The following is a 53,027-nucleotide window of genomic DNA, read 5'->3' as shown; positions in this document are numbered from 1 at the left end:
CTCCCCGGCCACGAAGACAGCGGTACCCGCTGTGAGGAGGACGCCGACGGCGACCATGATCCAGTCGCCGGTCATCTCGTGCTCCGGAGGGAATTCGGGGGGTCTGGATTCTTCCAGGGTTTTCGGTGGGGGTATCGCTCGATCATCGTGAGTTAGATCGTAGCGGGAACGCTCCGGAAGGGCCGCGCCCGTCAACCACCAGGGCCGGGACACGCAGTCAGGCCGTTATCAGGGTCTTATCAGGTAGGTACGGGCATGATTGACCTATGTCATCTGGTATCCCCCAGCCGTCTGGGACCCCGCAGCAGCCCGGTCCGGCCTCGGCCGCAGCCTCGACCGGTCAGCAGAGCGCGACCGTGCTCGTAGTGGAGGACGAGCCGACGATCGCAACGGCCATCGCCCAGCGATTGTCCGCCGAGGGCTGGCGGGTCGAGGTCGCGCGCGACGGCCTGTCCGGCGTCGACGCCGCCTCGCGGCTGCGGCCCGACCTCGTGGTGCTCGACGTGATGCTTCCCGGCATCGACGGGCTCGAGGTCACGCGCCGCATCCAGGCCGAGCACCCCACGCCGATCCTCATGCTCACCGCGCGGGACGACGAGACCGACATGCTGGTCGGCCTCGGTGTCGGCGCGGACGACTACATGACCAAGCCGTTCTCGATGCGCGAGCTCGTGGCCCGGATCAAGGCTCTCCTGCGCCGCGTGGACCGGGCGGCGCAGGCCGCTGCCACGACTCCCGCCGACCCGCCCATGATGATGGGCGACGTCACGGTGGACCGCGCCCAGCGCCGCGTCTACCGCGGCGGCGAGGAGGTCCACCTGACCCCCACCGAGTTCGAGCTGCTCGTCATGCTCGCCGGGTCCCCGAAGACCGTGCTCACCCGCGAGCGCCTGCTCGCCGAGGTCTGGGACTGGGCGGACGCCAGCGGCACGCGCACGGTGGACTCCCACATCAAGGCGCTGCGCCGCAAGCTCGGTCCGGACCTGATCCGTACCGTGCACGGCGTCGGGTACGCGTTCGAGCCGCCCGCCAACCCGTGACGCGGGTGTTCCGATGAGACCGCACGTGCCCCGTGTCCCCGACGTGCGGCCGCTGGACCCGTTGCGCTCGCTCAAGATCAAGCTCGGTGTGCTGGTCGCGGCCACCGTCACCGCCGCGGTGCTCATCACGTGGCTCGGTCTGCAGGCGTCCCTGGGGCCGAGCCGCACCTTCCCGCTGGCGATCATCCTGTCGCTGCTCGTCACCCAGATCCTGGCCCGCGGCATGACGTCGCCGCTGCGGGAGATCACCGAGGCGGTCCAGGCCATGGCCGACGGCGACTACACGCGGCGGGTGCGCGCGACGAGCAGCGACGAGGTCGGGCAGCTCGCGCACGCGTTCAACCGGATGGCCGAGGACCTGGCCTCGGTGGAGCAGACGCGCCGCGACCTGATCGCGAACGTGTCGCACGAGCTGCGTACGCCGGTCGCCGCACTCAAGGCACAGCTGGAGAACATGGTCGACGGCGTCGTGCAGCCCACGCCGTCCGCGCTGGAGCAGGCGCACGCCCAGACGGAGCGGCTGACCCGGCTCGTCACCTATCTGCTGGACCTCTCGCGGATCGAGGCCGGAGCCTCGGCGCTGAACGTCGGCAAGATCGCCGTGGGCGACTTCCTCGAGGACTGCGCGGAGGACCTCTCGATGGTCGATGCCGCGAAGGACCTCCACTACGTGGTCGACGTGACGCCCGAGGACCTCTCCATCGAGGGTGACGCCGAACGCCTCCACCAGGTGGTCATGAACCTGCTGCAGAACGCGATCAGGCACTCGCCGCCGGGCGGCGTCGTGCGGCTGGACGCGTATCCCGTGGACGGCACGGAGGGAGCCGACGTCGTGCTCGAGGTGAGCGACGAGGGTCCCGGTATCGCCGCGGCGGACCGCGAGCGGATCTTCCAGCGGTTCGTCCGCGGCACCGGGTCGACGGCGGACCGGTCCGACGGCCGCGGACGGAACGGCTCCTCGGGCGACTCGTTCGGCGACACCGCCGGCACCACGGTGGGCAGCACGGCCGGCGGGACGGTCGGGTCGAGCGGCGGGACCGGGATCGGCCTGGCCATCGTCCGCTGGGCGGTCGAGCTGCACGGCGGTCACGTCCAGGTGGTCGACTCCGACCGGGGCGCGACGATGCGCGTCACCCTCCCCGCCCGGGCACACCCGGCACCCGGTGTCTCGACCACCCACACGGACTGAGAAACGCAGAAGCCTAGGGCCGCGGACGGTCGGAGCGTGAGACGGAGTCCCGTGATTTCTGTCACACGCGCCAAAGATTGTCCGTCCCGGGACGAAGCCTCGTAACGCCGCTTTGGGGACTTCGAGGCCCAACGTTGCCCGCGTTTTGCTCTGGGTGCGAGAAACATGACGAACCAACTTCTTTGGCGCCACCGCGCCCCGCGGGCCCCTCGCCGCCAAGCCCACCGCGGGCCCAGAAGGGCCTACCCTTGGAAGGTCCGAAAACATTCGGGCTGTGCGCGCCGCGACGTGGCGCGCGACGAACGCAACTGTGGTGAAGGTGGGCGATCCGCGCGTGTCCCCTAAGGCTGGTTCAGAGTCGATCAGCGTGGCGAGCTCGTCATTCGGAGCCAACGAATGGCTTGTCGACGAGCTCTACCAGCAGTACCTCAAGGACAAGAACGCGGTAGACCCCGCGTGGTGGGACTTCTTCGCCGACTACACCCCTGGCGAGAACGGTTCCACCAAGGACGGCGCCCAGGCGGCAGCCCCGAAGGCTCCGGCCGACGCGGCCCCTGCCGACGCGGCTCCATCCGACGCGGGTGCGGCCCAGGCGAGCCCGGCGTCCGCCCCGGCGGCCCCTGCCTCGGCTCCTGCCCGGCAGACAGCCACTCCCGTGACGGGCGGCACCGCCGCCTCGGAGGCGGCGCAGAAGGTGCGCAAGAAGCGGCTGCCGGCTGACCCGAAGGTGAACCCGGCGAACCCGATCGCCACCCCGCCCACCACGCACTACGCGGACACGTTCGAGCGCCCCGTGGCGCACCCGGACGCCGTCGACGACGTCCAGAAGCTGCGCGGCCCCGCCGCCCGGGTGGTCACGAACATGGAGGCCTCGCTCGAGGTCCCCACCGCCACCTCGGTGCGCGCCGTGCCCGCCAAGCTGATGGTCGACAACCGCATCGTCATCAACAACCACCTCAAGCGTGGTCGCGGCGGCAAGATCTCGTTCACGCACCTCATCGGCTTCGCGCTGGTGGAGGCGCTGGCCGACATGCCCGTCATGAACGCGCACTACGAGCCGGTGGACGGCAAGCCCGGCGTGAACCAGCCCGCGCACGTGGGCTTCGGCCTCGCGATCGACCTGGCCAAGCCGGACGGCTCGCGCCAGCTGCTGGTGCCGAGCATCAAGAAGGCCGAGGAGCTCGACTTCGCCGAGTTCTGGGCGGCCTACGAGGAGCTGGTCCGCAAGGCCCGCGGCGGCAAGCTCGGCGTTCCCGACTTCCAGGGCACGACGATCTCGCTGACCAACCCGGGCGGCATCGGCACCGTGCACTCGGTTCCGCGCCTGATGCAGGGCCAGGGCACCATCGTCGGCGTCGGCGCCATGGACTACCCGGCGGAGTTCGCCGGCGCGTCCGAGGAACAGCTCGCCCGGATGGGCATCTCGAAGGTCATGACGATCACGTCGACCTACGACCACCGCATCATCCAGGGCGCGCAGTCCGGCGAGTTCCTCAAGATCATCTCCGAGAAGCTGCTCGGCCTGGACGGCTTCTACGACCGCGTCTTCGCGGCGCTGCGCATCCCGTACGAGCCCGTCCGCTGGGTCCGTGACAACACGGTCGACGCCGAGGTCGAGGCCGCCAAGCCGGCCAAGATCGCCGAGGTCATCCAGTCGTACCGCTCGCGCGGACACCTCATGGCGGACACCGACCCGCTCGCGTACCGCCAGCGCAAGCACCCGGACCTGGACATCCAGAACCACGGCCTCACGCTGTGGGACCTGGACCGCACCTTCCCGACGGCGGGCTTCGGCCCCAAGTCCAAGGCGACGCTGCGCGACGTCCTCGGCCTGCTGCGCGACTCGTACTGCCGCACCATCGGCATCGAGTACATGCACATCGCCGACCCGGCACAGCGCAAGTGGCTCCAGGAGCGCCTCGAGGCGGGCTACGCCAAGACGCCGCGTGAGGACCAGCTCCGCATCCTGCGCCGGCTCAACTCCGCCGAGGCGTTCGAGACGTTCCTGCAGACCAAGTTCGTCGGGCAGAAGCGCTTCTCGCTGGAGGGCGGCGAGTCGCTGATCCCGCTGCTCGACGCGATCCTGTCGCGCGCGGCGGAGGGCGGGCTCGACGAGGTCGGCATCGGCATGGCCCACCGTGGCCGCCTGAACGTGCTGGCGAACATCGCGGGTAAGAGCTACGGCCAGATCTTCAAGGAGTTCGAGGGCCAGCTCGACCCGAAGAGCGTCCAGGGCTCCGGTGACGTGAAGTACCACCTCGGCACCGAGGGCACGTTCACGTCGGAGTCCGGCGCCACCACGCGCGTCTACCTCGCGGCCAACCCGTCGCACCTCGAGGCCGTGGACCCCGTGCTCGAGGGCATCGTGCGCGCCAAGCAGGACCGCATCGACCTCGGTGGCGACGGGTTCTCCGTGCTGCCGATCCTCGTGCACGGCGACGCGGCCTTCGCGGGCCAGGGCGTGGTGCCCGAGGTGCTGAACCTGTCGCAGCTGCGCGGGTACCGCACCGGCGGCACCATCCACGTGGTCGTGAACAACCAGGTGGGCTTCACCACCGGTCCGACGGCGTCCCGCTCGACCACGTACGCGACCGACGTCGCCAAGGGCTACCAGGTCCCGGTGTTCCACGTGAACGGCGACGACCCCGAGGCCGTGGTGCGGACCGCCGAGCTCGCCTTCGCGTTCCGCGAGCAGTTCGGCCAGGACGTCATCATCGACCTCATCTGCTACCGCCGCCGCGGTCACAACGAGGGCGACGACCCGTCGATGACGCAGCCGCTCATGTACAACCTCATCGAGACCAAGCGCTCGGTGCGCAAGCTCTACACCGAGAACCTGGTCGCCCGCGGCGACATCACCGTGGAAGAGGCCGAGAGCGCGCTGCAGGACTACCAGGCGCAGCTCGAGCGGGTCTTCACCGAGACCAAGTCGGGCTTCACCCCGGCGCCGCAGACCGAGCAGATCGCGGGCCTGGAGCGCCCCGAGTCCCAGCGTGAGGACGCCGGGACGATGGTGGGCTGGCAGACGGCGATCTCGCACGAGATGCTGCAGCGGGTCGGCGACGTGCACACCACGCCGCCGGAGGGCTTCACGATCCACCCGAAGCTCGCGCAGATGCTCGAGAAGCGCCAGCTCATGGCGAAGGAAGGCGGCATCGACTGGGGCTTCGGCGAGCTCGTGGCCTTCGGCTCGCTGCTCGTGGAGGGCACCCCGGTGCGCCTCGCCGGCCAGGACTCGCGCCGCGGCACGTTCGTGCAGCGCCACGCCGTGCTGCACGACCGGGAGACCGGCGCCGAGTGGACCCCGCTGCTGTACCTGTCGGGCGACCAGGCCAAGTTCTGGGTCTACGACTCCTCGCTGTCGGAGTACGCGGCACTCGGTTTCGAGTACGGCTACTCGGTGGAGCGTCCGGACGCCCTGGTGCTCTGGGAGGCGCAGTTCGGCGACTTCGTCAACGGCGCCCAGACCGTGATCGACGAGTTCATCTCGTCCGCGGAGCAGAAGTGGGGGCAGTCGTCGTCGGTGGTCATGCTGCTGCCGCACGGCTACGAGGGCCAGGGGCCGGACCACTCGTCGGCACGGATCGAGCGGTTCCTGCAGCTCGGTGCGGAGAACAACCTGACGATCGCGCAGCCGTCCACGCCGGCGTCGTACTTCCACCTGCTGCGTCGTCAGGCCTACGCCCGCCCGCGCCGTCCGCTGGTCGTGTTCACGCCGAAGCAGCTGCTGCGCCTCAAGGCCGCGGCGTCCTCGGTCGAGGACTTCACCTCGGGCACGTTCCAGGAGATCATCACCGACCCGACGGCGGATCCCGCCAAGGTCGACCGCGTGCTCCTGTGCACCGGCCGGGTGTACTACGACCTGCTCGCCGAGCGCGCCAAGCGCGGTGACGAGGGCGTGGCCATCGTCCGCCTGGAGCAGCTCTACCCGTTCCCGGAGGCTCAGTTTCGCGAGGAGGTCGCCAAGTACGGTGACGCCGAGCTGGTCTGGGTCCAGGACGAGCCGCAGAACCAGGGTGCGTGGGGCTTCGTCCACCTGGCGCTGCCGATGGACGTGCCGTACGTCAAGGTGGTCTCCCGCCCAGCGTCGGCATCGACGGCGGCCGGTACCGCCAAGCTGCACCAGGCCCAGCAGAAGACGCTCCTGGAGCAGGCCTTCACGCGAGGCTGACCGCATGACCGCACGATGAGGCGGGCGTCCCTTCGGGAGATGCCCGCCTCTCGTACGTTCCCGGGCCGACGCCGCTCGTCGCGCCGTACGCTGGCGAGATGACAGACGCAGTCATGAAGGACCTGGTCATCGACGCCACCGACGGCGCGACGCTGGCGGCGTTCTGGTCGGCGGCCCTGGGCCTCCGGTCGAGGCCGGCCGGCGACTCGGCGGCCGACTTCGTGCTCGAGGACGACGTCCCGGAGCACACGGTCTGGATCAACCAGGTCCCCGAAGCCCGCACCGTGAAGCAGCGGGTGCACCTGGACCTGCACGCGACCGTCGACGAGCTCCGTGCGCTCGGCGCCACGGCGGACGCCCAGCAGGAGAGCTGGACCGTCATGCGCGACCCCGAGGGCGGTGAGCTCTGCGCGTTCCCGCGCCAGGCGGCGACCGTGGGTCCGTACCGTCTCTACGCGCTGGTCGTGGACGCCGCGGACCCGGCGGCGGTGAGCGCTTGGTGGGGAGAGCGGTTGGGCCTGGAGGCGAAGCGGTACCCCGATCGGCCGTGGTACCGGCTGGAACCCGGTGACGGGCTGCCCTGGCTGATGCTCTTCATCCCGGTCCCCGAGCCCAAGACGGTGAAGAACCGCATCCACTGGGACGTGTGGGGCGAGACCGGGAGGCTTCTCGACGCCGGTGCCACCCTCGTCACCGGGCAGGCGGACTCCCCCGACCCCCAGGTGTCCTGGGACGTGCTCGCCGATCCCGAGGGCAACGAGTTCTGCGTGTTCCGCCCGGAGCGGTGACGGCCAGGGCAGCCCGCCGGTGACACGAGCAGGGGCGGGCCGGTGCTCCCGGCCCGCCCCTGCTCCGTCACTCGTGGTGGTTCACCACTTGTCGTGGACGTGCTCCTTGATCATCTCGTCGTAGATCTCGCGGACGCCGGACATGAACAGCGGGCCCAGCGTCCCAGCGTCGCCCGCCGCCGCGTTGGCACGGGCCTGCTCGACGTTGCGCGCCCCGGGGATCACCGACGAGACGCCCGGCCGCTGCCACGCCCAGGCGATCGCGGCCTGGGCGGGGGTCAGGCTGTCGCCGACCCGGTCCCTGGCCAGCTCGGTGAAGCGGGCGGCCGCCTCCAGGCCCACCTCGTAGGGCACGCCGGAGAACGTCTCGCCGACGTCGAACGCCGCGCCGTCCCGGTTGAACGTGCGGTGGTCGTTCTCCGCGAACACCGTGTCCTTCGTGTACCGCCCGGAGAGCAGTCCGGACGCGAGCGGCACGCGCGCGATGATGCCGACACCCGCGGCAGAGGCGGCGGGCAGCACCTCGTCGAGCGGCTTGAGGCGGAACGCGTTGAGGATGATCTGCACCGTCGCCACGTTGGGCCGTGCGATGGCCTCGAGCGCCTCCGTGGTCTTCTCGACGCTCACGCCGTACGCGGCGATCGCGCCGTCGGACACCAGCTGGTCGAGCGCGTCGAAGACGGCGTCCGAGGAGTAGACCGGCGTGGGCGGGCAGTGGAGCTGCACGAGGTCCAGCCGGTCCACGCCGAGGTTGCGCCGGGACCGGTCGGTCCACTCGCGGAAGTGCTCCAGCACGTAGTTCTCCGGCACCTGGTCCGCCCGACGCCCCATCTTCGTGGCGACGGTGATCCCCGAGTCCGGGTGGTCCTTCAGGAAGGATCCGATCGCCTGCTCGCTGCGGCCGTCGCCGTAGACGTCCGCGGTGTCGAAGAAGGTCACCCCGGCCTCGAGCGAGGCCTCGAGGACGGCACGGGCGTCGCTCTCGCTGACCTCACCCCAGTCAGCACCGAGCTGCCAGGTGCCCAGGCCCACAGCCGACACGAGCCGACCGGTCCGTCCGAGTACCTGCTGTTCCATCGTTCCTCCTACTGCTGGGGCAGGCCGACAAGACCTGCGCGGACCCGTCATCAGGTCCTGTTCGTAGCGGGGTCGTTCGCGGATGACACAACTCGACCCCCTAGTCTGCTGTCTCACGCTACGTGGCGCAGGCGGAAATTGCCCTACGGTTACGGTGTGAGTGTGACGACAGAAATTCCTCCCGTTGCTGCGGCCAGGCCCCATCCTTCCGGGGACCAGTTCCGGATCAGCCACGAAGGCCACCGGGCGACGGTCACCCAGGTGGGTGCGGCGCTGAGAGAGTACTCGGTGGACGGACGCGACGTGGTGGTCCCGTTCGGCGCGGACGAGATCTGCCCGGTGTTCAACTGCGCCGTCCTGATCCCGTGGCCGAACCGGCTCCGTGACGGCTCCTACGAGTACGGCGGGGAGACGCACCAGCTGCCGGTGACCGAGCCCGCGCGCAACACCGCGCTGCACGGGCTCGCGGCATGGGACCGCTGGTCGGTGCTCGAGCACACCGGCTCCGCCGTGACGCTCGAGCTCGAGCTCGTCGCCCGCCCGGGCTACCCGTTCCAGCTGCTCGCGCAGATCCGCTACGCCCTGTCCGACGCCGGTCTGGAGGTCACCCTCGACGTCACGAACATCGGTGCGACCACCGCGCCCTACGGGTGCGGGTTCCACCCGTGGCTGTCCACGGGCGGCGCGGACCTCGACGAGTGCACGGTCCGGCTCGACGCCGCGACCCGCGTCACGACCGACGAGCGGCTGCTGCCGACCGGCACCGAGCCGGCGTCGGGCACCTACGACCTGCGGGAGCCGCGCAGCGCGGCCGGCCTGGACCTGGACGACGCGTACGTCGACGTCGTCCGCGACGGCGACGGCCTCTCCTGGGCGCACCTGACCGCCCCCGACGGCCGCACGTCCGCGGTCTGGATGGACGAGTCGCAGGACGTCTGGCAGATCTGCACCGGTGACCACATCGCGCCGGACCGCCGGCGGATGGGCCTCGCCGCCGAGCCGATGACCTGCGTGGCCGACGCGTTCCGCACCCGTGAGCGGCTCGTCCACCTCGCCCCGGGCGAGCGGCACGGCGTCCGCTGGGGGATGACCCTGCTCTGACGGCACCGCTCAGAGGTCTCTGGTTCTGACGTGGGCGCACAGGCGTCGGCGCGTTGTCACCGATCGGCCACGGTCCGTGCACCACAATGGGGAACCGGCCGTCCGCCAGGCTGCCGGGAACAGGCAAGGAGAGTCCGTTGCAGGATCGCGAGGTGCGCATCTGCGTCGTCGGTGACGAGCTGGCCACGGGTGTCGGAGACGCTCGTGCGCTGGGCTGGACCGGTCGCGTCGTCGCGCGCACCCATTTCTCCCGGCCCGCCATGCTCTTCACCCTCGCCGTGCCCGGCGAGACCAGCACGCAGCTCGGCGCCCGCTGGGAGGCGGAGACGGCCGCGCGGTTCGGCTCGGACTCCGAGGTCGAGAACCGCCTGGTGGTGGCTCTGGGGCGGCACGACGTCGCCTCCGGGCTCACGGTCGCGCGCTCGCGCCTGAACCTGGCGAACATCCTCGACGTCGCGGACGCGAACCGGACGGCCACGTTCGTCGTCGGGCCGCCGCCCGGGATGCCCGCCGAGGGTGACCGGATCGCCGAGCTGTCCGACGCGTTCGCCGACGTCGCGAGCCGGCGCCGGGTGCCGTACGTCGACACGTACACGCCGCTGGCCCAGCACGAGCAGTGGCTCGCCGACCTGGCACAGAGCGGCGGCGTCTACCCCGGCCAGGCCGGTTACGGGCTGATGGCGTGGCTCGTGCTGCACACCGGCTGGCATGCCTGGCTGGGCCTCCCCCAGGACGAGGTCGCCTGAGCCGGAGGTGCAGCGGAGGGTGTGGGCCGAGGAACGAGGCACGCGCCCGGAGTGGAACCGCAGGGCGTCACCCCCTGCCCACACGTGGGTCGAGCCTGTCGAGACCGAGGTCTCGACAGGCTCGACCGGCGAAGGGGCGAGGTCAGCCGCGGGTGATCGTGGCCGTACCCGAGACCGTGTTGGTCGAGATGTACGCCGCAGCCCCCGGCTCCGCGTGGTCGACGACGACGGTGCGCTGCGCGCTGGACGTCGCCTGTGCCCCGTCGATCATCACCTTGCCCGTGACGCTGCGGGCCCGGAGGTTCACCGGGGAGCCGGCGTCGAGCTGGACCGCGGCCGGGCCGGAGACCGTCTTGGCGTTGACGAGCGGCGTGGTGCCGATCGCGGTGACGTCCACTGCGCCGGACACCGTCTGGACGGACACCCGACCCAGGGCGCCCACCACGGACACCGTGCCCGAGACGGTCGAGACCGCGACGTCACCCGCGTGCTCGGCGACGGTCACCGCTCCCGTGCCCGACTTCGTGGTCACGGAACCGGTGGTGCCGGTCACGGTGATCGCGCCGCCGGCGGTCTTCACGTTGACCCCAGACTGCGAGCCGGTCACCACCACCTCGGCCCCGACCGTCGCGACGTCGACCACGGACGTGGCGGGCACGGTCACCCGCACCACCGCGGCGTCCTGGTCCTTGAGCCCGCGGAAGCGGTCCACGAAGCCCTCGAGCCCGGGGAAGTCGTAGGCGACCCGGAGGTTGCCGTGCTCGGCGAGGATCTGCAGCGGACGCGCCGAGACCTCGAGAACTTCGACGAGGGCGCCGGACGTGCGGTTCGGGTCTGCCACGATCTCCGCGCGACCGTTGGTCAGACGGACGATCAGGGTCGAGGCGCCGCCTACCTCGATGGTCTGCGGGGCGGCCACGCTCCAGGACTCGGTGGTCATCGCTGTGCTCCGTTCGTTGGGGACGTTGCTGGGTGGTTCAGGGATGGCTTCATGGGTACCCGCACAGGGAGCGGGCATCACTCTGGTTCGGTGCGGTCTGCACGACCCGGCGGAGAGGTCGTGCTGTGCGGCAGCGTCCCACGGATCGCGGACCGTGCCGAGTCGAGGACGGTACGGAGTGTCTCCACGGTCAGCGCCGACACCGTACCGGCGACGTCGGCCTCGCGCAGGTCGGCCAGGACGTCGTTGCGGAACCGCTGCAGGACCGCCTCGGCGTCGTGCCGCAGCGAGTTGGACTGCGTGCGACGTGGGTCGGGCGCCGTGCCCGGCCGCGGCCGCGTGCGGACCTCCTGCGCGGCGGCGGCGAGCTCCGCGCGCAGGCCGCGCATCGTGTCGCGGACGTCCGCCCGCACCTCGTCCGCCAGGCTGCGCACCGTCTCGGCCACGCTGCGCTCGAGACGCTTGACGTCCTCGAAGCGGGCGTCGATCTCCGCGCGGCCGGCCGGGGTCAGCTCATAGGTGGCCTTGCGGCCCGTTCCCGGTGAGCCGGGCTCGCCCGGTACCGAACGGCGCACCAGACCCTCCTCCTCGAGCCGGGCGAGGCGCGGGTAGATGGTGCCGGCGCTGGGGCGGTAGGTGCCGCCGAAGCGCCGGGTGAGCTCGGTGATGAGCTCGTACCCGTGCCGGGGCCCGTCCAGGAGCAGCACCAGGAGGTACAGGCGCAGCTCCCCGTGGGCGAACACCGGGGGCACTACAGCTCCACGGGCGACTGGTCCGCGGGCACCGCACCGGCCGGCTCGTCCGCGACGGCGGCATCCTGCGGCCCGCCGATCACCGTGACGTCACCCGAGACCCCGGTCACCCGCAGGTGCATGGCGCCCGGGCCTGCCGTCCGGTCGCCGCCGGTGACCTTCGAGCCGCCACCACCGGTGAACTGCAGGCCGCCCAGCGTCACGCGCCCGCTGACGCTCTGCACCGACACCTCGACTGCCCGCTCGTCCGGCACCCGCAGGAGCATGTTCCCGGAGACGGTGTTGACCCGGACGGAACGCGGCTGGGTCACCAGGTCGAACGTCACGTCGCCCGAGACCGAGGACGACACGACGGAGTCGGCGGAGGCGCTCACCACGACGTCGGCGGAGACGGTGTTGCTCGTGACGTCACCGACGTGGTCGCGCACCGTCACCTCGCCGGAGACGGTGTTCAGCTTGAGGTCGCCGGCCGTACGCGAGACCAGCAGGGACCCGGAGACGGTGGATGCCGACGCGCCCGCCGTCGTGCCGGCGAGAAGTCCCTCACCGCGGACCGTGCCGAGCCGCACCGTGGTGCCGGCCGGGACCGCCACGTGGATGTCCGCGCGAGCCTTGCCGCCGAAGTCCGCGAACCGCTTCACGAACGAGCCCCAGCCCGACAGGCCGCTCTCGTGCTCGATCACCAGGCGGCCGTCCACGAGGCGCACCTCGAGGGACCTGCCCTCGACGGAGTGCACCTCCACCCGGGCCACCGGCTCGTCGTGCGCCACGATGTCGAGGCGGCCGTCGACGACGTGGGCGTCGACCGTGGTCACGCCCTCGAGCTCGATGGTCTGTGGACCGGTGACGGTCCAGCTGTCTGCGCTCATGGCTTCCTCCGGTGCTCGTGGCTGGACTTCGGGCGCTCGCTGCGGGACACGATATATCGCGTTGACCTCAGACACGATATATCGCGTTCTACGACCGGGCAACCCCTTGACCGCGGCGGCACGATCCCGGACGAACGGACAAGCCCACGATCTGTGGGATCATGGAGCCATTCATTCCGTCACCTGTCAGGAGACACCCATGAGCAAGCGCGGTCGCAAGCGCCGTAGCCGCAAGGGCTCGGCTGCCAACCACGGCAAGCGTCCCAACGCCTGAGCAGGCTCATCCGTCCGTCAGGACCGTGAGCCGCCCAGCGGGGCACACGAAAGGGCCGGAACCCATCGGGTCCCGGCCCTTCGTCATGCCCGCCTGCCTCAGACCGGCACCGTCAGCCGGACGTCGTCACTCGGCGACGGTCATGACCGTCAGCTGCTCGTGGATACGCACGCGCAGCGTCTCCGGCGCCCGTTCGCTGCAGGAGCGGCGCACCAGCTGCTTCACGAGGTCCTCGACGCTCAGCTCCGCCAGGCACGGCGAGCAGTGGGCGACGTGCGCGCGCATGCGCTGCTCGTCCTCCGGCGTCATCTCGGAGTCCAGGTACTCGTACAGGTGCTTCAGTGCGTGCTGGCACTCCGACTCACCCGCCGTGTCGTGCGGGATCGGTTCGATGTTGTTCACTGCGCACCTCCGGGCGCCTGGCTGACGAGTCCTCGCTGGGCGGCATAGTCGGCGAGGAGCTCACGCAGCTGCCGTCGTCCGCGGTGGAGCCGGGACATCACGGTCCCGATCGGAGTTCCCATGATCTCCGCGATCTCCTTGTAGGGGAAGCCCTCGACGTCGGCGTAGTACACGACCATCCGACGGTCCTCCGGGAGCTCGGCGAGCGCCCGCTTCACATCACTGTCCGGCAGCCGGTCCAGCGCCTCGGCCTCGGCCGAGCGCAGGCCGCGCGAGGTGTGCGACGCGGCGCGCGCGATCTGCCAGTCCTCGACGTCCTCCGCCTGGGACTGCTGCGGCTCCCGCTGCTTCTTGCGGTAGCTGTTGATGAAGGTGTTCGTGAGGATGCGGTACAGCCAGGCCTTCAGGTTGGTGCCCGGCCGGTACTGGTGGAACGCCGCGAACGCCTTGGCGAACGTCTCCTGCACCAGGTCCTCGGCGTCAGCGGGGTTGCGCGTCATGCGCAGCGCCGCGGAGTACAGCTGGTCGAGGTACTGGAGCGCGTCCCGCTCGAAGCGCGCGGCGCGGGCCGTCGCGTCCTCCTCCTGCGGGGAGCGCTCGGTACCCTCGTCGGCGCTGCCCTCGCCGGTGGTTCCGGGCCTGGTCACAGCGCTGGGCTCAGTGGTGCTCTCGGCCGCGGTCTCTTCCGTGGTACCGACAACACCCTCGCTCGCGTTGTTGTCGGGGCGCGCCCCGGCATCGGTGCCGATCTCGTCAGCACCCGTGTTCTGCTCGCGGGAAGTGTCAGTCATCGCACTTGAGCCTAGCCGCGTCGGCCACCCGGTGTTCGCCAGGGCCGCCGACAGAGCGTCCGCGTTGGACTTCGCCGTCGCCAGGACCGCGTCCACACCGGTGTCGAGGAGGTGTGCCGGGACCGCTCCGAACATGACGGGCGCAGGCTGCGCGCCCGCCGTCGGGCCTGCGGTCGCACCCACCACCGCGCCGGCGGACCCGCTGGTCACCATGCTGGTCGCTGAATCTGTCACCGTGTCGATCACCCTGCTCTTCACCGGATCCTTCTCGAGGCATCGCTCCACGACGGGTTCAACCCGCACTCCCGACGTCGAATTCCCGGTGTGGCACGGACCATTGCTCAGGTCCCCACCACACGGTGCACCGGAACAGGATCCCGTACCGCCATCCTGCTGCGTTCGCCGCCCTCATCTGCCAAGGTGGAGGCATGCTGCTTCGACACATCGCGCGACCCCTTCTGGCCTCCTCGTTCATCTACGACGGCGTGCAGGCTGCCCGGAACCCGAGCGAGCACGTGGCCGCGGCCAAGACCGGGTCCACCCTCGCCACCCAGGCGCTGGGCGCCGAGCCGCTCAGCGAGAAGCAGGTGACCACGCTCGTCCGGGCGCACGGCATCGCCACCGCCACCGCGGGCACCCTGCTCGCGCTGGGCAAGGCGCCGCGGGCGTCCGCCCTGGCGCTGGCGCTGCTCACGCTGCCGCTCGCCGTGGTGAACCAGCCCTTCACCGCCCCCAAGGAGGAGCGTCCCCTCCGCACGGACCGGTTCCTGCACACCCTCGCCTCCGTGGGCGCCGCTCTTATCGCAGGCGCCGACCTCGAGGGCCGGCCCGGACTGTCGTGGCGTGTCCAGCAGGCTCGTACCGCCCGCGCGGAGGCGAAGGCAGCCCGCGCCGAGGCCTGAGCCACTCGGCTCGGCCGCGCCGGCCGACCGGGCGCCCCGCGTCCGAACCGGCGTCTGGCACGAGCCGCTGCTCCGGCGCGGTCCGCGATAATCTCGGCACATGACTTCCTCTACCACCGCGCCCGCACCGACATGGGAGGCGCCGCTCGCCGGCGCCCCGCTGGACGCGACGGTCGAGATACCCGGCAGCAAGTCGCTCACCAACCGGCTCCTGGTGCTCGCCGCGCTCGCGGACGGACCCGGCACCCTGCGCGGCGCCCTGCGCAGCCGGGACGCCGACCTCATGATCAGCGCGCTGCGCGCCCTGGGCGCGCGCATCGAGGAGGGCGACCACCCCAGCACGCTCCACGTGACGCCCGGCCCCGTCACCGGCGACACCGACGTCGACACCGGCCTGGCCGGCACCGTCATGCGGTTCCTGCCCCCGTTCGCGGCGCTCGCCGACGGACCGGTCCGGTTCGACGGCGACCCCGAGGCCCGCGTCCGGCCGATGCTCCCCGTCCTCGCGGCGCTGCGCACCCTCGGGATCATGGTGCACGACCCCGCGGGCGGCTCTGACCCCGCGGTGCTGCCGAGCCACCTTCCGTTCACCGTGGAGGGCCGGGGCAGCGTGCCGGGCGGCGCCGTCGACGTCGACGCCTCGAAATCCTCGCAGTTCGTCTCCGGGCTCCTGCTCGCCGCGGCCCGCTTCGAGCGCGGCCTCACCCTGCGACACATCGGCGCCACGCTGCCGAGCCTGCCGCACATCGAGATGACGGTCGCCACCCTGCGCGACGTCGGCGTGGTGGTCGACGACTCCCGCGACGGCATGTGGGACGTCTCCCCCGGGCCCATCGCGGCCCGCGACGTCCGCGTCGAGCCCGACCTGTCCAACGCGGCGCCGTTCCTCGCCTCCGCGCTCGTGGCGGGCGGCACCGTGCGCATCCCGGGCTGGCCGACCCTGACCACGCAGCCCGGCGCCATGGTCCCCGAGCTGCTGGAGCGGATGGGCGGCAGCTACACCCTGGCCGACGGGGTCCTCTCCGTGACGGGGACGGGCGAGGTGCACGGCATCGACGTCGACCTGCGCGCCGCCGGCGAGCTCGCGCCCACGTTCGCCGCGCTGGCCGCGCTGGCGGACTCCCCCTCCAGGCTGCGCGGGATCGCACACCTGCGGGGCCACGAGACCGACCGGCTGTCGGCGCTCGCCCGCGAGATCACGCGGCTCGGTGGGCGGGCCGAGGAGACCCGCGACGGCCTGGTGATCACACCCCGGCCGTTGCACGGCGACGTCGTGCGCACGTACGCCGACCATCGCATGGCGACGTCCGCCGCGCTGCTCGGGCTGCGTGTGCCGGGGGTGCTGGTGGAGAACGTCGGCACGACGGCGAAGACTCTGCCCGACTTCACGGGCATGTGGCTCGGCATGCTCGGTGCGGCTGCCTGATGGGCGTCTGCTGATGGGGCCCGCCTGATGGGCCGCCGTGACATCGACGAGTCGGACTTCCGTTCCCGCCCGTCCAAGCGCGGCTCGCGCCCCCGGACCAAGCAGCGCCCCGAGCACTCGGACGCCGTGACCGGCCTGGTCACCGGTGTGGACCGCGGGCGGTACACGCTCCTGGTCAAGGATCCCGACGACAGCGGCGACGGCACGTCCGGCGAGAAGATCGTGACCGCCATGAAGGCCCGGGAGCTGACCCGCACCCGGGTGGTCGTGGGCGACCGGGTGGACGTCGTGGGCGACGTGTCGGGTGGCGACGGCTCTCTCGCGCGCATCGTGCGCATCCAGGAGCGCACCTCGACGCTGCGCCGCACCGCTGACGACACCGACCCGTACGAGCGGATCGTCGTCGCCAACGCGGACCAGCTGGTCATCGTCACGGCGCTGGCCCAGCCCGAGCCGCGGACCGGCATGATCGACCGCTGCGTCGTCGCCGCCTACGACGCCGGCATGTCGGTGCTCCTCTGCCTGACGAAGGCCGACCTGGCCTCCCCCGACGAGCTGCGCGCGCTCTACGAGCCGCTCGGTGTCGAGGTCGTCGTGACCCAGCGCGCGCCGTCGGACGACGAGACCGACGGCGCGAACAGCGCCGGCCAGACGGCCGGCGGCATGGTCCTGGTGCCCGAGTCCGTCGAGGAGGTCCGCGAGCGGCTGCGGGGCCTGGTCTCGGTTCTGGTGGGCCACTCAGGGGTCGGCAAGTCGACGCTGATCAACGCCCTGGTGCCGGCCGCCAAGCGCGCGACCGGCGTGGTCAACGACGTGACGGGCCGGGGCCGGCACACGTCGACCTCCGCGGTGGCCCTGCCATTGCCCGTCGCGGTCACGGAGGGCTCATCCGCCGATGCCTTCGACGGCTGGGTGATCGACACCCCGGGCGTGCGCTCGTTCGGTCTCGCCCACGTCGAGGTGTCCCATCTGCTGCGGGCGTTCGACGACCTCGACGAGGTGGCCCAGGAGTGCCCGCGGGGCTGCACCCACCTTGCCGACGCCCCGGACTGCGCGCTCGACGACTGGATCGAGGCCTCCCCGGAGGACGAGCGACCGGCCCGCGCGGCCCGGCTCACGTCGTTCCGCCGTCTGCTCGCGTCCCGGACGGGTTCGGACGCCTGACCGTGACCGGCAGATCGCGCTACGGCGCGGTGGACGTGCAGTACCTGGACGACGGCGGGGCACGGGCAGCGCTGGTCGTCGCCGACGACGCCGCGTTCACCTCGCTGGTGGAGGAACGCACGGTGCTCGTCGAGCAGGTGGCGGCGTACCGACCAGGACGGTTCTTCGAGCGCGAGCTGCCGGCGCTGGAACAGGTCCTGGCCGGCGTCGCCCCCGTGGACCTGCTGATCGTCGACGGGTACGTGGACCTCGACCCGACAGGGAGCCCCGGCCTCGGCGCTCACGTCGCCGGCGCCGGGCTCGCCCCCGTCGTCCTCGGTGTCGCCAAGACCCGGTTCCGCACCGCGACACATGCCGCCGAGGTGCTGCGCGGGCAGTCGGCACGGCCGCTGTACGTCACGGCGTCCGGCATGGCTGTCGACGCCGCGGCGGACCTGGTGCAGCGCATGGCCGGAAACGCACGGTTCCCCGATGCGCTGCGCCGCGTGGACCGGCTGGCACGCGGGGCCGTGCCGGACTAGCGGCGCGGCGGACCGGGCTCACGGCTGGAGGAACATCCAGCGGTGACCCTCCACGTCCTCCGCCCGGTACAGGCGGCCGTAGGGTGCCTCCTCGATCCCGGAGAGCAGGCCGGCACCGGCCGCCTGCGCACGGGCGAAGTGGGCGTCGATGTCGGCCACACGGACCAGCACGCCGTCGATCACCCAGGGCGTCGACAGCCACGCGTCCGCCGCGGTGCAGTGCTTGCGGTGGGCCGTCGGCCCCTCGTACGACGCGAGCTCGGACAGCATCACGCGGCCGCCACCGGCATCGAGCTCGCCGTGGGAGAGGTGGCCGTCGTCGTCCAGCCAGCGTTCCGCCTCGGTGAAGCCGAAGGCTTCGATGAGCCAGTCCATGGCGGTGACACCGTCCTGGTAGGACAGCATGGGAATGACCGCGGGTTCGGGAACGGCTGTGGGTTCGGGCATGACAGACCTCCTCGCTCTCGAACAAATGTACGAGTAATTCGAAGATCTGTCGAGCGAAGATCTGTCGAGCGAAGATCGGAGGGAGTGCTCGGCCTACACGACCTGGAAACCGAACAGCTCCACGGCCCACGGGTCCAGCCGACCGGCGGACGGGCCGCCGTCCTCGGCCCCGTCGCCGCTGAACCCGAAGAACTCCTCCAGCGCGCGGTCCCCCAGCACCAGCGGGTGGAACGGGAACGGATACCCGGTGCCGGCCGGCGCCGGGTGCTCGCCCGCCCAGAACGGCTCTTCGAAGGCGAGCCGCTCCCCGGTGTCCTCAAGGACGCCGTCGTCGGGCGACAGGCTCAGCGAGCGCACCAGAGCGCCGTCCCGCCACACCGCGAAGGCGAACCAGTCCACCGCGCTGTGCATCGCGTGCAGGTACAGGGTGCGGCCCAGGCTCGCGTCGACCAGGTGCGCCGGCAGCTGCGAGGGCCGGTCGAGCATGAGCGCCTGGTCGCACAGGACGTCCACCGCCGGCGTCGACAGCGCGCACGCCCTCCCCTGGGGCGGGAACACCGCGTCGCCGAGCTCCCACGGTTCCTCGCCGTCCGGCTGGATCCGCGCGGGTGGCCACAGCAGACCCAGCAGCTCGGCCGCGCCCGCCTCGTCCGCGAACTCCGCCGCTTCCGTCAGACCTTCCGCCACATCGCCGTCCGCGTACACCAGCATGGCTGTCTTCGCTCCCACAGATCCCCCATCGTCGCTCGCCGCAAGGCTAGCCAGACCCTACCCACGCGCATCCCGAGCAGCGGATGAACTTCGGCCGCCGCGACCCTCAGGTGGCCGCCGTGCGGCAAGGACCTGTCGCCGCCGTTGCCGCATGACCGCCTGATCAGCGGCAGACTGGGCACATGCGCATCTACGTGCCCGCCACGCTCGACGAGCTCGACGCCGTCACCCATTCCTCCGACGCCGCGCGCTGGACCGTCGCCCCGCGCCGGGCGCACGCCGTCACGAAGGACCTTGAGACCACCCTGCCGGACGAGGACGCCGAGGGCCTCGAGTACGTGGCGGCGCTGAACGCCGCCGACGACTCCCTCGCGCTGATCGCCGGCCGCCCCGACGCCCCGCACCAGCGCGTCGTCGTCACGGTCGAGGTGCCGGACGCGGTGGTCAGCCCGGCCCCGGTCAGCGGGGCGTCCGGCGGCGCGGACGACGACGAGGTGGTCGCCTCCGAGATCGAGGTCACCAGTACCGTCGAGAACGTGCGGATCGTCTGCGTGCACGTCGACGAGCTGGAGGCGGCGGCCGACATCGCCGACGTCCTCGCGGCAGCGGACGAGGAGAGCGACGCGGAGGAGACGGCGGACGTCGGCGCGGAGTCGGAGACGGCGCTCGACGCGGCGCTCCAGCGGGTCACCGACCGGGACCTGCTCTGGTACGACTGGAGCGAGATCAAGGACGTGCCGCGGGGTTGAGGGCTCGACAGGCTCGACCAGCGGGTCGCCGGTCAGGCCAGGTAGTCGAGCGCTTTCTCGTGCAGCTTGCCGTTCGTGGCGATCGCGTTGCCGCCCCACGGCCCGGGCTTGCCGTCGAGCGACGTGAACGTGCCACCCGCCTCGGTGACGATCGGCACCAGGGCGGCCATGTCGTACACCTCGAGCTCGGGCTCGGCGGCGATGTCGACGGCGCCGTCCGCCACGAGCATGTACGACCAGAAGTCGCCGTACCCGCGGGTGCGCGCGCAGGCGCGGGTCAGGTTGAGGAAGCCGTCGAGCGAGCCGCGCTCCTCCCAGCCGCCGAGGGACGCGTAGCTGAACGAGGCGTCGGCGACCTTGGACACCCCGGAGACGGACATGCGTGTCGCGGCCGCGAGCGACTTGCCGGTCCACGCGCCGGAACCCTTGGCCGCCCACCAGCGCCGGCCCAGCGCCGGAGCGCTGACCAGGCCCACGACCACCTCGTCGCCGTCGGCCAGGGCGATCAGTGTGGCCCACACGGGGACGCCGCGCACGAAGTTCTTGGTGCCGTCGATCGGGTCGACGATCCAGCGGCGCGCGCCGTTGCCGGCGGCGCCGTACTCCTCGCCGACTATCGCGTCGCGGGTGCGCGCACGGGCGAGCTGCCCGCGGATGAAGTCCTCGGCCGCGCGGTCGGCGTCGGTCACCGGCGTCAGGTCGGGCTTGGTCTCGACCTTGAGGTCCAGTGCCTTGAACCGAGACATGGTGATGGAATCGACCTGGTCGGCGATCACGTGCGCCAGACGTAGGTCGTCGGCGTAGTTGTCCTTCGTCATGGCAGCCACGGGCACAACCTAGCGCCGGATGCCACGTCTCCGCCGCCCAGCCGCGCCGGTGCGGCCGATCGTTACCCAGGAGACCTCCAGGGTCGACCGTCAGACCGCCGCGGGTACCAGTTCCCGGACCCGGCCCGCGAGCCCCACGAACGCCGCCCGCGCCGGGGAGCTCGGCGCGCACTCGGCGAGCACCCGCCCGGCCAGCAGGGCGGCGTCCAGGCCGGTGGGGTCGTCGGGCACGAGGTGCACGTCGTCGACCCCCGCGTACCGGGCGAGCGCGTCGCGGACCTGGGACTCGGCCCGCCGCCCGACGGCGGAGTCGCGCACCCGGTTCACCACCACGAGACGCGCGGCGGGCACCGGCACCGCGGCGTCACGGAGGTCCTCGAGGCCGCGCACCAGGCGCTGCAGGCCCACCGGATCCGCCCCGCCGACCACCACGACGACGTCCGCGGCCTGCAGGGCGCTCAGGGTCGCGCCGTTGCGCTGCGGCGCGCGCGTGTCGTACGTCAGGAGCTCGTCGGTCTCGAGGACCGGTCCGCAGTCGACGACCGTCCAGGCCGCGAGCTCGCGGCACCGCTGGAACACCATGTCCAGCGAGGCGGCGGGCAGCTCCGGCCAGCGGGACGCGCGGGTGATGCCGGTCAGCACGCGCACACCCGGCAGCACCACCGGGCTGTGCCCGGCCAGCGTCACGACGTCGAGCACACCCTGCCCTGCGGCACGGGCGGCCGCGGCGAGCCCCGGCGCGTCGTCGAGCAGCCCGAGGCGGGAGGTCACGGACGACGCGTAGGTATCGGCGTCGGCGAGCACGACCGTGCGCGACCCGTTCGGCGGCGGCACGGGGCGCGACCGGCGCAGCAGGCCGGACCGACGCGGCTCCGCGGCACCCACCCCGGCGAGGGCCGCGGCGAGCTCGATGGCGGTGGTGGTGCGCCCCGGCGACCCGACGGGGCCCCACACGGCGATGAGGGTGCCTGGCCGGCCGTCGCGGTCGGGCACGGTGACCACGGGCGTCGCGGGCTCGGGTGCCTCGCCCCGGACCGCGGCGACGAGGTTCTCCACGTCGCCCTCGGCCACGACCACGTCGCACCCCAGTCCGGCGAGGCGCTCGGCGGATGTCGCCGGGTCCTCGAGCGCGACGACCCGCAGGCCCGCGCCGCGCAGCCGGGCGACCGCCTCGCGGTCCAGGCCGGGCAGGTCCCCCGAGACGACGGCGGCCGTCCCCGCTCCGGCCTCGGCCGCCGCCAGGAGCTCTGCCAGCTCCGCGCACCGGCGCGCCACGGTCACCTGTGGCTGTGCACCGAGCACGGTGACGGCGGCCGCCTCCACCTCCGGCGCGTGCACCGCCACCAGGACGGTGACCGTCCGCTCCTCGCTCATCGCAGGCCACCTCCGACCGGCACGACGGCGACCGTCCCGGCGTCCGACAGCGCGGCCAGTACGGTCGGGAGCGCGTCGGTCGGGACCAGGACGTGCAGGGTGACCGTGCCGTCCACGACGATCGCACCCTCCTCGGCATCGACCTGCTCGATGACGACCTCCTGCGCAAGCGTGGTCGGCTCCGGCTTGCCGGCGCCCGCACCGGGCGCGACCGGAGCGTCGGGCACGAACCACAGATCCACCACGGCGCCCGCCCGGATCCGGTCGGACAGTCCGGACGCGACGGGTACCGCGACCGACCGGACGTCGGCGTCGGCGCCGAGCGCGGTGAGCGGGACCAGCTCGCCGTCGTCCACGACGCGAAGCACCACGAGGTCCTCGGGCAGCGGCTCGTCCGCGGGCAGATAGCGCCCCGTGCCGGCGCCGAGCCGGACGTCGACGGGTCGGAGCGCGTCGGCGGTGAGGGGCTCCCCCGGTGTCAGGGCGCCGTCGGCGACGAACACCGGTACGGTGCGGCTCGCCGCCGACACCGCCCAGGAGCCGAGCGCCACCGACAGGGCGACGATGACGACACCGGTGAGCAGCCGCGGGTCACGCCACCGGGGACGGCGCAGCCGCGTGGCCACCGGCTCGGGGAGACCCTGGCCCATGCCTGGTGGCGCCGGGGCGGCCGGGGCATACGTCATCTCGGTCCTTCCGCGTACTTTCGTGGACTTTGGGTAGACCTTCGACTACAAGTTGAGGCGTCGATCTGGACACAATGGAGTGCAGCCCAGGCAGAGCGCCGGAACCATAGTGATCGAACGTCGCCGATCCGGCATCAGATAAACACTTCTTGTGGATAACCCCCTCATGTCGGTGTCTCGTGCCACACTGTTCCCATGGAAAAGCGCTTTCTCTCTCTGGCCGATGTGGTCGAGACCCTGAACATCTCGATGGCCCAGGGCTATGCACTGGTTCGGACCGGGGACCTTCCCGCCATCCAGGTGGGCCCCAAGAAGGTCTGGCGCGTCGAAGCCGCTGAGCTCGAGGCATACATCGAGCGCATGTACGCAAAGAGCCGCGAGCGGCTCAAGGGCTCTGCGACCACGGACGCCTGAAAGCCCTCAGCTGCATACCGACGGGACCGGCGCACTCCACGTGGAGTGACACCGGTCCCGCTCTCCGTTTGCGGTAATTACGTCCGATTCACGGCGCTTCGCTCACGACCAGCAAGGCCGAGAACGGGACGAGCACGGTTCCGCGATCATCGAGCACATCGACGTCCAGGTGATCCCGGCCGACCCGCGCGATCCGGCCACCCACGGTGCCGTTCAGCGTGCGCACAGTGACCCGTGCACGGTCCCGCTGCAGCGCCCGGAGCACCGGTCCCAGTCCGAGCGCGGCACGCCGCGACGTCGCCGGCGCCGCCTGACGAGCCAGCCCGTGCACAGCAGCCAGTGCGTCCAGCGGGACGAGGTGCTGGCACACCGGCTCGGGCCGGACACCCTGGACGAGCGCCCACTCGTCCGCCGCCTCCCGCACCACGCCGCGTAGCGGGGCACCTCCCAGCAGCTCGAGCGTGACCACTGCCCCGACAACGGCGCGGAACCGGTCCGCGAGCGTCATCGTCGCGTGCTCGGCGCGCGTCATCTCGGAGACCAGCGCGTCGGACTCGGCCGCCGACTGTGCACGAGCCTGCGCCTCGAGATCCCCGAAGAGCGCCTCCCAGCGAGTGGGACCGGCCGGGTACACGGATGCCATGAGGACACCCTGCGCTATCCACAGCCATCTCGCCCTCCGGTAGACACCCCGACGGCACCGAGGTTGAATATCGCCCACCGGATATCACCAAACGCCATCAACTACTTCTGATGCGGCCATCCTGTCCGGACCTCGACCATCGCAGGGGGAACCATGTCGAACAATGCCCTCAGTCACGCTCCGTCGGCCTACGCGGCCAAGAATCGTCAGCCGGTGGGCGACGCGCCGACCTGGCCGACGGTGCCCAGGGCTCACACGGAGTCGCCTGCACGCGCGGTGAGCGCCCGGCGTGGCGTGACCGGCCTGCTGACACTGGGCATCGCGTTCGCCGCGGCCGCCGCCGCGCTCGGCGCCCGCGCCTGGCAGATCGGCTCGGACCTCGGCGCGGCTCTCTTTCCGGTCGAGGGCATCGTCGAGCTCGCGGCGGTCGCCGTGGGGACGGTGGTGGCCGGGTGGGTCGGCCTGCACGCGCTCCTGGCCCTGGCGTGCGTCGCCGCTGGCCGACGGGGCCGACGCTGGGCGGCGGGAGAACGGACCCTCGCGACGCACGCACCGGCGTTCGTCCGCCGTCTCGCCCGCGCGGCCGCAGGCGCGGGGCTGGGCCTCGCTCTCGCTGTGCCGACGGCGATGGCAGCGCCGGACCGAACCACCGGGACGGGCCCGTCCGTGGACGGCGGCTCCTCCGTGGTGCTCGACCTCGGCTGGCAGCCGACGGCGCGCCAGACGGCGGACCAGGACCGGACGGGCAGCCGGGTGGCGGACGGGCCGGTCTCGTCGAGCCCACGGCCGAGACCCGAACGCTTGACGCTGGTCAACCGCGGCCAGCGCACCGGGACCGTGCGCGAGCCACTGGTCGTCGTCGAGCCCGGCGACACCCTCTGGGCTATCGCCGCGGGCCGGCTCGCTTCCGGACCTGGCGGCTCAGGCTCGTCCGACGCCGAGGTCGCCTCCGCCGTCACGCGATGGCACCAGGCCAACCGTCCTGTGCTGGGCGGGAACCCCGACCTGATCCGGCCCGGCACGGTGCTGCGGCAGCCCTGACCGGGCCTCGGCCGCACCGCGCCGCCCGAACCCACCTCTGCCCCTTCCACGCTGGCCCCAGGAGACCCGTATGACCACGCTCGACGCCCCGCCCGACGCGCCACCTGACGACGCGCCCGCACCCGCTCAGACCGCACCCGCTCAGACCACGCCCGCTCACACCACACCCACCCAGAAGGCACCGGCCCGAAGGGCACCGTCACAGATCGCACCGGGCCGCGGCGCGGCGCCCCGGAAGGCGCCCGGACCGGCCGTGTCCGACCGCCCTGCACCGAAGACGTCCGGTTCCCCCGCAGCAGGTGGCGTGGCCCCGACGCCACCCGCGCCCGCCCGTCGGCCGGTCACACCGCGGGTCGGCCCGGTCACCGGCCCCGGGATCGGCCGGCGGCTCCGGCGCATGCGGATCGGCGGCACCGCCTACCCGGAGCTGCAGAACGCCGCGGCCGCCCTGGAGGCCGTGGCGGGCCGGCCCGCCCCCGAGCCGGACCCCACCCTGCCTGATCCGACCGCACAGGTCTGCCGCGTGGTCCGCGCCGCGGTGGAGGTGCTCCGCGGTGAACGGCCCGCTGCCCAGCTCGCGCGCTGGGTAACGCCTCAGGTCTACGACGCGCTCCTGGAGAGGGGTCGGCTCATGCGGGAAGCCCAGCAGAGCCGGGCGCCGCGACCGAAGGCGCACGCTGCGACGGTCCGCCGGGTACGGATGGTGCGGCTGGGCGCCTCCTCCGCCGAGGCGACGGTGATCCTCCACGACGAGGGCCGCGTCCGGGCGGCGGCGGTCCGGCTGGAGGCACGGCGCGGGGTCTGGCGCGTCGCCGTCCTCGAGATCGGCTGACCCGACCCGCGATCAGGTCCGCACGCCGACCGGACCGGTCCGGCGGCTACGCCCACTCGACGATCAGGTCCGCCTCGTCCCGGGTCGTCGCGATGAGGTCCGCGTTGCGCTGGTCCGTGCCGCCGGCCCAGGCCTCGGCGTCGGGCAGGGGCTTGCCGTAGGCCTGGTGCCGGGCGACGAGGCGCCGCAGGCGCTCGGCGTCCGGCAGGTCGACGTACCAGACCTCCGCCATGTGGGCGCGGGCCGCCGGCCACGCACCGCTGGGCGCGAGCAGGTAGTTGCCCTCGGTGATCACCAGGGACTCGACGGTGACGGCGGTGCCGGCGGCGATCGGCTCCTCGATCTCGCGGCGAAACTCCGGAGCGAAGACGGGCGGCCCGCCGGGCGCCCGGTCAGCGAGCCGGTCGATCAGGGCGGCGTAGCCGGCGTCGTCGAACGTGTCGATGGCGCCCTTCCGATGGCGGCTGCCGCGCGCCTCCAGGACGGCGTTGGACAGGTGGAAGCCGTCCATGCCCACGACCACCGCTGTGCGGGGTGGCAGGCCGTCGACCAGGGCGGCGGCCAGCGTGGACTTGCCCGCGCCGGGCGGTCCGGTGATGCCGAGGACCTGCGTCCGGCCGGTGCGGGCGGCCTCGGCCGCCAGTCCGGCTGCCCTGTGGACGAGCTCGGCGGTGGTCAGGCGCACGAGAGGTTCTCCAGCCAGGAGCGCGGGCCGACGTACTGCACCCGGAGGGAGGCCACGCGCACCGCTTCCGCGACGGCGGCCTCCAGGTCCGAGCCCTGGGCGAGCGCCACGACCAGCGCGCCGTGGAAGGCGTCCCCGGCGCCGAGCGTGTCGCGCACATCGACGGCCGGTACATCGGTGGTGCCGCGTCTGCCGTCGTCGTCGCACCACGTCACGGGTGCGGCGCCGTGCGTCGCGACGGTGGCCGGGGAGTGTGCGACGTCGGCCGGCGCCCGGAAGTCCGCGGACCGGGCGGTCACGTCGGCCCGGCCCATGAGATCGGCGAAGACGGGCCGCCACCGGCCGGCGTCGAGCACGATCAGGGGCCGGGGCTCCAGGGCGTTCGCGTACGCGAGCACGCTCCGCGCGAGGTCGGGGTGATGGCCGTCGAGCAGGACCACGTCCGGGCGGGGAAGGGCGTCGAGATCGGCGGAGCTGACGTCGAGGCCATCGGTGAGCGTGGCGTCGGGCGAGACGACCGAGCGGTCCCCCGTCGCGTCGTCGACCAGCACCGCCGACACGGCCAGCGGAATCTCCCGGCCCTCGGCCGTGTCGTGGATCTCGACGCCGTGCTGCTCCAGATCGCCGCGTGCCGCGGAACCCACCGGCCCCGACCCCAGAGCGCTGATCAGAAGAGCCCGCGCTCCGAGCGTCGCAGCAGTGACCGCGGCGTTGGCCGCCGGGCCGCCGGCGGAGACGTCCTGGCGAACCGCGGTGATCTTCTGGTTGGGACCGGGCCGGACGGTGCTGCGGTGGATCACATCGAGCGTCGTCAGGCCAGCAAACCAGCAGGTCACGGGCAGTTTTTGGCTACGTTCGGCTGGTGCTTCTGGCATGTGCAGAGGCTACCTGTGAAACCGGGTGTCAGTGACCGGGAGTACGGTCCAGGCCATGACCGCCACCGGGCCGACGACGTCCTCCGCTGCACCCTCCACGACGTGGCGCGACCTCCTGCTGGACCAGCTGAGCTTCTACTGGGACTTTCATCTCTGGCCGCGCCTGGAGGGTCTCACCGATGACGAGTACCTCTGGGAACCGGCGTCGCCGGCCTGGAGCGTACGCCGTGGGCCCGACGGCGCGCCCCGGCTCGAGCACGAGGTACCCGAGCCGGAGATCCCGCCGGTCACCACCATCGCGTGGCGCATGGTGCACGTGGGCCGGGACGTGTTCGGCCGGCGCGCCCGCGCCCTCTTCGGACCGACGGACGCGCCGGCCGACGCCGACATGTTCGACCCACGGCACTGGCCCGAGACTCCGATCACCGCCGCGGGCGGCCTCGCCATGCTCGACGAGGGCTACCGGTCGTGGCGAGCCGGGGTCGCCGCCCTGGACGACGAGTCCCTGTTGCGCCCGATCGGTCCAAAGGGCCTGGAGTACGCGGAGTTCCCGATGGCGGGTCTCGTGACCCACCTCAGCCGTGAGGCCATGGCGCACGGCGGCGAGATCTGCCTGCTGCGGGATCTGTTCCGGGCTCAGTCCTCGCCCTCGGGGTAGGCCCGCTCGGCGTAGACGCGCAGCGCGTCACGGACGAACGTGGCCCCGCCGGTGCCGCCGTAGTTCGCGGCGAACCGGTCGTCCGCCACGTACATGTCTCCCAGCCCCAGCAGGTAGCCGCGGTCGGGCCGGCCCTGCTCGTGGCCGGGCGTCCCCGGGACCGCGACGAGCCACGCGGCATGCCGTGCGGCGATCGCCTGCGCCTCGTCCGATGCGGGGTCCAGGCCGGCTTCCGCGGCCTTGGCCCAGTCGGCGCTCAAGGCCTGCACCTGCGCCTTGAACTGATCCTGCCCCTCCTGGCCGAGGCCGCGCCACCACGCGTCGCTCTTCACGTACGCGTCGCGGCCCCAGCGTTCGGTCACCTCCTGCTCGTACTGGGTGTGGTCGAATCCGTCGAGCATGTCCTGCGCCATGATGTTCTCCTTCGCTTCGGGGTCCTTCTCGAGTGCGGCGACCGTCCGTTCGACCGAGGCGATCTGCCGTGCCAGCCGGTCCTGCTCCGCCCGCAGCGAGACCAGGTGGCGACGCAACGCCTTCGCCTCGTCCCGGTCGCTGTCGAGCACCTCGGCGATGTCGCCGAGGCCGAGCCCGAGATCGCGCAGCAGCAGGATCCGCTGCAACCGCACCAGGGCGGCACGGTCGTAGCGGCGTGGGCCGCTCGCCGTCGTCCGAACGGCGGGTAGGAGCCCCACCGCGTCGTAGTGCCGCAGCGTCCGGCTGGTGACGCCGGTCAGCCGCGCGATCTCTTGGATGGACCAGTGCATGTCTCTCACGGTAAAGGTTGACGTCGCGTCAACTTCAAGCCCTGATCTCGAGCAATTGCACGAGCTTGCCGAGAGCGCCTGTGGATAACCCGCTTCGCCCCGGCACCGCGGCCATACTGATCTCATGACCGCATCAAGCGACATCATCCCGGATCAACCACTGGCCGACGACGCGGCGCTGCTCGCGTTCGCGACGTTCCTGCACGACGGCGTCGTCCCGCGCCGCCGCACGTTGTGGTTCGTGATGCTGGACCGCGAGCGCCGTCCGCTGCCCGTGATCGTGCCGATCGACCACGTCCCGGACGAGCCCGACGTGCTCACGGTGGGCAACCTGGGGCAGGCGTGGCACGAGATCCTGCAGGACGAGCCGGGGTCGTCGGTGGTGCTGATGCTCGAACGGCCCGGCCCGGCGGCCGCATCCTTCGACGATCTCGCCTGGCGCGCGGCGCTCCGGTCGGCCGCGGCGAAGCACGGCATCACGCTCGCCGCGTTCTTTCTCGCGACGGCGGACGGGGTGTGTCCCCTCCCGCCCGGCTGACGGTCGGGCGGTCGGCGCCGCGACGGCCGCGGCCCGGCGTCAGACCCGGAGCTGCTCCCACTCGTCGTCGGTGAACAGCCTGGACCGGATGAGGAAGCGCACGCCCTCGGGCGCCTCCACGCTGAACCCCGCTCCCCGGCCGGGAACCACGTCGATGGTGAGGTGCGTGTGCTTCCAGTACTCGAACTGGTTGCGGCTCATCCACACCGGGACGGTGAAGGTTGCACGCTCCGCCCCGACGGCGAGGTCGCCGAGGTGCACGTCGGCGTCGCCGGTGATGAAGTCGCCGTCCGGGTAGCACATGGGTGACGAGCCGTCGCAGCAGCCGCCGGACTGGTGAAACATGAGCTCGCCGTGCTTGTCGCGCAGCCGCACGAGCAGCTCCGCGGCCGCGTCGGTCACGGCGACCCGCGCGGGCGGTGCGTCAGCCGCCTGGGGCGATCGGACGTCGTCGGACATGAAGGCCTCCTCGTATCGGTCGCGGTGCCGGGCGTACAGGTCAGCCGAACGACCCGTACGCCCGGCACCCGGGGTGGGCGGGCTCCTAGAAGAAGCCCTGCGCGCCCTGCGCGTAGCTCACCAGCAGGTTCTTGGTCTGCTGGTAGTGGTCGAGCATCATCTTGTGGTTCTCGCGGCCGACGCCGGACCCCTTGTAGCCACCGAACGCGGCGGCCGCCGGGTAGGCGTGGTAGCAGTTGGTCCACACCCGCCCGGCCTCGATCGCGCGGCCCGCCCGGTAGGCGTCCGCACCGGACCGGGTCCACACGCCGGCGCCCAGCCCGTACAGGGTGTCGTTGGCGACCTTGATGGCGTCGTCGAAGTCCCCGAACTCGGTGACCGCGACCACGGGCCCGAAGATCTCCTCCTGGAAGATCCGCATGGAGTTCTTGCCCTCGAAGATCGTGGGCGTCACGTAGTACCCACCCGCGAGGTCGCCGTCCATCTCTGCCCGGTGTCCGCCGGTGAGCACCTTGGCGCCCTCCGCCCGGCCGATGTCGAAGTAGCTGAGGATCTTCTCGAGCTGGTCGTTGCTCGCCTGCGCCCCGATCATCGTGTCGGTGTCCAGCGGGTTGCCCTGCTTGACCGCCTCGGTGCGCACGACGGCGTCGGCCAGGAACGACTCGTAGATGTCCGCCTGGATGAGCGCACGCGACGGGCACGTACACACCTCACCCTGGTTGAGCGCGAACATCGTGAAGCCCTCGAGGGCCTTGTCGTAGAACTCGTCCTTCGCCGCCGCGACGTCGCTGAAGAAGATGTTCGGCGACTTGCCGCCGAGCTCCAGCGTCACCGGGATGATGTTCTGCGACGCGTACTGCATGATCAGGCGGCCCGTGGTGGTCTCACCCGTGAACGCGATCTTGCGGATCCGGTGCGAGCTCGCCAGCGGCTTGCCCGCCTCCGCGCCGAATCCGTTGACGACGTTCACGACGCCCGGCGGGAGCAGGTCCGCGATGAGCTCCATCAGGTACAGGATCGACGTCGGCGTCTGCTCGGCCGGCTTGAGCACCACCGCGTTGCCCGCCGCGAGCGCCGGCGCCAGTTTCCACACGGCCATGAGGATCGGGAAGTTCCACGGGATGATCTGCCCGACCACACCCAACGGCTCGTGGAAGTGGTAGGCGATGGTGTCCCCGTCGATCTCGCTGATCGACCCCTCCTGCGCCCGGATCGCGCCCGCGAAGTAGCGGAAGTGGTCGACGGCCAGGGGCAGGTCGGCCGCGAGGGTCTCGCGGACCGGCTTGCCGTTCTCCCAGGTCTCGGCGACCGCCAGCTCCTCGAGATGCTCCTCGATGCGGTCGGCGATCTTGTTCAGGACCAGCGCCCGCTCCGTCACCGACGTCCGCCCCCAGGCGGGGGCCGCACCGTGCGCGGCGTCTAGGGCCATGTCGATGTCGTCGGCGTCCCCACGCGCGACCTCGGTGAAGGTCCGCCCGTTCACGGGGCTGGGGTTCTCGAAGTACTGGCCGTTCGCGGGGGCCACGTACTCACCCCCGATCCAGTGGTCGTACCGGGGCCGGAAGTTGGCGATGGCACCTTCGGTACCTGGGGCTGCGTACACGGTCATGGTCTGCCTCCTCGCAGGTTCTCGTGCCCGCCGTCGGCTGCCCGACGGCGGAGCCACACCCGGGTGCAGCGGCGCACCCGAACGGGGCGAGGTTAGGCAGGCAGGCGTTGCACAGGGGTTGCAACCGGACCGTGACCTCCCCCGGGCAAGCCCCGACGGCGGCAGCACACATGAACGGTAGAGGACAGGACGCCGGACCCAACCGGCAAGCCGACCACGACGAGAGGCCGCCCCATGACATCCGCACCGGCACCCACACCCCACCGCACCCGACTCCGCACCCACCTCACCGGCCGGCCGGCGACGGCGCTCGCGGCCCTGCTCGGGGCGACGCTGGCGCTCGCGGGCTGCTCCGCCGCGGGTGGCTCCACGGAGACTGCCGTGGACACGACGGACCTCTCGGTCCCGGCTCCTGAGCCGCCGATCGGCACGGACGTCGCTCCGCTGCCCCCCGTCGAAACACCGGACGGCTCGGGCGAGGACTACGACGACTCCCCCGAGACGCCGTTCCAGGACGTCGCGACCAGCCCGCTCTCCACGTTCTCGGCCGACGTCGACACGGCGTCCTACTCGAACCTGCGCCGCCAGGTGAACCAGGGTGTCGCGCCCGAGGGGGTGCGCATCGAGGAGCTGGTCAACTACTTCGACTACGACTACCCGGCGCCGGCCGCCGGCGCCGAACACCCGTTCTCGGTGACCACCCAGGTCGCGGCCGCGCCCTGGAACCCGGAGCACCAGCTCGCGATGGTGGGTGTCCAGGCGACGGAGGCGATCCCGACGTCGGAGGGCAACAACATCGTGTTCCTGCTCGACGTGTCGGGATCCATGGACGAGCCGAACAAGCTGCCGCTGCTCGCCGAGTCGTTCGCGCTGCTGGTGGAACAGCTCGACGAGGACGACCGGGTGTCGATCGTGACGTACGCGGGCGACAACCAGGTGGTCGCCGACTCGGTGCCGGGCTCCGAGCACGGTGTGCTGGTGGACCAGCTGCGGTCACTGCGGGCCGGCGGTTCCACGGGCGGCGCGGACGGGCTGCGGACGGCGTACGAGCTGGCCGAGAAGAACTTCGTGGAGGGCGGCAACAACCGGGTCGTCCTGGCGACCGACGGCGACTTCAACGTCGGGCCGTCCACGCCCGAGGACCTCACCGAGCTGATCGAGGCGGAGCGGGAGTCCGGTGTCTATGTCTCGGTGCTGGGCTTCGGCATGGGCAACCTGAAGGACAGCACGATGGAGGCCATCGCCGACCACGGGAACGGCAACTACGCGTACATCGACACGCTGGCCGAGGCACGCAAGGTACTGGTCGACGAGTTCGGCTCCACGATGTTCGTCGTGGCCAAGGACCTGAAGCTCCAGGTGGAGCTCAACCCGGCAGCCGTCGGCTCCTACCGGCTGATCGGCTACGACAACCGGCGCCTGGCGGACGAGGACTTCGACAACGACGCGAAGGACGCCGGCGACGTGGGCGCCGGGCACTCGGTGACCGCGTTCTACGAGCTGGTGCCGCCCGGCGGCGACTCCCCCGCAAGCACCAGTCCCGGTGCCGACTTCATGACGGTGCATGTCAGGTACAAGCCCCCTGGCGGCGCCGAGCCCGCTGCCAGCACCGAGGTGGAGTTCCCCGTCGGAGCGGACGCCTTCACGTCGGCACCGACGGCGGACTTCGCCTTCGCCTCCGCCGTGGCCGAGCTCGGACTGATCGCCACCGGTTCCGAGTACCGGGGCGATGCGAGTCTCGACGCCGTCAGGGAGCGCGCCTCACGCGCCGTGGGCGACGACCCGTACGGCCTGCGGGCAGAGTTCGTCGGCCTGGTCGACGCCTACCGCCGGCTGGCGTGATCTTTACTTCGCATGAAATACGCGCCGCGACGCATGCCTTCAATGCATTGGTCTCATCAGAAGGTGGGATCAAAAGGAGCGAGCGACACGAGAACGACAATCCCGTGGAAAGAGGTTTCGACACCCGGAGAACGCTGGAACTTTAGGCCGCCGGCGCCTATCGAAAGGCGTCAGGATCCGTCGTGGGACGTGAGCATCGTCCGGCTGCCCACCGGATCCCGGGAGTCCAGGACCCGCTGCGCGCCCTGCGACTGCTGGACCATGTCGACGGCGACACGCAGATCCTCGGCTGCCCAGTCCAGGGAGCTCTCCATGTGGGTCGCCTGTGCGAGCAGGGTGCGAGCCTGCGTCACGGAGGACGGCGGAGCGTCCGTGACGCGCTGCGCGACGGCCGACCTCGCGTCGGCGATGGCCTCGGCCAGGACGTCACGGGTGGCCGGGTCCGCGACCCGACCCTCCGAGTGCCGGTAGACGCGCTCGGCCATGTCCATCACGGCCGCCAGGTCGTTCGACCTGGCCGAAGTGGTCGTGACCTGGCTGTCGATCTGAGAGGTGAGGTTCAGGATGTGACTGGTCTCGTCGGCGCGGGCCGACCCGGCCCAGAGAGCGACGGCGACGGCGACCCCCGTGACGATCGCGGCGCCGAAGACCCAGGGGCGCCGGCCGCGGGCGCCGGCCACCTCGACGAGTGGAGGCTCCGGCGAGTCGAGCGGAGGTAGGTGAGCAGTGTCGAACGCGGGCGGCCGAGCCTGACTGTCACCCGGCTGGTCGCCGGGCTGGTCGTCCGTTCCGGGTCTCGCAGGTTCCGGCTTGGTTAAAGCGATGGTGTTCAACTCTTCCCCCAAAGAGAGATCCCATGAAAACAAGGTGTCGGGCTCGAAGCCCTTTTAACTACCGATGCGAATGACGCTAGGACTACTTCTCGCGTCCCGCGCGGCGAGACCGTAATACACCTGTGATCTGTGGAAAAGAGTCCCGGACCGGTGGATAACTTGAGGGTCTCGGTGCACAACCTGTTGATGGCCTTGGTCGGGCGCCTAGACTTGAGTGGTTCGACAACGGCGTCCGAACGACCTCAGGGGCAGCATGACGCAGGTGCCACACCGGGACGCGCAGTGGGTGCGCGCGGCTTACGAGAGCTTCGTCGGTTCGGCCGGCTCGCAGGAGCCCGACGGGATCGACCCCGTCGTCGCGGCCTCGTGGCGGCGAAGCCTGCGCAACGGTGTGGACCCCGACCATCCGGGCGCGGTCACGGTCGCGACGTCCGCGGACCTCGAGGACTACCGCCGCGACCATCCCCTCGCCCGCGCGATGCCTCTCGTCCGTGACCTGGTCGGTGGTGCGACGGGCGACGACCTGGTGGTGGCCGTGTCCGACGACGTCGGCCGGCTGCTCTGGGTGGAGGGACGCGGCCCCGTGCGTTCCGCGGTCGACCACGTCGGGTTCGTCGAGGGCGCGGTGTGGCGGGAGGAGACCGTCGGCACCAACGCGCCCGGAACCGCGCTGGCCACGCGGCGCCCGGTCCAGGTGCTCGGTGCCGAGCACTTCGTGCGCCCGGTGCAGAGACTCAGCTGCACGGCGGCCCCGGTCCACGACCCGGCCGGCAGGATCATCGGCATCCTGGACCTCACCGGCGGCAGCGCCGCCGGGTCGCACGTCGCTCTCGCGCTCGTCCGGGCCACCGTGGCGATGGTCGAGCGCGAGCTCGCCGCCCACGCCGCCGCCCGGACACGAGGGTCCGGCGTCGGCGCGACCGACCAGCCACCGGACCTACGACTGCTCGGCGCACCCACGCTGCGCGGCCGCCGGCTCTCACTGCGGCACGCCGAGATCCTGCACCTGCTCGCCGAGCACCGCCGAGGTCTGGGGGCGGAGGAGCTCGCCGTGCTGCTGCATCCCGGCCACCTGTCGCTCGTCGCCGTGCGAGCGGAGATCTCCCGCCTGCGCCGGGTCGCCGACGCCGTCCTCGACGGCCCGCTCCTCGCCGGCTCCCGCCCGTACCGCCTCGCCCGGCCACTGCGGTCCGACGTCGACGTCGTGCGGTCCCGGCTCCGCGGCGGCGACGTGCGCGGCGCGCTCGCGGCGTACCCGGAGGCGTTGTTGCGCCGGTCGGTCGCACCGGCCGTGGAGCGGCTGCGCGAGGAGCTCGAGGCCGAGGTTCGCGAGGCGGTGCACGCCTGCCGCGACGTGGCCGCCGTCGAGCAGTGGACCGCGCGGAGCGAAGGGGCGGACGACCATGCGGCCTGGACGCGTCTGGCCCAGCTGGCCCCGCCCGGCGGGCCACAGGCCGCGCGGGCGTGGGCCCGCCTGGGCGTGCTGGACCGGCGACTGTCCTGAGTCGTGGTACCGGGATCTTTTCGGCACGACCGTGTGTTCTTATCGTCGTCAGTGCACGTGCTCTACGAGGAGGCCCCATGCCCGCGCCCATCGACCCGTCGGACAAGATCGCCCGGTACGCCCATCCGGAGCGGTTGGTGAGCACCGCGTGGCTGGCCGAGCACCTGAAGGATCCGGGGATCGTCGTCGTGGAATCCGACGAGGACGTGCTCCTCTACGAGACCGGCCACATCCCGGGCGCCGTGAAGGTCGACTGGCACACCGAGCTGCAGCACCCCGAGATGCGCGACTACCTCGACGGCGCGGCGTTCGCCGCCCTGATGGGCAGCAAGGGCATCACGCGCGACACCACCATCGTGCTCTACGGCGACAAGAACAACTGGTGGGCCGCCTACACGGCCTGGGTGTTCACGCTGTTCGGGCACACGGACGTGCGCCTGCTCGACGGCGGCCGCGGGCTCTGGAGCGCCGAGGGCCGCGAGCTGACGACCGACGTCCCGGCTCCCGCGCCGGTCGACTACCCGGTCGTGGTGCGCGACGACAGCACCATCCGCGCCTTCCGCGAGCAGGTCCTGGCGCACCTGGGCAACGGCCCGCTCGTCGACATCCGGTCCCCGCAGGAGTACACGGGCGAGCGCATCGCCATCCCGGACTACCCGGAGGAGGGCGTCCTGCGCGGCGGCCACATCCCGACGGCGCGCAACGTCCCGTGGGCGACAGCGGTCGCCGAGGACGGCACCTACAGGTCGCGCGAGGAGCTCGAGGCGATCTACACGGCCGGCCTGGGCATGAGCCCCGACGACGCGGTGATCACCTATTGCCGCATCGGCGAGCGTTCCAGCCACACCTGGTTCGCGCTGACCTACCTGCTCGGCTACACCGACGTGCGCAACTACGACGGCTCCTGGACCGAGTGGGGCAACGCGGTGCGCGTGCCGATCGCCACCGGCAGCGAGCCGGGCGCCGTCTGACCCGTCCGTGAGGCGCTGACCGGTCAGGCGCGGCCGAATGCCTTGCGGAGCTCGTCCTTGGCGCGCTCCAGGACCTCACGTTGGTCCGCGTCGAGCTCCTTGCCGGCACGGTTCACGTAGAACGTGAGCATCGACATCGCCGAGCGGTACGGGGAGCTCTTGCGCCGGTCGCTCGACTCCGCGGACCGTTTGAGGGACCTGGCGATGCGCGCCGGGTCCTGCCACGTGAAGACGCCGTCCTCCAGGTCCAGGGCGTCGCTGCCCTCGGTGACGTCCTGGGACCAGCGTTCGCCGTCCTTACCGGACCCCTTGCCCGACCGCTTCTTCTCGGCCATGCATCAACCGTACGACGCCGCCCGGTGGCTCGCTCGAGCCCCGCGGGCGGTGGGAGGATGAACAGATGAGCACCAACGACGCCGACCTGCCCGAGGCCCTCGCGGAGCTGCGGGACGCCTTCCTGGAGACGCCCGAGCGCGACCGGCTCCAGCTGCTGCTGGAGGTGTCGCGTGAGCTCCCGCCGCTGCCCGCCAGGTACGCGGACGCGCCCGAGCGCCTCGAACGGGTCCAGGAGTGCCAGTCCCCCGTCTACGCCTTCGCCGAGGTGGACGATGCCGGGGTGGTGACCTTCCACGCGAGCGCACCGGAGGAGGCGCCCACCACGCGAGGCTTCGCGTCGATCCTGGCGCAGGGGCTGACCGGCCTGACCGCGCAGCAGGTGCTGGACGTGCCCGAGGACTACCCGCTCCAGCTCGGCCTCACCAAGGTGGTCAGCCTGCTGCGCCTCAACGGCATGGCGGGCATGCTCACCCGCGCCAAGCGCCAGGTCCGGGAGCAGCTGGGCGCCACACAGGTCTGACCTCTTCTAGCCGGCGCGCAGCCGGTCGCGCAGCCATGGGATGCAGGCCTCCGCCTGGATCCGCTGGAACGCCCGCAGGTGCGGGATGCCGGGCGGCGGGTCCAGGAGCGAGCTGCGCGCGAAGTAGGCGGTCAGGACCGCCACCCACACCGTGACGGCCTCGCGGTCCGCACCTGCCGCGAGCGGTGTGCGGTCCAGCACCTGCTGCGGAGCGGGTCCGCCGGCGGCATGGACGGCGGGGAGCATGCCCGTCTGGTCGACGAACCCCGCACCACGAACGGCGTGCGGCCAGTCCACGGCTACCGCTCCCTCCGTACCGTCGGCCCGCCGGACGACGATTGCGTTGTCGGCACGGAGGTCACCGTGCACGAGGTGCGGGCCGGCGAGTGCCTCGGCCTGTCGCTCGGGCGAGGCGAGCTCGGCGAGGTGGTCGAGGTTCGCCGCCAACCAGGGGTCGTAGGTCGCCAGGCCGGCGGGGCGTTCGTCGGCGAGCTGGGCGGACTCCGGCCAGGCCCGGGCACCGAAGTCAGGGAACACGCCGCCGTCCGGCACCTCGTGCTCGGCGATCCGGCGGGCCAGCTGCTGCAGACGGTCGAGGTCGTCGAGGTCCCACGGCTCGGTCCGGGGCGTGCGCCCGCGGACGGCGTCGGAGGCGATGACCACCCATGCGGGCTCCGCTCCCCCGGGTTCGGGCAGCTCCATGATCCAGCGGAAGGCCGGCGCGGGGACGCCGTCGGGCAGAGCCGCCGCACGCTGCGCCTCCCGGCGGTGCAGGCGCGCCGCGACCTCGTGGTCGGTGGAGGCGACCTTCACGAAGAAGCTCCCGGACGCCGTCTCCAGCGTGAGCGCCCAGCCGGGCGAGTAGCCGCCGTCGTGCGACGTCCAGCCCGTGACGGGACCGCCATCCAGCTGGGCGACGACGGCGTCCCGGACGTGCGTCGGGAGGTCGGGCCAGGTGGGTCGAACGCGGGTCATGCGGCGATCATGCCAACCGCCCGCGCCGCCTGACGAGCGGATTGATGGCTTCGTCGGCGGCAACGTGCCCGTGAGAAGATGGGAGCACATGACGGAAGGACAGTCGTGCTGACCACGACACCTTCGACCCCTTCAGGAGTACGTCATGGCCGCTGTCCGCTGGGCCGAGCGCGGAGCCCCCTTCTCCGCCCGCTGGCACTCCGAGAACAACACCCCCGCACCGGCCCGCGTGGTCGTCGTCGACGACGGCACCACCGCCAGGGCCGCCTACCGCATGGCACGCGGCGGCACCGGTCTGCTGTGGCGGGGCGACTTCCACAACGCCCGGCAGCTGCTGCGCGCCATGGACCGCCTGCACGAGCGGTCCCGCGCCGGCCGGACCAGGGGCAGCACGACGAGCGGCGCACCTCGCGACGCGGCGGGGGACGGTACGGCCGCGCTCTTTCACGGCCACCGCGCGGAGCGGGCCGAGCGGGCCCGGCTCCTCGGGAGCCTGCTGGTCCTGCTCGAGCCGGACCACACCCTGGCGCTGCGCCGGGCACCCGATGTCCGCGACGCCGCCGACCACGCCTACGGCGCGGCGGCTGACGGGGTCGACGACGGGACGGACGACGCGCCCGACGGCGAGAACGGCGGGACGTGTGTCGCGCTCACCGAGCTCGTCGGGGTGCTCAGCGCCTTCCAGTGGCATCAGCAGGGCGTCGAGATCGGCGCGCTGCGCGCGCGCATCCACCCCGCCTACGGCGTCTTCTCCCCGGTGCGTGGCGAGTACGTCGATCTGGTCGCGGACGCGCCGTTCCGCGGCGGAGACGCGCCCGCGGTGGCCTTCGACCTCGGTACCGGGACCGGCGTGCTCGCGGCGGTCCTCGCCCGCCGGGGAACAGGACTGGTCGTCGCCACCGACATCAATCCCCGGGCGGTGACCTGCGCCCGCGCGAACCTCGACCGGCTCGGGCTCGCCGAGCGCGTACGGGTCGCCGAGGCCGACCTGTGGCCGGACGGCCGGGCCGACCTGATCGTCTGCAACCCACCGTGGCTGCCCGCGCGACCGACCTCGGCTCTGGAGCTCGGGATCTACGACGCGGGCTCCGACCTGCTCCACCGGTTCCTCGACGGCCTCACCGAGCACCTCGCACCGGCGGGCGAGGGCTGGCTCGTCCTCTCCGACCTCGCCGAGCACCTCGGGCTGCGGACGCGCGACGAGCTCCTCTCCCGTATCGCCGACGCCGGGCTGCGGGTCGCCGGCCGGCACGACACGACACCGCAGCACCCGAGAGCCAGCGACGCCGCCGACGCGCTGCACGAAGCACGACGGCGCGAGGTCACGTCCCTGTGGCGGTTGATCCAGGACTCCTGACCTGGACGCTCGTCCTGTATCACCACTGTGATGTCTGGGTTACGGGCATTCCTGTCGCTCTGCCGCAGAGTTCGATCCTGGAATGTCTTGTTTCATTCCACGAATGCGTCGATGCGTTCCGATTGACAGGGTGAAAAGGCCGTCGGACTCTTCTTCGTGGTGAACACACATGTGTGCTCCACCGCTGTTTTCGACGGAGCTATTCGAGGGGAAACACCATGATCCGAGGATTCCGTGTAATCAGTCGGGCTGTCGTGACCACCGCCGTCTCGGCGGCCATGGTCTGCGCAGCCACAACAGGTGCGAGCGCACTGGTGACGACCGACGGCGACAAGCCCGCCGCAGCGGTCACCGCTGCCGACCCGGTGCCGGACGTCGCAGCCGAGACCCAGGCCGAGACCGAGGCCGCTACGGAGGTCACCGCCGAGGCCGAGGCGGCAGCCGACGCCGCGGCGGCGGAGGCCGAGGCGGATCTCGCGGCAGAGGCCGAGGCAGACGCCGCAGCCGAGGCCGAGGCGGACGTCGCGACCGAGGCCGAGGCAGATGCCGCAGCCGAGACAGAGACGGACGTAGCGGCCGAGACCGCGACGGACACCGCAGCCGAGACCGACGTCACGACCGAGGCCGACACCGCCGCGGCGACCGCGACGGATGTCGCGGCCGAGGCTGACGTCGCCACCGACCCGGTGCCGGACGTGCCGGTGGACGGCCTGCCCGACGTTCCGGTGGACAACCCCGTGCCGGACCTCCCGGTGCCGCCGATGCCGCTCCCCGTCCCGGTCCCGGCCGGTCTGCTGGACACCGTGCTCGGCGCGGTCGACGGTCTTCTCTCCTCGATCCTCGGACTTCTCACCGGTGGCCTTCCCGTCCCGCTTCCGGTTCCGGTCCCCGGAGTGTGACGAGCAGACCCCTCAACTCGCCGGACGTCGCCAGCACGGCCGGTATCTGACCCCTTTTCTGCCAGCCGTTCGCGAACGGTGGGGCTGGTGGCAAAAGGCTACGACGAGGCCCTTTCCCGGATTCCGGGAAAGGGCCTCGTTGGTGCGTCATAGGCGGTACGTGATCGACGCATCAAAGCATTTCGTCGAAATTGAACGGTCGATCATCAGCGAGCGCTCCTGAAGCTCTGCGCGATCCGCCGCACCGCCTCGTCCAGCCGGTCCGCGGTGTTCGCCGCGTAGCCGATCACCAGGCCTGACGGGCCGGCACCCATCCGGTGCGCGGAGAGTGGTTGCACGCGGACCCCCGCCTCACCGGCTCGGCGGACTACCGCGGCGTCGTCGATGCCGGGCACGGTGACCAGCAGGTGCAGGCCGGCGGCCACCCCGTGGGCGGTGGCGCCGGACAGGTGAGCGGCGAGGGCCGCGAGCAGGGCGTCGCGGCGGGCTCGGTGTCGCCGTCGGACCTGGCGGAGGTGCCGTTCGAACCCGCCGGTCGTGATGAAGTGCGCCAGCGCGAGCTGGGGCAGCGCCGGGCCGGCCAGGTCGGTCCAGTAGCGGGCCTCCACCAGCTCGGCCTGCAGCGCGGCGGGCGCGAGCAGCCAGCCGATGCGGATCGCCGGGGCGAGCGACTTGGACACGCTGCCGAGATGGACCACGTGGTCGGGCGCGAGTGCGCGCAGCGCCGGGACGGGCGGGCGGTCGTAGCGGTGCTCGGCGTCGTAGTCGTCCTCGATGACCAGACGTCCGGGCAGGTCGCCAGGGCCCGGCGGCGATGCGGCGCTCGCCCACGCGACCAGCTCCCGGCGTCGGTCCGGGGCGAGCACGACGCCCGTGGGGAACTGGTGCGCCGGGGTGACCAGAACGGCGTCGACCCGGGCCCTGCCGAGCGCGGCCACGTCGAGGCCGTCCTGGTCCACAGGGACGGGAACGGGTTCCATGTCCCACCGCCGGAGGTGCTCGCGCGCCCCGTAGGAGCCCGGGTCCTCGAACCCGATCCGGCGGAGCGCCTGGGCGCCGAGCGCGCGGGCGAGCAGCATGAGGCCCTGCGAGACACCGTTGACCACAAGGATGTCGTCGGGGTGCGCGCGGATCCCCCGGGTGCGCGCGAGCCAGCCGGCCAGCGCCTCGCGGAGCGCGGGCAGGCCGCGCGGGTCGCCGTACCCGAGGTCGCTCGACGCCAGCCCGGCCAGCGCCGTCCGCTCGGCGCGGGCCCAGGCGGCGCGGGGGAACGCGGACAGGTCGGGCAGGCCGGGTGACAGGTCGATCAGGCCGGCGCCGGCGTCCCGGGCCGGCGAGGCGGTCGGGTCGAGCAGGGCACCCGCCAGGCCGGACGCCGCGACAGATCGCGCATCGGCGTCGGGCCGCGCCCTCCGGGCGGAGGACGGAGCGGACGCCGCGCCGGGTGCCGGCGCCGGAGCCCACGCCGCCCGGACCGTCGTGCCGCCCCCGTGCCGGCCGGACAGCAGGCCCTCATCGGTGAGGCGCCGGTAGGCGTCCACGACCACGCCGCGTGAGCAACCGAGCTGACCTGCGAGGACACGGGTGGCGGGCAGCCGGTCGCCCGGGCCGAGCCGGCCGTCGGACACCGCGTCTCGCACCGCCTCGGCCAGCCACGCGGTGAGGTTCCCCCGGCCGGCCTGCATCGGGTCGAGCTGGAGAAAGTCGGCCCCGGGCATCTTGGTCCCCTTGATCGTCGTGATCTTGGCACTGTCAGATATACCAAAGCTCGCGCAGGCTCGGTGACATGACAACCAGGACGCCACCGGGCGCGCCGGACACCATGAGCAGCACGGCGAGCACAGCCGCCGACGGCACCCGGCCGCGGCCGCCCGCGGGATGGTCCGGGCCGCTGTACGCGGGCATCGGCATGGCGCTGGTCGGTAGCCAGGTGGCGGTCTCGGGTGTGCTCGCGGACGCCCCGCTCTTCGCCGTGCAGGCGATCCGGTACACGCTTGCCGCCCTGGTGCTGCTCGTGGTCCTGCGGTGCACCGGGCGCTCGGTCCCCGCGCCGCGCGGACGGGAGTGGGCGTGGCTGGCGGGCGTGGCGCTGACCGGGCTGGTGCTGTTCAACGTGGGAGTGGTGCGCGGCGTCGCCCATGCCGAACCCGCAGTGATCGGCGTCGCGGTCGCGGCGGTGCCCATCCTGCTGGCCCTGGTGGGCCCGCTGCTCGGCCGGACCCGGCCGACGTCGATGGTGGTCGTCGCGGCGGTGGTGGTGACGCTGGGCGCCGTCCTGGTGACCGGGGGCGGACGTTCGGATGCCGTGGGACTGGGCTACGCGTTGCTGACGCTGCTCTGCGAGGCCGGCTTCACGCTGCTGGCGGTGCCGGTGCTGCGCCGGCTCGGGCCGCACGGCGTGTCGCTCCATGCGGTCTGGATCGCGGCGGTGGCGCTCTGGGCGCTGAGCCTCGCCGTGGAGGGGCCGGGCGCCGCGCTGACCCTGCGTGCGGAGCACGTGCCCGCCACGCTGCACCTCGCCCTGTCCGTCACGGTGGTGGCGTTCCTGCTCTGGTATACGGCGGTCGGGCGGATCGGGCCCGGGCGTGCCGGGCTGTTCACCGGCGTGGTGCCCGTGGCGTCGGCGGTGGGCAGCGTGCTGCTCGGCGGTCCGGTGCCGGGGCCGGTGGTGTGGCTGGGCGTGGGCGTGGTGGTCGCCGGCGTCGTGCTCGGGTCTCAGCCGGCAGGCCGCGGGTCCCCGCGCGGGGTCACTCCTCGAACCGGTATCCCGCTCCCGGGTGCGTGAGGATGTGGCGCGGGTGCGAGGGGTCCCGCTCCAGCTTGCGCCGCAGCTGCGCCGTGTAGACGCGCAGGTAGTTGGTCTCCGTGGAGTAGGCGGGGCCCCAGACCTCGTGCAGCAGCTGCTTGCGGTCCACGAGCCGGCCGCGGTTGCGGACGAGGACCTCCAGCAGCGCCCACTCGGTGGGACTCAGCCGCACGTCGGCCCCCGCGCGGGAGACCGTCCGGCGCGCCAGGTCGATCCGCAGCTCGCCCGCCGTGACCACCGGTTCCTCCGCCTGGCCCGGCTCCGCCCGGCGGACGGCGGCACGCAGCCGCGCGAGCAGCTCGTTCATCGCGAACGGCTTGGTCACGTAGTCGTCGGCGCCGGCGTCGAGGGCGTCCACCTTGTCGTCGCCGAGCTGCCGAGCGGACAGCACGACGATCGGTACGCGCGTCCAGCCTCGGATCCCGGCGATGACGTCGAGCCCTGGCATGTCGGGCAGGCCCAGGTCGAGCAGCACCACGTCCGGCCGGGCCGACGACACGGCGTCGAGCCCTGCCGCGCCCGTGGGCGCGACCGTCACGTCCCAGCCGTGCGCCCGCAGGTTGATGGCCAGGGCGCGGGCCAGCGCGGTGTCGTCGTCCACCACGAGCACGCGGTTGCCCGACGCCGCCGTGCGCTCGCCCCCGCCGTCCGGCTCTGTGATCACCGATCCATCCCATCACGCTCCGCGTCCCGGGCACGCGGCACGGTGAGCACCATGGTGAGGCCGCCGCCCGGGGTGTCCTCGGCCGCGATCCGGGCACCGACGGCGGACGCGAGCCCCGACGCGACGGCGAGGCCCAGTCCGAGCCCGTCGACGCTCGTGTCGTCGAGGCGCTGGAACGGCTCGAACATGGTCGCCTTGCGGTCGTCGGGCACGCCGGGGCCGGCGTCGGCCACCCGCAGCTGTACGGAGTCCCGCGTCGCAGAGGCCGTGACCAGCACCTTCGCCTCCGGCGGGGAGTGCCGCACGGCGTTGGAGACGACGTTCGCCACGACCCGCTCGAACAGGCCCGGATCGGTGTGCACGAGCGGCAGGTCCTCGGGCACGTCGAGGGCGAGCCGCGGCAGCCACGGCTCCACGGCGATCGGCACCACCTCCTCCAGCGACGCCGCGCGCAGCGCCGGCCGCACCGCGCCGGTCTGCAGGCGGGACAGGTCCAGGAGGTTGCCGATGAGCCGCTCCAGCCGGTAGGTCGAGTCAGCGATGGTGGCCGTGAGGGTGTCGCGGTCCTCCCGGCCGAGCTCGACGTCGGGCGAGCCCAGGCCGTCCACGGCCGTTCGGATCGCCGCGAGGGGGGTGCGCAGGTCATGGGAGACCGCGGCCAGCAGCGCCGTCCGGGTGCCCTCGGTCTGCTCCAGCACCTCCGCCTGCGCCGCCTGCTCGCGCAGCCGGCGGTGCTCGAGGACGATGCCGGCCTGCGCCCCGAAGGCCTCGACCACCTGCCGGTCGCTCGCCGGGAGCACCCGCCCGGCCAGGACCAGCCGGTGCCGGTCGTCGATCGCCACCTCCGTCACCGGACCGTCCGGGTCCGGCCCGGAGCCCCGTGACTCGTGCGCCACGACCGTCCACGGCGTGCGGTCGCCCGCCCGCTCCTCCAGGCGCACGTCGGCCATCGCGAAGGTCTGCGCCAGCCGCTGCACGATGGCCTGGGCCGTGTCCTGACCGGACAGCACCGAACGCGACAGCGCCGCCAGCGTGGACGCCTCGGCACGCGCCCGGTAGGCCTGCGTGGTGCGCCGGGCCGCGAGGTCGACCACGGAGGCCACGGCGACCGCGACCACGACGAACACCGCCAGGGCGAACACGTTCTCCGCCTCGGCGATCGTCCACCGGCCCGTCGGCGGCGTGAAGAACCAGTTGAGGCAGAGGTTCGACACGACGGCGGCCACGACGGCGGGCCACAGCCCGCCGATGAGCGCGACCCCGACCACCCCCGCCAGGAGCAGCATCGCGTCGGTGGCGAGCGCCACGTCGTCCCGCCCGACCAGCAGCAGGATCGCGGTCAGGGCCACGGGCAGCACGACGGACGAGCCCCACCCGGCGGCCCTCCGCCCCGGGGACAGCGACGAGTACCGGGACCCGACGCCCACGCCGATGCGCGCCCGCTCGTGCGTCACCAGGTGCACGTCGATGGCACCCGACAGGCGTGCGATCTCCGCGCTGGAGGACCCGAGCAGCGCCTGCCGCCACACGCTGTGCCGGGACACGCCCACCACGATCATCGTCGCGTTCACGCCGCGCGCGAAGTCCACGACGGCGGACGGCACGTCCTCCCCCACCACAGTGTGGAACTTCCCGCCGAGCGACTCCACCAGCGCGCGGTGCGCGCCGATCGTGGCCGACGGCGTGGCCGGGAGCCCGTCGGTCGGCAGCACGTGCACGGCGAGCAGCTCGGTGCCCGCGGCACGCTGCGCGATGCGCGCACCCCGGCGCAGCAGCGTCTCCGTCTCGGGCCCGCCGGTCACCGCCACGACGATGCGCTCGCGGGCCGGCCAGGTGCCGTCGATGGAGTGGTCGGCGCGGTAGCGGTTCAGAGCGTCGTCGACGCGGTCGGCGAGCCACAGCAGGGCCAGCTCGCGCAGCGCGGTCAGGTTGCCGACGCGGAAGAACGACGACATCGAGGCGTCGATCTGCTCCGCCCGGTACACGTTGCCGTGCGCGAGCCTGCGGCGCAGCTGCTCGGGCGAGAGATCCACGAGCTGGATCTGGTCGGCGTCGCGCACCACCTGGTCGGGCACCGTCTCGCGCTGCCGGACGCCGGTGATCGCCTCGACGTCGTCCGTGAGCGAGGCGAGGTGCTGCACGTTGACGGTGGTGACCACGTCGATCCCGGCGTCGAGCAGGTCCTGCACGTCCTGCCAGCGCTTGGGGTGCGCGGACCCGGGCGCGTTCGTGTGCGCGAGCTCGTCCACGAGGGCGACCTGGGGCGCGCGCTCCAGGACCGCCTCGACGTCGAGCTCGGTGAGCGTGGTCCCGCGGTGCCCGACCTGCCGGCGCGGGACCAGCTCCAGGTCCCTGATCCGGTCGGTCGTCGCGGCCCGGCCGTGGGTCTCGACGAGACCGATCACGACGTCGGTGCCTCGCGCGCGGCGTCGGCAGGCCTCGTCGAGCATGGCGTAGGTCTTGCCCACGCCAGGGGCCGCCCCGAGATAGACGGTGAGGCGGCCCCGGCGTCCGGTGGTCATGGCCTCAAGTCTGCGACATCGAGGGCGAGGTTGAGCTCCAGCACGTTCACGCGCGCCTCGCCGAGCACACCGAGGTCGCGCCCGGCGGTGTGCCGTGCCACCAGGTCCGCGACGGCGGCGTCGGACAGGCCACGCGCCCGCGCGACGCGCTCCACCTGGATCGCGGCGTATGCGGGGCTGATGTGGGGGTCCAGGCCCGAGGCCGACGCCGTGACGGCGTCGGGCGGGACGTCGGCGGCCGTCACGCCGTCCTCCGTGGCCACCGCGGCCTTGCGCCCCTCGATGGAGGCGACCAGGTCCGGGTTGAGCGGGCCCAGGTTGGACCCGCCGGACGCGAGCGTGTCGTACGCACCGGCCGACGGCCGCGGGTGGAAGTACTCCGCACCGGTGAAGCCCTGGGCGACGAGCGCCGAGCCCACCGCGTCGGAACGAGAGGTGGTGGGGGCGCCGTCGGACCGGACGAGCGAGCCGTTCGCCTGCCAGGGGAAGGCGACCTGCCCCACGGCGGTCATCGCGAGCGGGTAGGCCAGCCCCGTCACGAGGGTGAAGGCGAGCAGCATGCGCAACCCCGCCAGGGAGTGGCGGGTCAGCGTCGCGAGGTCGCTCGCCACCGTGGTCGTTGCCATGTCAGTTTTCCTTTGTGTGGTGGTCCGGCTGCCGGAGAGCACGGCTACAGGCCCGGGAGCAGCGAGACGAGGAGGTCGATGAGCTTGATCCCGAGGAACGGGGCGACCAGGCCGCCCAGCCCGTAGATCAGCAGGTTGCGCCGCAGGAGGGCCGACGCCGACGCCGGCCGGTACCGCACCCCGCGCAGCGACAGCGGGATGAGGGCGAGGATGATCAGCGCGTTGAAGATGACGGCCGACAGGATCGCCGAGCCGGGGCTCGCCAGACGCATGACGTTGAGCACGTCGAGCTGCGGGAACACCGGGATGAACATGGCGGGCAGGATCGCGAAGTACTTCGCGATGTCGTTCGCCACGGAGAACGTGGTCAGCGCGCCGCGCGTGATGAGCAGCTGCTTGCCGATCTCCACGATCTCGATGAGCTTGGTGGGATCGGAGTCGAGGTCGACCATGTTGCCCGCCTCCTTCGCGGCGGACGTCCCGGTGTTCATCGCGACGCCGACGTCGGACTGGGCGAGCGCCGGCGCGTCGTTGGTGCCGTCCCCGGCCATGGCGACCAGCCTGCCGCCCTCCTGCTCACGGCGGATCAGGTCGAGCTTGTCCTCGGGTGTGGCCTCGGCCAGGACGTCGTCCACCCCCGCCTCTGCGGCGATGGCCCGCGCCGTGACCTGGTTGTCGCCCGTGACCATCACCGACCGGATGCCCATGGCGCGCAGCTGGTCGAACCGCTCGCGCATACCCTCCTTCACCACGTCCTTCAGCCGGACGACGCCGAGCACCCGCGCCGGCGCCTCGCCCACCTGCTCGGCGACGACGAGCGGCGTGCCGCCCTCGCCGGCCACGGCGTCCACGAGGGCGGCGAGCTGCCCGCCGTCCGCGGCGGAGACCTGCGCGCCGGTGCCGCGCACCCACAGCTCGACGGCGCTGCCCGCGCCCTTACGGATGCGGCGGACGCCGCCGGTCGCGCTCGCAGGCAGATCGACGCCCGACATCCGCGTCACCGCGCTGAAGACCACGAGCTCGGCCCCGTCCGGCAACCCCACCCCACCCGTTGAGTGCTGGGTATTTGTGGGGTCAGCGGGCTCCGACCCCACAAATACCCCGCACTCAACGGAGGGGTGGTGGGCGTCGACCAGGTCGACGATGCTGCGCCCCTCCGGGGTCTCGTCGGCGAGCGAGGCGAGGCGCGCCGCCACGGCGAGCTCCCGCGACGTCGTCCCGGCCACCGGCAGCACCTCCGTCGCACGCCGGTTGCCGTAGGTGATGGTGCCGGTCTTGTCGAGCAGCAACACGTCGACGTCACCGGCGGCCTCCACCGCACGACCCGACATCGCCAGCACGTTGCGCTGCACCAGCCGGTCCATCCCCGCGATGCCGATCGCGCTGAGCAGCGCACCGATGGTGGTGGGGATCAGGCAGACCAGCAGCGCCACCAGCACCAGCAACGACTGCCGCGAGCCCGAGTACACCGCGAACGGCTGCAACGTCGCCACCGCCAGGAGGAACACGATGGTCAGCGACGTGAGCAGGATGTTCAGCGCCACCTCGTTCGGCGTCCTCTGGCGCTCGCTACCCTCCACCAGGGCGATCATCCGGTCCACGAACGTGGAGCCGGCGGGCGCCGTGATCCGCACGACGATCCGGTCCGAGAGCACCACCGTGCCACCGGTGACCGCCGACCGGTCGCCACCCGACTCCCTGATCACGGGGGCCGACTCGCCGGTCACGGCGGACTCGTCCACCGACGCGACCCCCTCGATCACGTCGCCGTCGCCCGGCAGCGTCTCCCCCGCCGCCACGACCACGACGTCACCCACGCGCAGCGTCGACGACGGCACCTCCACGGTCGGCAGGTCCATACGCGAGCCCGCCGCCGGCATGTCCTTGGCGCCGACCACCCTGCGCGCCGTCGTCTGCCTCTGCGTCGCGCGCAGCGTCGACGCCTGCGCCTTGCCGCGCGACTCGGCCACCGACTCCGCGAGGGTCGCGAAGAACACCGTGGCCCACAGCCACACCGCGATCCACCCCGCGAACACACCAGGCTCCACCACCGCGAGGACCGTCGTGACGACGGCGCCCACCTCGACCACGAACATGACGGGCGAGGTGTACAGCACACGCGGGTCGAGCTTGCGCAGCGCGCCCGGGAGCGCCGACCGCACCTGCGCCCACGTCAGGGCGCGCTGCGTCGTGCGCCTCGCGGCACGGGGCTCCCCGGCGCCGGTCGTTGGGGACCCGGGCGCGGCGGAACCGGCCGGAGCATTCCGGATGTCGATGGTCATGACAGGGACTCCACAACGGGACCGAGGGAAAGGACAGGGATGAAGGTGAGGCCCACGACGACGATCGTCACCGCGGCCAGCAGGCCCGCGAACAGCGGGCGGTGCGTCGGCAGGGTGCCCGACGTCGCCGGGACCGTCGTCTGGCTCGCGAGGCGGCCGGCCAGGGCCAGCACCAGTGCGATCGGGATGAACCGCCCGGCCAGCATCGCCAGGCCCTGCGCCACCTCGTAGAACGGGGTGCCGCTGGTCAGACCGGCGAACGCCGAACCGTTGTTGTTCGCCGCCGACGCGAACGCGTACAGCACCTCCGACAGGCCGTGCGGGCCCGGGTCCTGGACACCCGCCAGCCCCGGTTCGACCACCACGGACACTGCCGTACCGACCAGCACGAGCGCCGGCACCGTCAGCACGTACAGCGCGACGACCGTCATCTCCGGACGGCCGATCTTCTTGCCCAGGTACTCCGGCGTGCGACCCACCATCAGGCCCGCGACGAACACCGCGACCACGGCGAGCACGAGCATCCCGTACAGCCCCGCGCCCACCCCGCCCGGCGCCACCTCGCCCAGCAGCATGTTGAACAGCAGCATCCCGCCGCCCGGAGCCGTGAACGAGTCGTGCATCGAGTTCACCGAGCCCGTCGAGGTCGCCGTCGTCGACACGGCGAACAAGGCGCTCGCGGCGAGTCCGAACCGGGTCTCCTTGCCCTCCATGGCGGCGCCCGCCGCCTGGGGCGCCGCGCCGGGTCCGGCCATCTCGGCCCAGGTGGTCAGCGCCAGCGACGCCGCCCACAGCCCGGCCATCACGCCGAGGATCGCCCAGCCCTGCCGCCGGTCGCCGACCATGAGGCCGAACGTGCGCGGCAGGGAGAACGGGATGAGCAGCAGCAGGAAGATCTCGACGAGGTTGGTGAACGGCGTCGGGTTCTCCAGCGGGTGCGCCGAGTTCGCGTTGAAGAAGCCGCCGCCGTTGGTGCCCAGGTCCTTGATGGCCTCCTGGGACGCGACGGGTCCGCCCAGGACATGCTGGGAGGCCCCTTCGACGGTGCGGAGCGCGGTGTGCGGGTCCAGGTTCTGGATGACGCCGGACGCCATGAGGACGACCGCCGCGACGGCAGCGAGCGGCAGCAGGACGCGGACGACGCCCCGGGTCAGGTCGGACCAGAAGTTGCCGATGCGGGCGTCCGTGCCGGAGCGGGCGAAGCCCCGCACGAGAGCGATGGCGACGGCCATGCCGACCGAGGCCGAGACGAAGTTCTGCACGGCGAACCCGGCCATCTGCAGCAGGTGCCCCGCCGCCGCCTCGCCCGAGTACCACTGCCAGTTGGTGTTCGTGGTGAAGCTGACCGCGCTGTTCCAGGCACCGGCCGGATCGAACCCGGTAAGACCGAGGTTCCAGGGCAGGTGGGCCTGCAGACGCTCCAGCCCGTACAGGAAGAGGACGGAGACGAGCGAGAAGCCCAGCAGCGACATCAGGTAGGTGGTCCAACGCTGCTCGGCGTCCGGGTCCACGCGCACGGCGCGGTACCAAAGCCGCTCCACCCGCAGGTGGTTCGGGCTGGTGTAGGTGCGTGCCAGGTAGGCCCCGAGGGGCAGGTGCACGGCGGCGAGCAGGACGAGCAGGACGAGGATCTGCGCCACTGCCGCGACGACCGGGCTCAGGACTGCGGTGAGCACGCCGATCACCGCGTCCGGTCGGCGCGGATCAGCGCCACGAAGAGGTACACGAGGCCCGCGAGGGTGAGCACCAGACCCACGGCGTCGAACGGGTTCACTTCCGGCTCCCCGAGGTGTCGAGGGCGGGGTCGTGCGCGGCGGGCTCGTGCGTGGTGGCGCGACGCGCCACCACGGCCACCGCGGCGAAGTACGCCATGGTCAGGAGGATGAAGGCCAGATCGGTCATGACACCGGTCTATGCCCGACGGCGACCGGTGGCGGGCGTCTTTGACGGAACGTTGACGCCCGGCGCGCCGACGCTGACAGCCCTCTGATGCCGCACGCGTCGTTGGTCATGGACAGGACCCGCGTGGTGCTGTTCGAGCGGTGGCGGTTCCGCATGAGAGCTCGTTCTTCTGCTGATGGCAGAGAGCGTGGCTCTCGGCGCGCGGTACGAACATGTGTGCGATAGATTGATGGCATGACATCAGCCGGAGGTGCACCTGGGGCGGGCGAGCAGCCCGTCGGGTCGGTGCTGCCCCTGGCTCGCGACGGAGCCGTCTCCGGGGGCGTTCCTGCGGTGGTGCGGGCGGCTGATGTGCGGGCTGTGCGGGAGTACCTGGCCGGGATGATCCTGCCAGGGGCTACCGACACCGACACCGACATCGACGCTGGCGTGGGTGCCGGCTCCGGCTCCGGCGGGCTGACGTCGCGGCGGGTGCAGGCGGAGTGGGTGGATCTGCTCGGTGAGCTGGAGGCGGTGAAGAACACGATCGCTGCGGTGCAGGGCAGGTTGGCGGTCGCGTTGGACGAGGCGACCAAGGCCGACGAGGCTGTGCAGGGTCTGCGGGTGGAGCGGCGGGGTCGTGGTGTGCCGAATCAGGTCGGTGCGGCGCTGCGGGTCAGTCCGCATGCCGGGGCTGGGTTCTTGGGGACGGCGCGGGTGTGGGTCACGCAGATGCCGCATACCTTCGACGCCTTGCGTACGGGTGTCCTGTCGCAGTGGCGTGCCACGTTGTTGGTGCGGGAGACGTCGCATCTGGGTGTGGAGGACCGGGCGCGGATCGATGAAGAGCTCTGCGGTCCCGCGCACCGGGTGGCCCTGGCGTCGATGGGGACGCGTCGGTTGGTCGCGCGGATCAAGGAGCTCGCCAGCGAGCTGGACGTGTACGCGTGTGTGAAGCGGAACGCGAAGGCGGTGGGTGAGCGGTGTGTCTCGGTGCGTCCGGCGCCGGATCTGATGGTGTATCTGACTGCGTTGGTGCCGATGGCGCAGGGTGTGCAGGCGTATGCGCAGCTGAAGAAGCACGCCGAAGCAGCCAAAGCTGCGGGTGACGAGCGCGGGGCTGGGCAGATCATGGCCGACACCCTGATCGAACGAGTCACCGGCCGTGGGCCGGGTCATGCCGACGACGTGCCGGTCACCATCAATCTGCTGGTCTCCGACCAGACCCTGCTCGCTGACGGCACCCAGCCGGGTGTGGTCGCCGAAGGCATGCCCGTGGGCTCGGGCATCGTCCCGGGCCCGGTGGCCCGGAATCTGGCCGCGCAGGGGATCGACGCGGACGCGGCATGGCTCCGCTCGATCTACGTCGACCCGAAGGGTCGCCTGCTGGCCACCACATCGAGGGCGCGGTTCCACCCACCGGGGCTGGCGGATCTGTTGCGTGCCCGGGAGCAGGGGATCTGTGCCACGTCGTGGTGCGACGCCCCGGTACGGCACATCGACCACATCACGCCGCATGCCGAGGGCGGTGTGACCAGTTTGGA

At 72.2% G+C, this 53,027-nt stretch carries 52 protein-coding genes and 1 pseudogene; 25 read left to right on the top strand and 28 right to left on the bottom strand.

What is annotated here, in order from left to right; translation table 11 throughout:
* Positions 1 to 266: 266 nt before the first annotated feature.
* The 4 genes from LUU90_RS25860 (at position 267) to LUU90_RS25845 (ending at position 7,188) form a co-directional block, all read left to right on the top strand.
* Positions 267 to 1,040, top strand: coding sequence for a response regulator transcription factor (locus LUU90_RS25860; protein ID WP_275007179.1), 774 nt, complete (start codon positions 267 to 269; stop codon positions 1,038 to 1,040).
* Positions 1,041 to 1,053: 13 nt separating this feature from the next.
* Complete coding sequence (locus tag LUU90_RS25855; protein WP_275007178.1) at positions 1,054 to 2,229, top strand: sensor histidine kinase; 1,176 nt, start codon at positions 1,054 to 1,056, stop codon at positions 2,227 to 2,229.
* A gap of 334 nt (positions 2,230 to 2,563) precedes the next feature.
* The gene (locus LUU90_RS25850) at positions 2,564 to 6,400 is read left to right on the top strand and encodes a multifunctional oxoglutarate decarboxylase/oxoglutarate dehydrogenase thiamine pyrophosphate-binding subunit/dihydrolipoyllysine-residue succinyltransferase subunit (protein WP_425596304.1); all 3,837 of its coding nucleotides are present in this window, start codon (positions 2,564 to 2,566) and stop codon (positions 6,398 to 6,400) included.
* 98 nt (positions 6,401 to 6,498) lie between these two features.
* The gene (locus tag LUU90_RS25845) at positions 6,499 to 7,188 is read left to right on the top strand and encodes a VOC family protein (protein WP_275007173.1); all 690 of its coding nucleotides are present in this window, start codon (positions 6,499 to 6,501) and stop codon (positions 7,186 to 7,188) included.
* 81 nt (positions 7,189 to 7,269) lie between these two features.
* Here LUU90_RS25845 and LUU90_RS25840 read toward each other — a convergent pair whose 3' ends face one another.
* Positions 7,270 to 8,265 (bottom strand): aldo/keto reductase, encoded by a 996-nt coding sequence (locus tag LUU90_RS25840; protein WP_275007172.1) that lies wholly within the window; start codon positions 8,263 to 8,265, stop codon positions 7,270 to 7,272.
* Between the two features lie 156 nt (positions 8,266 to 8,421).
* Here LUU90_RS25840 and LUU90_RS25835 point away from each other — a divergent pair, with 156 nt between their 5' ends.
* Together LUU90_RS25835 and LUU90_RS25830 are read left to right on the top strand one after the other, a co-directional pair.
* Positions 8,422 to 9,366 carry an aldose 1-epimerase family protein gene (locus tag LUU90_RS25835; protein ID WP_275007171.1) on the top strand — a complete coding sequence of 315 codons (945 nt, stop codon included), beginning with the start codon at positions 8,422 to 8,424 and terminating at the stop codon, positions 9,364 to 9,366.
* 152 nt (positions 9,367 to 9,518) lie between these two features.
* A complete protein-coding gene (locus LUU90_RS25830) occupies positions 9,519 to 10,112 on the top strand; it encodes a GDSL-type esterase/lipase family protein (RefSeq protein WP_425596305.1) in 594 nt (197 codons plus the stop codon).
* A gap of 142 nt (positions 10,113 to 10,254) precedes the next feature.
* Here LUU90_RS25830 and LUU90_RS25825 read toward each other — a convergent pair whose 3' ends face one another.
* From LUU90_RS25825 to LUU90_RS25815, 3 genes are all read right to left on the bottom strand, one after another.
* Positions 10,255 to 11,052: a hypothetical protein gene (locus LUU90_RS25825; RefSeq protein WP_275007167.1), complete on the bottom strand. Its 798-nt coding sequence runs from the start codon at positions 11,050 to 11,052 to the stop codon at positions 10,255 to 10,257.
* Positions 11,053 to 11,129: 77 nt separating this feature from the next.
* On the bottom strand, positions 11,130 to 11,804 hold the full coding sequence (locus LUU90_RS25820) for a PadR family transcriptional regulator (RefSeq protein WP_275007165.1): 675 nt from the start codon (positions 11,802 to 11,804) through the stop codon (positions 11,130 to 11,132).
* Positions 11,804 to 12,673: a DUF4097 family beta strand repeat-containing protein gene (locus tag LUU90_RS25815; protein WP_275007163.1), complete on the bottom strand. Its 870-nt coding sequence runs from the start codon at positions 12,671 to 12,673 to the stop codon at positions 11,804 to 11,806. Before LUU90_RS25815 ends, LUU90_RS25820 begins: the two co-directional genes overlap by 1 nt.
* Positions 12,674 to 12,872: 199 nt before the next feature.
* On the opposite strand from LUU90_RS25815, the gene LUU90_RS26540 reads away from it, so the two are divergent.
* On the top strand, positions 12,873 to 12,947 hold the full coding sequence (locus LUU90_RS26540) for a 50S ribosomal protein bL37 (RefSeq protein WP_156968370.1): 75 nt from the start codon (positions 12,873 to 12,875) through the stop codon (positions 12,945 to 12,947).
* A 126-nt stretch (positions 12,948 to 13,073) separates the two neighbouring features.
* Here the strand turns inward: LUU90_RS26540 and rsrA are convergent, their stop codons facing one another.
* Together rsrA and LUU90_RS25805 are read right to left on the bottom strand one after the other, a co-directional pair.
* Entirely contained in the window at positions 13,074 to 13,349 is a 276-nt protein-coding gene (gene rsrA, locus LUU90_RS25810) for a mycothiol system anti-sigma-R factor (RefSeq protein ID WP_275007161.1), read from the bottom strand.
* On the bottom strand, positions 13,346 to 14,140 hold the full coding sequence (locus tag LUU90_RS25805) for a sigma-70 family RNA polymerase sigma factor (protein ID WP_275007160.1): 795 nt from the start codon (positions 14,138 to 14,140) through the stop codon (positions 13,346 to 13,348). Before LUU90_RS25805 ends, rsrA begins: the two co-directional genes overlap by 4 nt.
* Positions 14,141 to 14,568: 428 nt before the next feature.
* Between LUU90_RS25805 and LUU90_RS25800 the strand changes: the two genes are divergently transcribed.
* From LUU90_RS25800 to LUU90_RS25785, 4 genes are all read left to right on the top strand, one after another.
* Positions 14,569 to 15,042: a DoxX family membrane protein gene (locus LUU90_RS25800; protein WP_275007158.1), complete on the top strand. Its 474-nt coding sequence runs from the start codon at positions 14,569 to 14,571 to the stop codon at positions 15,040 to 15,042.
* A 100-nt stretch (positions 15,043 to 15,142) separates the two neighbouring features.
* Positions 15,143 to 16,468 (top strand): 3-phosphoshikimate 1-carboxyvinyltransferase, encoded by a 1,326-nt coding sequence (gene aroA, locus LUU90_RS25795; protein WP_275007156.1) that lies wholly within the window; start codon positions 15,143 to 15,145, stop codon positions 16,466 to 16,468.
* 27 nt (positions 16,469 to 16,495) lie between these two features.
* Positions 16,496 to 17,632 carry a ribosome small subunit-dependent GTPase A gene (gene rsgA, locus LUU90_RS25790; protein WP_275007154.1) on the top strand — a complete coding sequence of 379 codons (1,137 nt, stop codon included), beginning with the start codon at positions 16,496 to 16,498 and terminating at the stop codon, positions 17,630 to 17,632.
* 2 nt (positions 17,633 to 17,634) lie between these two features.
* Positions 17,635 to 18,153 carry an endonuclease V gene (locus tag LUU90_RS25785; protein WP_275007153.1) on the top strand — a complete coding sequence of 173 codons (519 nt, stop codon included), beginning with the start codon at positions 17,635 to 17,637 and terminating at the stop codon, positions 18,151 to 18,153.
* Positions 18,154 to 18,171: 18 nt separating this feature from the next.
* Here the strand turns inward: LUU90_RS25785 and LUU90_RS25780 are convergent, their stop codons facing one another.
* Positions 18,172 to 18,600 carry a VOC family protein gene (locus LUU90_RS25780; protein ID WP_275007151.1) on the bottom strand — a complete coding sequence of 143 codons (429 nt, stop codon included), beginning with the start codon at positions 18,598 to 18,600 and terminating at the stop codon, positions 18,172 to 18,174.
* A 93-nt stretch (positions 18,601 to 18,693) separates the two neighbouring features.
* Complete coding sequence (locus LUU90_RS25775; RefSeq protein WP_275007150.1) at positions 18,694 to 19,329, bottom strand: DUF6928 family protein; 636 nt, start codon at positions 19,327 to 19,329, stop codon at positions 18,694 to 18,696.
* 164 nt (positions 19,330 to 19,493) lie between these two features.
* Here LUU90_RS25775 and LUU90_RS25770 point away from each other — a divergent pair, with 164 nt between their 5' ends.
* Complete coding sequence (locus LUU90_RS25770; protein ID WP_275007148.1) at positions 19,494 to 20,060, top strand: DUF6912 family protein; 567 nt, start codon at positions 19,494 to 19,496, stop codon at positions 20,058 to 20,060.
* Positions 20,061 to 20,092: 32 nt separating this feature from the next.
* Here the strand turns inward: LUU90_RS25770 and hisN are convergent, their stop codons facing one another.
* The 3 genes from hisN to LUU90_RS25755 form a co-directional block, all read right to left on the bottom strand.
* The gene (gene hisN / locus LUU90_RS25765; protein WP_275007182.1) at positions 20,093 to 20,878 is read right to left on the bottom strand and encodes a histidinol-phosphatase; all 786 of its coding nucleotides are present in this window, start codon (positions 20,876 to 20,878) and stop codon (positions 20,093 to 20,095) included.
* 99 nt (positions 20,879 to 20,977) lie between these two features.
* Positions 20,978 to 22,261 (bottom strand): hypothetical protein, encoded by a 1,284-nt coding sequence (locus LUU90_RS25760; protein WP_275007146.1) that lies wholly within the window; start codon positions 22,259 to 22,261, stop codon positions 20,978 to 20,980.
* Entirely contained in the window at positions 22,258 to 22,947 is a 690-nt protein-coding gene (locus LUU90_RS25755; RefSeq protein ID WP_275007144.1) for a hypothetical protein, read from the bottom strand. The genes LUU90_RS25760 and LUU90_RS25755 overlap by 4 nt, the downstream gene beginning before the upstream one ends.
* A 195-nt stretch (positions 22,948 to 23,142) precedes the next feature.
* Between LUU90_RS25755 and LUU90_RS25750 the strand changes: the two genes are divergently transcribed.
* Complete coding sequence (locus LUU90_RS25750) at positions 23,143 to 23,361, top strand: helix-turn-helix transcriptional regulator (RefSeq protein ID WP_116673897.1); 219 nt, start codon at positions 23,143 to 23,145, stop codon at positions 23,359 to 23,361.
* Between the two features lie 88 nt (positions 23,362 to 23,449).
* Here the strand turns inward: LUU90_RS25750 and LUU90_RS25745 are convergent, their stop codons facing one another.
* On the bottom strand, positions 23,450 to 24,004 hold the full coding sequence (locus LUU90_RS25745; protein ID WP_275007143.1) for a hypothetical protein: 555 nt from the start codon (positions 24,002 to 24,004) through the stop codon (positions 23,450 to 23,452).
* Between the two features lie 153 nt (positions 24,005 to 24,157).
* On the opposite strand from LUU90_RS25745, the gene LUU90_RS25740 reads away from it, so the two are divergent.
* A complete protein-coding gene (locus LUU90_RS25740) occupies positions 24,158 to 25,045 on the top strand; it encodes a hypothetical protein (protein WP_275007142.1) in 888 nt (295 codons plus the stop codon).
* A 70-nt stretch (positions 25,046 to 25,115) separates the two neighbouring features.
* Positions 25,116 to 25,877: an Rv3235 family protein gene (locus LUU90_RS25735; RefSeq protein ID WP_275007141.1), complete on the top strand. Its 762-nt coding sequence runs from the start codon at positions 25,116 to 25,118 to the stop codon at positions 25,875 to 25,877.
* Between the two features lie 46 nt (positions 25,878 to 25,923).
* Here LUU90_RS25735 and LUU90_RS25730 read toward each other — a convergent pair whose 3' ends face one another.
* Together LUU90_RS25730 and LUU90_RS25725 are read right to left on the bottom strand one after the other, a co-directional pair.
* Positions 25,924 to 26,562: a nucleoside/nucleotide kinase family protein gene (locus LUU90_RS25730; RefSeq protein WP_275007140.1), complete on the bottom strand. Its 639-nt coding sequence runs from the start codon at positions 26,560 to 26,562 to the stop codon at positions 25,924 to 25,926.
* Positions 26,553 to 27,437 carry a PfkB family carbohydrate kinase gene (locus LUU90_RS25725; RefSeq protein ID WP_275007138.1) on the bottom strand — a complete coding sequence of 295 codons (885 nt, stop codon included), beginning with the start codon at positions 27,435 to 27,437 and terminating at the stop codon, positions 26,553 to 26,555. Before LUU90_RS25725 ends, LUU90_RS25730 begins: the two co-directional genes overlap by 10 nt.
* Before the next feature lie 55 nt (positions 27,438 to 27,492).
* Here LUU90_RS25725 and LUU90_RS25720 point away from each other — a divergent pair, with 55 nt between their 5' ends.
* The gene (locus LUU90_RS25720) at positions 27,493 to 28,095 is read left to right on the top strand and encodes a DinB family protein (protein ID WP_275007136.1); all 603 of its coding nucleotides are present in this window, start codon (positions 27,493 to 27,495) and stop codon (positions 28,093 to 28,095) included.
* Here LUU90_RS25720 and LUU90_RS25715 read toward each other — a convergent pair.
* Complete coding sequence (locus LUU90_RS25715) at positions 28,074 to 28,859, bottom strand: MerR family transcriptional regulator (protein ID WP_275007134.1); 786 nt, start codon at positions 28,857 to 28,859, stop codon at positions 28,074 to 28,076. The genes LUU90_RS25720 and LUU90_RS25715 overlap by 22 nt on opposite strands.
* Before the next feature lie 124 nt (positions 28,860 to 28,983).
* Between LUU90_RS25715 and LUU90_RS25710 the strand changes: the two genes are divergently transcribed.
* The gene (locus LUU90_RS25710; RefSeq protein WP_275007132.1) at positions 28,984 to 29,397 is read left to right on the top strand and encodes a hypothetical protein; all 414 of its coding nucleotides are present in this window, start codon (positions 28,984 to 28,986) and stop codon (positions 29,395 to 29,397) included.
* A 39-nt stretch (positions 29,398 to 29,436) separates the two neighbouring features.
* On the opposite strand, the gene LUU90_RS25705 is transcribed toward LUU90_RS25710, so the two are convergent.
* Together LUU90_RS25705 and exaC are read right to left on the bottom strand one after the other, a co-directional pair.
* Entirely contained in the window at positions 29,437 to 29,856 is a 420-nt protein-coding gene (locus LUU90_RS25705) for a DUF779 domain-containing protein (RefSeq protein WP_275007130.1), read from the bottom strand.
* 85 nt (positions 29,857 to 29,941) lie between these two features.
* Positions 29,942 to 31,465: an acetaldehyde dehydrogenase ExaC gene (gene exaC / locus LUU90_RS25700; RefSeq protein WP_275007129.1), complete on the bottom strand. Its 1,524-nt coding sequence runs from the start codon at positions 31,463 to 31,465 to the stop codon at positions 29,942 to 29,944.
* 234 nt (positions 31,466 to 31,699) lie between these two features.
* On the opposite strand from exaC, the gene LUU90_RS25695 reads away from it, so the two are divergent.
* On the top strand, positions 31,700 to 33,307 hold the full coding sequence (locus LUU90_RS25695; RefSeq protein ID WP_275007128.1) for a vWA domain-containing protein: 1,608 nt from the start codon (positions 31,700 to 31,702) through the stop codon (positions 33,305 to 33,307).
* A gap of 170 nt (positions 33,308 to 33,477) precedes the next feature.
* On the opposite strand, the gene LUU90_RS25690 is transcribed toward LUU90_RS25695, so the two are convergent.
* A complete protein-coding gene (locus LUU90_RS25690) occupies positions 33,478 to 33,987 on the bottom strand; it encodes a hypothetical protein (RefSeq protein ID WP_275007126.1) in 510 nt (169 codons plus the stop codon).
* Between the two features lie 406 nt (positions 33,988 to 34,393).
* On the opposite strand from LUU90_RS25690, the gene LUU90_RS25685 reads away from it, so the two are divergent.
* Positions 34,394 to 35,644, top strand: coding sequence for a GAF domain-containing protein (locus LUU90_RS25685; protein ID WP_275007125.1), 1,251 nt, complete (start codon positions 34,394 to 34,396; stop codon positions 35,642 to 35,644).
* A gap of 77 nt (positions 35,645 to 35,721) precedes the next feature.
* Complete coding sequence (locus LUU90_RS25680; protein ID WP_275007124.1) at positions 35,722 to 36,615, top strand: sulfurtransferase; 894 nt, start codon at positions 35,722 to 35,724, stop codon at positions 36,613 to 36,615.
* A 23-nt stretch (positions 36,616 to 36,638) separates the two neighbouring features.
* Here LUU90_RS25680 and LUU90_RS25675 read toward each other — a convergent pair whose 3' ends face one another.
* Positions 36,639 to 36,950 (bottom strand): DUF3175 domain-containing protein, encoded by a 312-nt coding sequence (locus tag LUU90_RS25675; protein WP_275007122.1) that lies wholly within the window; start codon positions 36,948 to 36,950, stop codon positions 36,639 to 36,641.
* A gap of 65 nt (positions 36,951 to 37,015) precedes the next feature.
* Between LUU90_RS25675 and LUU90_RS25670 the strand changes: the two genes are divergently transcribed.
* Positions 37,016 to 37,471 (top strand): SufE family protein, encoded by a 456-nt coding sequence (locus tag LUU90_RS25670; protein ID WP_275007120.1) that lies wholly within the window; start codon positions 37,016 to 37,018, stop codon positions 37,469 to 37,471.
* A gap of 6 nt (positions 37,472 to 37,477) precedes the next feature.
* On the opposite strand, the gene LUU90_RS25665 is transcribed toward LUU90_RS25670, so the two are convergent.
* Entirely contained in the window at positions 37,478 to 38,446 is a 969-nt protein-coding gene (locus LUU90_RS25665) for a hypothetical protein (RefSeq protein ID WP_275007118.1), read from the bottom strand.
* 145 nt (positions 38,447 to 38,591) lie between these two features.
* Between LUU90_RS25665 and LUU90_RS25660 the strand changes: the two genes are divergently transcribed.
* Both LUU90_RS25660 and LUU90_RS25655 read left to right on the top strand, forming a co-directional pair.
* Positions 38,592 to 39,803, top strand: coding sequence for a class I SAM-dependent methyltransferase (locus LUU90_RS25660; protein WP_275007116.1), 1,212 nt, complete (start codon positions 38,592 to 38,594; stop codon positions 39,801 to 39,803).
* A gap of 254 nt (positions 39,804 to 40,057) precedes the next feature.
* Positions 40,058 to 40,702, top strand: a complete 645-nt coding sequence (locus LUU90_RS25655; RefSeq protein WP_275007114.1) for a hypothetical protein — start codon at positions 40,058 to 40,060, stop codon at positions 40,700 to 40,702.
* 206 nt (positions 40,703 to 40,908) lie between these two features.
* Here the strand turns inward: LUU90_RS25655 and LUU90_RS25650 are convergent, their stop codons facing one another.
* Entirely contained in the window at positions 40,909 to 42,420 is a 1,512-nt protein-coding gene (locus LUU90_RS25650; protein WP_275007112.1) for a PLP-dependent aminotransferase family protein, read from the bottom strand.
* Positions 42,421 to 42,488: 68 nt separating this feature from the next.
* Between LUU90_RS25650 and LUU90_RS25645 the strand changes: the two genes are divergently transcribed.
* Positions 42,489 to 43,487: a DMT family transporter gene (locus tag LUU90_RS25645; RefSeq protein ID WP_275007110.1), complete on the top strand. Its 999-nt coding sequence runs from the start codon at positions 42,489 to 42,491 to the stop codon at positions 43,485 to 43,487.
* On the opposite strand, the gene LUU90_RS25640 is transcribed toward LUU90_RS25645, so the two are convergent.
* The 7 genes from LUU90_RS25640 to LUU90_RS25610 are packed head-to-tail and all read right to left on the bottom strand — an operon-like array spanning position 43,450 to position 51,504.
* On the bottom strand, positions 43,450 to 44,172 hold the full coding sequence (locus LUU90_RS25640; RefSeq protein ID WP_275007108.1) for a response regulator: 723 nt from the start codon (positions 44,170 to 44,172) through the stop codon (positions 43,450 to 43,452). The two genes, LUU90_RS25645 and LUU90_RS25640, sit on opposite strands and share 38 nt — an antisense overlap.
* On the bottom strand, positions 44,169 to 46,694 hold the full coding sequence (locus LUU90_RS25635) for a DUF4118 domain-containing protein (protein WP_275007106.1): 2,526 nt from the start codon (positions 46,692 to 46,694) through the stop codon (positions 44,169 to 44,171). The genes LUU90_RS25640 and LUU90_RS25635 overlap by 4 nt, the downstream gene beginning before the upstream one ends.
* A complete protein-coding gene (kdpC, locus tag LUU90_RS25630; protein ID WP_275007105.1) occupies positions 46,691 to 47,320 on the bottom strand; it encodes a potassium-transporting ATPase subunit KdpC in 630 nt (209 codons plus the stop codon). The genes LUU90_RS25635 and kdpC overlap by 4 nt, the downstream gene beginning before the upstream one ends.
* 44 nt (positions 47,321 to 47,364) lie before the next feature.
* Positions 47,365 to 49,602, bottom strand: coding sequence for a potassium-transporting ATPase subunit KdpB (gene kdpB / locus LUU90_RS25625; RefSeq protein WP_275007103.1), 2,238 nt, complete (start codon positions 49,600 to 49,602; stop codon positions 47,365 to 47,367).
* Positions 49,599 to 51,278 carry a potassium-transporting ATPase subunit KdpA gene (kdpA, locus tag LUU90_RS25620; protein ID WP_275007100.1) on the bottom strand — a complete coding sequence of 560 codons (1,680 nt, stop codon included), beginning with the start codon at positions 51,276 to 51,278 and terminating at the stop codon, positions 49,599 to 49,601. Before kdpA ends, kdpB begins: the two co-directional genes overlap by 4 nt.
* 5 nt (positions 51,279 to 51,283) lie before the next feature.
* On the bottom strand, positions 51,284 to 51,376 hold the full coding sequence (gene kdpF / locus LUU90_RS25615) for a K(+)-transporting ATPase subunit F (RefSeq protein WP_020016455.1): 93 nt from the start codon (positions 51,374 to 51,376) through the stop codon (positions 51,284 to 51,286).
* Positions 51,373 to 51,504 (bottom strand): hypothetical protein, encoded by a 132-nt coding sequence (locus tag LUU90_RS25610; protein ID WP_275007097.1) that lies wholly within the window; start codon positions 51,502 to 51,504, stop codon positions 51,373 to 51,375. The genes kdpF and LUU90_RS25610 overlap by 4 nt, the downstream gene beginning before the upstream one ends.
* Before the next feature lie 381 nt (positions 51,505 to 51,885).
* On the opposite strand from LUU90_RS25610, the pseudogene LUU90_RS25605 reads away from it, so the two are divergent.
* A pseudogene (locus LUU90_RS25605) lies at positions 51,886 to 53,027 on the top strand (hypothetical protein); the annotation flags it as partial.

Origin of the sequence: Promicromonospora iranensis (genome assembly GCF_028994775.1) — a bacterium.
In the GTDB taxonomy this organism is placed as follows: Bacteria; Actinomycetota; Actinomycetes; order Actinomycetales; family Cellulomonadaceae; genus Promicromonospora; species Promicromonospora iranensis_A.
The sequence above is the reverse complement of the archived record's forward strand: the minus strand, read 5'-3'. Positions and strand labels throughout refer to the sequence as shown.

Excerpts from the sequence above, each read along its gene's own strand:
- LUU90_RS25860 (WP_275007179.1), top strand. The coding sequence starts at position 267 with ATGTCATCTGGTATCCCCCAGCCGTCTGGGACCCCGCAGCAGCCCGGT.
- LUU90_RS25855 (WP_275007178.1), top strand. The coding sequence starts at position 1,054 with ATGAGACCGCACGTGCCCCGTGTCCCCGACGTGCGGCCGCTGGACCCG.
- LUU90_RS25845 (WP_275007173.1), top strand. The coding sequence starts at position 6,499 with ATGACAGACGCAGTCATGAAGGACCTGGTCATCGACGCCACCGACGGC.
- LUU90_RS25840 (WP_275007172.1), bottom strand. The coding sequence starts at position 8,265 with ATGGAACAGCAGGTACTCGGACGGACCGGTCGGCTCGTGTCGGCTGTG.
- LUU90_RS25825 (WP_275007167.1), bottom strand. The coding sequence starts at position 11,052 with ATGACCACCGAGTCCTGGAGCGTGGCCGCCCCGCAGACCATCGAGGTA.
- LUU90_RS25815 (WP_275007163.1), bottom strand. The coding sequence starts at position 12,673 with ATGAGCGCAGACAGCTGGACCGTCACCGGTCCACAGACCATCGAGCTC.
- LUU90_RS25805 (WP_275007160.1), bottom strand. The coding sequence starts at position 14,140 with ATGACTGACACTTCCCGCGAGCAGAACACGGGTGCTGACGAGATCGGC.
- LUU90_RS25800 (WP_275007158.1), top strand. The coding sequence starts at position 14,569 with ATGCTGCTTCGACACATCGCGCGACCCCTTCTGGCCTCCTCGTTCATC.
- aroA (WP_275007156.1), top strand. The coding sequence starts at position 15,143 with ATGACTTCCTCTACCACCGCGCCCGCACCGACATGGGAGGCGCCGCTC.
- rsgA (WP_275007154.1), top strand. The coding sequence starts at position 16,496 with ATGGGCCGCCGTGACATCGACGAGTCGGACTTCCGTTCCCGCCCGTCC.
- LUU90_RS25780 (WP_275007151.1), bottom strand. The coding sequence starts at position 18,600 with ATGCCCGAACCCACAGCCGTTCCCGAACCCGCGGTCATTCCCATGCTG.
- LUU90_RS25770 (WP_275007148.1), top strand. The coding sequence starts at position 19,494 with ATGCGCATCTACGTGCCCGCCACGCTCGACGAGCTCGACGCCGTCACC.
- hisN (WP_275007182.1), bottom strand. The coding sequence starts at position 20,878 with ATGACGAAGGACAACTACGCCGACGACCTACGTCTGGCGCACGTGATC.
- LUU90_RS25760 (WP_275007146.1), bottom strand. The coding sequence starts at position 22,261 with ATGAGCGAGGAGCGGACGGTCACCGTCCTGGTGGCGGTGCACGCGCCG.
- LUU90_RS25755 (WP_275007144.1), bottom strand. The coding sequence starts at position 22,947 with ATGACGTATGCCCCGGCCGCCCCGGCGCCACCAGGCATGGGCCAGGGT.
- LUU90_RS25750 (WP_116673897.1), top strand. The coding sequence starts at position 23,143 with ATGGAAAAGCGCTTTCTCTCTCTGGCCGATGTGGTCGAGACCCTGAAC.
- LUU90_RS25745 (WP_275007143.1), bottom strand. The coding sequence starts at position 24,004 with ATGGCATCCGTGTACCCGGCCGGTCCCACTCGCTGGGAGGCGCTCTTC.
- LUU90_RS25740 (WP_275007142.1), top strand. The coding sequence starts at position 24,158 with ATGTCGAACAATGCCCTCAGTCACGCTCCGTCGGCCTACGCGGCCAAG.
- LUU90_RS25735 (WP_275007141.1), top strand. The coding sequence starts at position 25,116 with ATGACCACGCTCGACGCCCCGCCCGACGCGCCACCTGACGACGCGCCC.
- LUU90_RS25725 (WP_275007138.1), bottom strand. The coding sequence starts at position 27,437 with ATGCCAGAAGCACCAGCCGAACGTAGCCAAAAACTGCCCGTGACCTGC.
- LUU90_RS25720 (WP_275007136.1), top strand. The coding sequence starts at position 27,493 with ATGACCGCCACCGGGCCGACGACGTCCTCCGCTGCACCCTCCACGACG.
- LUU90_RS25715 (WP_275007134.1), bottom strand. The coding sequence starts at position 28,859 with ATGCACTGGTCCATCCAAGAGATCGCGCGGCTGACCGGCGTCACCAGC.
- LUU90_RS25710 (WP_275007132.1), top strand. The coding sequence starts at position 28,984 with ATGACCGCATCAAGCGACATCATCCCGGATCAACCACTGGCCGACGAC.
- LUU90_RS25705 (WP_275007130.1), bottom strand. The coding sequence starts at position 29,856 with ATGTCCGACGACGTCCGATCGCCCCAGGCGGCTGACGCACCGCCCGCG.
- exaC (WP_275007129.1), bottom strand. The coding sequence starts at position 31,465 with ATGACCGTGTACGCAGCCCCAGGTACCGAAGGTGCCATCGCCAACTTC.
- LUU90_RS25695 (WP_275007128.1), top strand. The coding sequence starts at position 31,700 with ATGACATCCGCACCGGCACCCACACCCCACCGCACCCGACTCCGCACC.
- LUU90_RS25685 (WP_275007125.1), top strand. The coding sequence starts at position 34,394 with ATGACGCAGGTGCCACACCGGGACGCGCAGTGGGTGCGCGCGGCTTAC.
- LUU90_RS25680 (WP_275007124.1), top strand. The coding sequence starts at position 35,722 with ATGCCCGCGCCCATCGACCCGTCGGACAAGATCGCCCGGTACGCCCAT.
- LUU90_RS25675 (WP_275007122.1), bottom strand. The coding sequence starts at position 36,950 with ATGGCCGAGAAGAAGCGGTCGGGCAAGGGGTCCGGTAAGGACGGCGAA.
- LUU90_RS25670 (WP_275007120.1), top strand. The coding sequence starts at position 37,016 with ATGAGCACCAACGACGCCGACCTGCCCGAGGCCCTCGCGGAGCTGCGG.
- LUU90_RS25665 (WP_275007118.1), bottom strand. The coding sequence starts at position 38,446 with ATGACCCGCGTTCGACCCACCTGGCCCGACCTCCCGACGCACGTCCGG.
- LUU90_RS25660 (WP_275007116.1), top strand. The coding sequence starts at position 38,592 with ATGGCCGCTGTCCGCTGGGCCGAGCGCGGAGCCCCCTTCTCCGCCCGC.
- LUU90_RS25650 (WP_275007112.1), bottom strand. The coding sequence starts at position 42,420 with ATGCCCGGGGCCGACTTTCTCCAGCTCGACCCGATGCAGGCCGGCCGG.
- LUU90_RS25645 (WP_275007110.1), top strand. The coding sequence starts at position 42,489 with ATGACAACCAGGACGCCACCGGGCGCGCCGGACACCATGAGCAGCACG.
- LUU90_RS25635 (WP_275007106.1), bottom strand. The coding sequence starts at position 46,694 with ATGACCACCGGACGCCGGGGCCGCCTCACCGTCTATCTCGGGGCGGCC.
- kdpC (WP_275007105.1), bottom strand. The coding sequence starts at position 47,320 with ATGGCAACGACCACGGTGGCGAGCGACCTCGCGACGCTGACCCGCCAC.
- kdpB (WP_275007103.1), bottom strand. The coding sequence starts at position 49,602 with ATGACCATCGACATCCGGAATGCTCCGGCCGGTTCCGCCGCGCCCGGG.
- LUU90_RS25610 (WP_275007097.1), bottom strand. The coding sequence starts at position 51,504 with ATGACCGATCTGGCCTTCATCCTCCTGACCATGGCGTACTTCGCCGCG.